Annotated in this window: 75 protein-coding genes and 1 pseudogene (1 of these 76 only partly in view); 11 read left to right on the top strand and 65 right to left on the bottom strand. The window is 47.2% G+C overall.

Annotated elements, in window-relative coordinates:
* Positions 1-86 precede the first annotated feature (86 nt).
* The 24 genes and pseudogenes from AYY17_RS04935 to AYY17_RS04835 form a co-directional block, all read right to left on the bottom strand.
* Positions 87-638 (bottom strand): hypothetical protein, encoded by a 552-nt coding sequence (locus AYY17_RS04935; protein ID WP_067421827.1) that lies wholly within the window; start codon positions 636-638, stop codon positions 87-89.
* 210 nt (positions 639-848) lie between these two features.
* The gene (locus AYY17_RS04930; protein WP_162271098.1) at positions 849-1,442 is read right to left on the bottom strand and encodes a hypothetical protein; all 594 of its coding nucleotides are present in this window, start codon (positions 1,440-1,442) and stop codon (positions 849-851) included.
* A gap of 176 nt (positions 1,443-1,618) precedes the next feature.
* Positions 1,619-1,867: pseudogene (locus AYY17_RS21065) on the bottom strand (hypothetical protein).
* Positions 1,868-1,905: 38 nt separating this feature from the next.
* A complete protein-coding gene (locus AYY17_RS04925) occupies positions 1,906-2,310 on the bottom strand; it encodes a DUF6262 family protein (RefSeq protein WP_067421822.1) in 405 nt (134 codons plus the stop codon).
* Between the two features lies 1 nt (position 2,311).
* Positions 2,312-4,306, bottom strand: coding sequence for a hypothetical protein (locus tag AYY17_RS04920; protein WP_067421820.1), 1,995 nt, complete (start codon positions 4,304-4,306; stop codon positions 2,312-2,314).
* A complete protein-coding gene (locus AYY17_RS04915; protein ID WP_156656647.1) occupies positions 4,303-5,694 on the bottom strand; it encodes a hypothetical protein in 1,392 nt (463 codons plus the stop codon). The genes AYY17_RS04920 and AYY17_RS04915 overlap by 4 nt, the downstream gene beginning before the upstream one ends.
* A gap of 86 nt (positions 5,695-5,780) precedes the next feature.
* Positions 5,781-6,026, bottom strand: coding sequence for a TnsA endonuclease C-terminal domain-containing protein (locus AYY17_RS21060; RefSeq protein ID WP_202906379.1), 246 nt, complete (start codon positions 6,024-6,026; stop codon positions 5,781-5,783).
* A gap of 34 nt (positions 6,027-6,060) precedes the next feature.
* Positions 6,061-6,465, bottom strand: coding sequence for a hypothetical protein (locus tag AYY17_RS04910; RefSeq protein ID WP_067421816.1), 405 nt, complete (start codon positions 6,463-6,465; stop codon positions 6,061-6,063).
* Positions 6,455-6,790, bottom strand: a complete 336-nt coding sequence (locus tag AYY17_RS21495; protein ID WP_156656646.1) for a hypothetical protein — start codon at positions 6,788-6,790, stop codon at positions 6,455-6,457. The genes AYY17_RS04910 and AYY17_RS21495 overlap by 11 nt, the downstream gene beginning before the upstream one ends.
* Positions 6,791-6,850: 60 nt before the next feature.
* On the bottom strand, positions 6,851-7,666 hold the full coding sequence (locus AYY17_RS04900) for a LexA family protein (protein ID WP_067421812.1): 816 nt from the start codon (positions 7,664-7,666) through the stop codon (positions 6,851-6,853).
* A complete protein-coding gene (locus AYY17_RS04895; RefSeq protein WP_067421810.1) occupies positions 7,663-8,226 on the bottom strand; it encodes a hypothetical protein in 564 nt (187 codons plus the stop codon). The genes AYY17_RS04900 and AYY17_RS04895 overlap by 4 nt, the downstream gene beginning before the upstream one ends.
* A gap of 161 nt (positions 8,227-8,387) precedes the next feature.
* On the bottom strand, positions 8,388-8,777 hold the full coding sequence (locus AYY17_RS04890; RefSeq protein ID WP_067421808.1) for a hypothetical protein: 390 nt from the start codon (positions 8,775-8,777) through the stop codon (positions 8,388-8,390).
* A gap of 40 nt (positions 8,778-8,817) precedes the next feature.
* Positions 8,818-9,099 (bottom strand): hypothetical protein, encoded by a 282-nt coding sequence (locus tag AYY17_RS04885; RefSeq protein WP_067421806.1) that lies wholly within the window; start codon positions 9,097-9,099, stop codon positions 8,818-8,820.
* A gap of 94 nt (positions 9,100-9,193) precedes the next feature.
* Positions 9,194-10,123 (bottom strand): nucleotidyl transferase AbiEii/AbiGii toxin family protein, encoded by a 930-nt coding sequence (locus AYY17_RS04880; protein WP_067421804.1) that lies wholly within the window; start codon positions 10,121-10,123, stop codon positions 9,194-9,196.
* A complete protein-coding gene (gene abiEi / locus AYY17_RS04875; RefSeq protein ID WP_067421909.1) occupies positions 10,116-10,649 on the bottom strand; it encodes a type IV toxin-antitoxin system AbiEi family antitoxin in 534 nt (177 codons plus the stop codon). The genes AYY17_RS04880 and abiEi overlap by 8 nt, the downstream gene beginning before the upstream one ends.
* 184 nt (positions 10,650-10,833) lie before the next feature.
* Entirely contained in the window at positions 10,834-11,250 is a 417-nt protein-coding gene (locus tag AYY17_RS04870) for a type II toxin-antitoxin system TacA family antitoxin (RefSeq protein WP_156656645.1), read from the bottom strand.
* Complete coding sequence (locus tag AYY17_RS21490; RefSeq protein WP_156656644.1) at positions 11,223-11,429, bottom strand: hypothetical protein; 207 nt, start codon at positions 11,427-11,429, stop codon at positions 11,223-11,225. Before AYY17_RS21490 ends, AYY17_RS04870 begins: the two co-directional genes overlap by 28 nt.
* Complete coding sequence (locus AYY17_RS04865) at positions 11,426-11,986, bottom strand: hypothetical protein (protein ID WP_067421800.1); 561 nt, start codon at positions 11,984-11,986, stop codon at positions 11,426-11,428. The genes AYY17_RS21490 and AYY17_RS04865 overlap by 4 nt, the downstream gene beginning before the upstream one ends.
* A complete protein-coding gene (locus tag AYY17_RS04860) occupies positions 11,973-12,323 on the bottom strand; it encodes a hypothetical protein (protein ID WP_067421798.1) in 351 nt (116 codons plus the stop codon). The genes AYY17_RS04865 and AYY17_RS04860 overlap by 14 nt, the downstream gene beginning before the upstream one ends.
* A gap of 13 nt (positions 12,324-12,336) precedes the next feature.
* Complete coding sequence (locus AYY17_RS21485; RefSeq protein ID WP_156656643.1) at positions 12,337-12,510, bottom strand: hypothetical protein; 174 nt, start codon at positions 12,508-12,510, stop codon at positions 12,337-12,339.
* Positions 12,497-12,706, bottom strand: a complete 210-nt coding sequence (locus AYY17_RS04855; RefSeq protein WP_067421796.1) for a hypothetical protein — start codon at positions 12,704-12,706, stop codon at positions 12,497-12,499. The genes AYY17_RS21485 and AYY17_RS04855 overlap by 14 nt, the downstream gene beginning before the upstream one ends.
* Positions 12,703-12,927, bottom strand: coding sequence for a hypothetical protein (locus tag AYY17_RS04850; RefSeq protein ID WP_067421794.1), 225 nt, complete (start codon positions 12,925-12,927; stop codon positions 12,703-12,705). Before AYY17_RS04850 ends, AYY17_RS04855 begins: the two co-directional genes overlap by 4 nt.
* 254 nt (positions 12,928-13,181) lie before the next feature.
* Positions 13,182-13,631, bottom strand: a complete 450-nt coding sequence (locus tag AYY17_RS04840) for an ASCH domain-containing protein (protein WP_067421790.1) — start codon at positions 13,629-13,631, stop codon at positions 13,182-13,184.
* Complete coding sequence (locus AYY17_RS04835; RefSeq protein WP_067421788.1) at positions 13,628-13,930, bottom strand: hypothetical protein; 303 nt, start codon at positions 13,928-13,930, stop codon at positions 13,628-13,630. The genes AYY17_RS04840 and AYY17_RS04835 overlap by 4 nt, the downstream gene beginning before the upstream one ends.
* Positions 13,931-14,109: 179 nt before the next feature.
* Between AYY17_RS04835 and AYY17_RS04830 the strand changes: the two genes are divergently transcribed.
* Both AYY17_RS04830 and AYY17_RS04825 read left to right on the top strand, forming a co-directional pair.
* Complete coding sequence (locus AYY17_RS04830) at positions 14,110-14,481, top strand: hypothetical protein (protein WP_067421786.1); 372 nt, start codon at positions 14,110-14,112, stop codon at positions 14,479-14,481.
* 169 nt (positions 14,482-14,650) lie between these two features.
* Positions 14,651-15,715 (top strand): hypothetical protein, encoded by a 1,065-nt coding sequence (locus AYY17_RS04825; RefSeq protein WP_067421784.1) that lies wholly within the window; start codon positions 14,651-14,653, stop codon positions 15,713-15,715.
* A gap of 108 nt (positions 15,716-15,823) precedes the next feature.
* Here the strand turns inward: AYY17_RS04825 and AYY17_RS04820 are convergent, their stop codons facing one another.
* The 17 genes from AYY17_RS04820 to AYY17_RS04745 form a co-directional block, all read right to left on the bottom strand.
* Positions 15,824-16,153, bottom strand: a complete 330-nt coding sequence (locus AYY17_RS04820; RefSeq protein WP_067421782.1) for a hypothetical protein — start codon at positions 16,151-16,153, stop codon at positions 15,824-15,826.
* A complete protein-coding gene (locus AYY17_RS04815) occupies positions 16,150-16,923 on the bottom strand; it encodes a hypothetical protein (protein ID WP_067421780.1) in 774 nt (257 codons plus the stop codon). The genes AYY17_RS04820 and AYY17_RS04815 overlap by 4 nt, the downstream gene beginning before the upstream one ends.
* Positions 16,910-17,488, bottom strand: coding sequence for a hypothetical protein (locus AYY17_RS04810; RefSeq protein WP_067421778.1), 579 nt, complete (start codon positions 17,486-17,488; stop codon positions 16,910-16,912). The genes AYY17_RS04815 and AYY17_RS04810 overlap by 14 nt, the downstream gene beginning before the upstream one ends.
* 130 nt (positions 17,489-17,618) lie before the next feature.
* Positions 17,619-18,548, bottom strand: coding sequence for a DNA cytosine methyltransferase (locus tag AYY17_RS04805; protein ID WP_082981281.1), 930 nt, complete (start codon positions 18,546-18,548; stop codon positions 17,619-17,621).
* A gap of 9 nt (positions 18,549-18,557) precedes the next feature.
* Positions 18,558-18,722 carry a hypothetical protein gene (locus tag AYY17_RS21480; RefSeq protein ID WP_156656642.1) on the bottom strand — a complete coding sequence of 55 codons (165 nt, stop codon included), beginning with the start codon at positions 18,720-18,722 and terminating at the stop codon, positions 18,558-18,560.
* 93 nt (positions 18,723-18,815) lie between these two features.
* Positions 18,816-19,220: a hypothetical protein gene (locus AYY17_RS04800; RefSeq protein ID WP_067421776.1), complete on the bottom strand. Its 405-nt coding sequence runs from the start codon at positions 19,218-19,220 to the stop codon at positions 18,816-18,818.
* Positions 19,221-19,233: 13 nt separating this feature from the next.
* The gene (locus tag AYY17_RS04795) at positions 19,234-19,596 is read right to left on the bottom strand and encodes a glutaredoxin domain-containing protein (RefSeq protein WP_082981280.1); all 363 of its coding nucleotides are present in this window, start codon (positions 19,594-19,596) and stop codon (positions 19,234-19,236) included.
* Positions 19,597-19,701: 105 nt separating this feature from the next.
* Positions 19,702-20,013 carry a hypothetical protein gene (locus tag AYY17_RS21820; protein WP_067421772.1) on the bottom strand — a complete coding sequence of 104 codons (312 nt, stop codon included), beginning with the start codon at positions 20,011-20,013 and terminating at the stop codon, positions 19,702-19,704.
* Positions 20,014-20,139: 126 nt separating this feature from the next.
* Positions 20,140-20,508, bottom strand: coding sequence for a hypothetical protein (locus AYY17_RS04785; protein WP_067421770.1), 369 nt, complete (start codon positions 20,506-20,508; stop codon positions 20,140-20,142).
* Positions 20,509-20,521: 13 nt separating this feature from the next.
* A complete protein-coding gene (locus AYY17_RS04780) occupies positions 20,522-21,202 on the bottom strand; it encodes a hypothetical protein (RefSeq protein ID WP_067421768.1) in 681 nt (226 codons plus the stop codon).
* Positions 21,203-21,240: 38 nt separating this feature from the next.
* Positions 21,241-23,301 carry an ATP-dependent DNA helicase DinG gene (dinG, locus tag AYY17_RS04775; protein ID WP_067421766.1) on the bottom strand — a complete coding sequence of 687 codons (2,061 nt, stop codon included), beginning with the start codon at positions 23,299-23,301 and terminating at the stop codon, positions 21,241-21,243.
* A 207-nt stretch (positions 23,302-23,508) separates the two neighbouring features.
* The gene (locus AYY17_RS04770; RefSeq protein ID WP_067421764.1) at positions 23,509-23,817 is read right to left on the bottom strand and encodes a hypothetical protein; all 309 of its coding nucleotides are present in this window, start codon (positions 23,815-23,817) and stop codon (positions 23,509-23,511) included.
* 17 nt (positions 23,818-23,834) lie between these two features.
* Entirely contained in the window at positions 23,835-24,104 is a 270-nt protein-coding gene (locus AYY17_RS04765; protein ID WP_156656641.1) for a hypothetical protein, read from the bottom strand.
* 199 nt (positions 24,105-24,303) lie between these two features.
* Positions 24,304-24,585, bottom strand: coding sequence for a hypothetical protein (locus tag AYY17_RS04760; protein ID WP_067421762.1), 282 nt, complete (start codon positions 24,583-24,585; stop codon positions 24,304-24,306).
* Between the two features lie 56 nt (positions 24,586-24,641).
* Positions 24,642-24,986, bottom strand: a complete 345-nt coding sequence (locus AYY17_RS04755) for a hypothetical protein (protein ID WP_067421760.1) — start codon at positions 24,984-24,986, stop codon at positions 24,642-24,644.
* A 115-nt stretch (positions 24,987-25,101) separates the two neighbouring features.
* Entirely contained in the window at positions 25,102-25,347 is a 246-nt protein-coding gene (locus tag AYY17_RS04750) for a hypothetical protein (protein ID WP_067421758.1), read from the bottom strand.
* Positions 25,344-25,613, bottom strand: coding sequence for a hypothetical protein (locus AYY17_RS04745; protein ID WP_067421756.1), 270 nt, complete (start codon positions 25,611-25,613; stop codon positions 25,344-25,346). The genes AYY17_RS04750 and AYY17_RS04745 overlap by 4 nt, the downstream gene beginning before the upstream one ends.
* Before the next feature lie 423 nt (positions 25,614-26,036).
* On the opposite strand from AYY17_RS04745, the gene AYY17_RS04740 reads away from it, so the two are divergent.
* On the top strand, positions 26,037-26,900 hold the full coding sequence (locus AYY17_RS04740; RefSeq protein WP_067421754.1) for a ParA family protein: 864 nt from the start codon (positions 26,037-26,039) through the stop codon (positions 26,898-26,900).
* 5 nt (positions 26,901-26,905) lie between these two features.
* A complete protein-coding gene (locus AYY17_RS04735; RefSeq protein ID WP_067421752.1) occupies positions 26,906-27,910 on the top strand; it encodes a ParB/RepB/Spo0J family partition protein in 1,005 nt (334 codons plus the stop codon).
* Between the two features lie 45 nt (positions 27,911-27,955).
* Here the strand turns inward: AYY17_RS04735 and AYY17_RS04730 are convergent, their stop codons facing one another.
* The 16 genes from AYY17_RS04730 to mobI form a co-directional block, all read right to left on the bottom strand.
* Complete coding sequence (locus AYY17_RS04730) at positions 27,956-28,162, bottom strand: hypothetical protein (protein WP_067421750.1); 207 nt, start codon at positions 28,160-28,162, stop codon at positions 27,956-27,958.
* Positions 28,163-28,228: 66 nt separating this feature from the next.
* The gene (locus tag AYY17_RS04725) at positions 28,229-28,669 is read right to left on the bottom strand and encodes a hypothetical protein (protein ID WP_067421749.1); all 441 of its coding nucleotides are present in this window, start codon (positions 28,667-28,669) and stop codon (positions 28,229-28,231) included.
* A 275-nt stretch (positions 28,670-28,944) separates the two neighbouring features.
* Positions 28,945-29,148, bottom strand: a complete 204-nt coding sequence (locus tag AYY17_RS04720; RefSeq protein WP_067421747.1) for a hypothetical protein — start codon at positions 29,146-29,148, stop codon at positions 28,945-28,947.
* Between the two features lie 8 nt (positions 29,149-29,156).
* On the bottom strand, positions 29,157-29,465 hold the full coding sequence (locus AYY17_RS04715) for a hypothetical protein (protein ID WP_162271096.1): 309 nt from the start codon (positions 29,463-29,465) through the stop codon (positions 29,157-29,159).
* A 74-nt stretch (positions 29,466-29,539) separates the two neighbouring features.
* The gene (locus AYY17_RS04710) at positions 29,540-29,767 is read right to left on the bottom strand and encodes a hypothetical protein (RefSeq protein WP_067421743.1); all 228 of its coding nucleotides are present in this window, start codon (positions 29,765-29,767) and stop codon (positions 29,540-29,542) included.
* Positions 29,768-29,791: 24 nt separating this feature from the next.
* A complete protein-coding gene (locus tag AYY17_RS04705) occupies positions 29,792-30,031 on the bottom strand; it encodes a hypothetical protein (RefSeq protein ID WP_067421741.1) in 240 nt (79 codons plus the stop codon).
* A 163-nt stretch (positions 30,032-30,194) separates the two neighbouring features.
* Entirely contained in the window at positions 30,195-30,713 is a 519-nt protein-coding gene (locus AYY17_RS04700) for a hypothetical protein (RefSeq protein ID WP_067421739.1), read from the bottom strand.
* A gap of 172 nt (positions 30,714-30,885) precedes the next feature.
* Complete coding sequence (locus AYY17_RS04695) at positions 30,886-31,191, bottom strand: hypothetical protein (protein ID WP_067421737.1); 306 nt, start codon at positions 31,189-31,191, stop codon at positions 30,886-30,888.
* Between the two features lie 75 nt (positions 31,192-31,266).
* Positions 31,267-31,929, bottom strand: coding sequence for an HD family hydrolase (locus AYY17_RS04690; protein ID WP_409274736.1), 663 nt, complete (start codon positions 31,927-31,929; stop codon positions 31,267-31,269).
* Complete coding sequence (locus AYY17_RS04685) at positions 31,907-32,467, bottom strand: hypothetical protein (RefSeq protein ID WP_235845278.1); 561 nt, start codon at positions 32,465-32,467, stop codon at positions 31,907-31,909. The genes AYY17_RS04690 and AYY17_RS04685 overlap by 23 nt, the downstream gene beginning before the upstream one ends.
* Entirely contained in the window at positions 32,464-32,832 is a 369-nt protein-coding gene (locus AYY17_RS04680; RefSeq protein WP_067421735.1) for a hypothetical protein, read from the bottom strand. Before AYY17_RS04680 ends, AYY17_RS04685 begins: the two co-directional genes overlap by 4 nt.
* Before the next feature lie 237 nt (positions 32,833-33,069).
* Complete coding sequence (gene yfaE, locus AYY17_RS04675) at positions 33,070-33,327, bottom strand: class I ribonucleotide reductase maintenance protein YfaE (RefSeq protein ID WP_067421899.1); 258 nt, start codon at positions 33,325-33,327, stop codon at positions 33,070-33,072.
* 181 nt (positions 33,328-33,508) lie between these two features.
* Positions 33,509-33,691, bottom strand: a complete 183-nt coding sequence (locus AYY17_RS04670) for a hypothetical protein (RefSeq protein ID WP_067421733.1) — start codon at positions 33,689-33,691, stop codon at positions 33,509-33,511.
* Positions 33,692-33,996: 305 nt separating this feature from the next.
* Complete coding sequence (locus tag AYY17_RS04665) at positions 33,997-34,416, bottom strand: hypothetical protein (protein ID WP_067421731.1); 420 nt, start codon at positions 34,414-34,416, stop codon at positions 33,997-33,999.
* Positions 34,417-35,436: 1,020 nt separating this feature from the next.
* Entirely contained in the window at positions 35,437-35,925 is a 489-nt protein-coding gene (locus AYY17_RS04655) for a hypothetical protein (RefSeq protein WP_156656640.1), read from the bottom strand.
* Between the two features lie 68 nt (positions 35,926-35,993).
* On the bottom strand, positions 35,994-36,335 hold the full coding sequence (mobI, locus tag AYY17_RS22690; protein WP_412779007.1) for a conjugative transfer protein MobI(A/C): 342 nt from the start codon (positions 36,333-36,335) through the stop codon (positions 35,994-35,996).
* Between the two features lie 1,100 nt (positions 36,336-37,435).
* On the opposite strand from mobI, the gene AYY17_RS04645 reads away from it, so the two are divergent.
* The 6 genes from AYY17_RS04645 to AYY17_RS04615 all read left to right on the top strand — a co-directional run bounded on the left by AYY17_RS04645 (position 37,436) and on the right by AYY17_RS04615 (position 41,948).
* Complete coding sequence (locus AYY17_RS04645; protein WP_067421722.1) at positions 37,436-38,461, top strand: ParM/StbA family protein; 1,026 nt, start codon at positions 37,436-37,438, stop codon at positions 38,459-38,461.
* A gap of 16 nt (positions 38,462-38,477) precedes the next feature.
* The gene (locus tag AYY17_RS04640) at positions 38,478-39,008 is read left to right on the top strand and encodes a hypothetical protein (RefSeq protein WP_067421721.1); all 531 of its coding nucleotides are present in this window, start codon (positions 38,478-38,480) and stop codon (positions 39,006-39,008) included.
* Between the two features lie 30 nt (positions 39,009-39,038).
* Positions 39,039-39,602, top strand: coding sequence for a transglycosylase SLT domain-containing protein (locus AYY17_RS04635; RefSeq protein ID WP_067421718.1), 564 nt, complete (start codon positions 39,039-39,041; stop codon positions 39,600-39,602).
* The gene (locus tag AYY17_RS04630) at positions 39,595-40,128 is read left to right on the top strand and encodes a hypothetical protein (protein ID WP_067421716.1); all 534 of its coding nucleotides are present in this window, start codon (positions 39,595-39,597) and stop codon (positions 40,126-40,128) included. Before AYY17_RS04635 ends, AYY17_RS04630 begins: the two co-directional genes overlap by 8 nt.
* Positions 40,125-40,640 carry a FlhC family transcriptional regulator gene (locus AYY17_RS04625; RefSeq protein ID WP_067421714.1) on the top strand — a complete coding sequence of 172 codons (516 nt, stop codon included), beginning with the start codon at positions 40,125-40,127 and terminating at the stop codon, positions 40,638-40,640. Before AYY17_RS04630 ends, AYY17_RS04625 begins: the two co-directional genes overlap by 4 nt.
* Before the next feature lie 564 nt (positions 40,641-41,204).
* Positions 41,205-41,948, top strand: a complete 744-nt coding sequence (locus AYY17_RS04615) for a hypothetical protein (protein WP_156656639.1) — start codon at positions 41,205-41,207, stop codon at positions 41,946-41,948.
* 67 nt (positions 41,949-42,015) lie between these two features.
* Here the strand turns inward: AYY17_RS04615 and traN are convergent, their stop codons facing one another.
* The 5 genes from traN to AYY17_RS04590 all read right to left on the bottom strand — a co-directional run bounded on the left by traN (position 42,016) and on the right by AYY17_RS04590 (position 51,171).
* Positions 42,016-44,730: a conjugal transfer mating pair stabilization protein TraN gene (gene traN / locus AYY17_RS04610; RefSeq protein ID WP_067421708.1), complete on the bottom strand. Its 2,715-nt coding sequence runs from the start codon at positions 44,728-44,730 to the stop codon at positions 42,016-42,018.
* Between the two features lie 434 nt (positions 44,731-45,164).
* On the bottom strand, positions 45,165-48,323 hold the full coding sequence (locus AYY17_RS04605; RefSeq protein ID WP_067421706.1) for a conjugal transfer protein TraG N-terminal domain-containing protein: 3,159 nt from the start codon (positions 48,321-48,323) through the stop codon (positions 45,165-45,167).
* A 14-nt stretch (positions 48,324-48,337) separates the two neighbouring features.
* Positions 48,338-49,774: a conjugal transfer protein TraH gene (locus AYY17_RS04600; RefSeq protein ID WP_067421897.1), complete on the bottom strand. Its 1,437-nt coding sequence runs from the start codon at positions 49,772-49,774 to the stop codon at positions 48,338-48,340.
* 22 nt (positions 49,775-49,796) lie between these two features.
* Positions 49,797-50,855 carry a conjugal transfer protein TraF gene (traF, locus tag AYY17_RS04595; protein ID WP_067421704.1) on the bottom strand — a complete coding sequence of 353 codons (1,059 nt, stop codon included), beginning with the start codon at positions 50,853-50,855 and terminating at the stop codon, positions 49,797-49,799.
* Complete coding sequence (locus tag AYY17_RS04590) at positions 50,833-51,171, bottom strand: hypothetical protein (RefSeq protein WP_082981278.1); 339 nt, start codon at positions 51,169-51,171, stop codon at positions 50,833-50,835. The genes traF and AYY17_RS04590 overlap by 23 nt, the downstream gene beginning before the upstream one ends.
* Positions 51,172-51,527: 356 nt before the next feature.
* Between AYY17_RS04590 and AYY17_RS04585 the strand changes: the two genes are divergently transcribed.
* The gene (locus tag AYY17_RS04585) at positions 51,528-52,319 is read left to right on the top strand and encodes a hypothetical protein (RefSeq protein WP_162271097.1); all 792 of its coding nucleotides are present in this window, start codon (positions 51,528-51,530) and stop codon (positions 52,317-52,319) included.
* 70 nt (positions 52,320-52,389) lie between these two features.
* On the opposite strand, the gene AYY17_RS21470 is transcribed toward AYY17_RS04585, so the two are convergent.
* The 3 genes from AYY17_RS21470 to AYY17_RS04575 form a co-directional block, all read right to left on the bottom strand.
* Entirely contained in the window at positions 52,390-52,563 is a 174-nt protein-coding gene (locus tag AYY17_RS21470; RefSeq protein WP_156656638.1) for a hypothetical protein, read from the bottom strand.
* Between the two features lie 66 nt (positions 52,564-52,629).
* Entirely contained in the window at positions 52,630-52,842 is a 213-nt protein-coding gene (locus tag AYY17_RS04580) for a hypothetical protein (RefSeq protein ID WP_067421700.1), read from the bottom strand.
* A gap of 39 nt (positions 52,843-52,881) precedes the next feature.
* Positions 52,882-53,147, bottom strand: the 3' portion of a protein-coding gene (locus AYY17_RS04575; protein WP_067421698.1) for a hypothetical protein. The gene runs 244 nt beyond the window's last position; only the last 266 of its 510 coding nucleotides appear in the window; its start codon lies beyond the right edge, outside the window — the gene reads right to left on this strand; it ends in the stop codon at positions 52,882-52,884.

The raw sequence follows: 53,147 nt of genomic DNA, 5'->3' as shown, positions 1-53,147 counted from the left end.
AAAACTCCAGAGGGTGGTTGTTAAGGGATTATCAGGGAGCAAGCTCGCTTAACGAAGAAAGCCCGCCGAAGCGGGCTGTGAAGGCGTTATTCGCCGCTCATGGTTTTCTTATACAACTCCCATGCTTTAGCTTCAGTCAATTCAGCCAGAATGATGATGTCTTTGCCGTTGTGATCGCGGCAAGACTTGAACAGCGCGGCCTTATCTTTGGTTTTGCTTAAATCAAAACCTTTCACGGAATATAAGGCGTCACCCTGTACATACAGCAACTTTTTAGGGAACTCACGTTTGAAGCGAGTGCGCAGCTTTTTCTCGGCCTGCATGTCAGAAACGATGCAATCCACCAGCATTTCCAGATCGACGCTCAACAGCATGTTGGTACCTGTTTGCGGGTCGTTAAAGTCAGACACCAGATCAGGCAAAGATTTAGCGAAGGCTTCAGCCTCTTCTAACAACTTATCTTGACCATCCATTGCGAGGATGAAGGTACAACCCCCCGTGCCGCTGTTATGGGCATTAGCGATAACTTTCCCATCAAGACAAACTTTAGCTTCAAAGCACCAAGTTTCTTCACTTGCGAACGCGGCAACTTTCAAAGAAGTCAGAGTGATGCGGGACTGGCTGATTTGCTGGGACATGGTGGATCTCCGGTTGAGTTATTCGTTTTGTTTACTGCCTGTGAATCCAGTATCACCCCACCCCAACCGCTGACAAATAGGCAAACGTAAAAAAAAACATCTTTTTTTGACTCTTTTTTTCTTGAATAGGAGAAAGGATTTCGCATGCGAAATGTTGATGCCCACATAAGGAAAAACCCGCACGGGGCGGGCTTTCGGAGTATGTCTTCGTTATTTTCTAATTGCGTATTGCAAGATGAATGTGCCACCGACAAGAAGGACGAAAAATATGATTGAGAGAAATACGGTGCTTTGTAAATCCCCAGCACTGGGAGCGTACCCGCGCGCCTGGTTATGCTTGTCGAACCACCGATACAGCGGCCCTAACGCGACATAGGAGGTTTTTCCCGCATCGACTGCGATAGCATAACAGTCGCTTAAGCAAGCGTATGGATTGATGTTGTCCACGATGGAAAGCGCCTGCTTTGGGTCTCCGGTGTGCAGGTAATATCGTGCCAACGCAATGCGCTTATTTACGCTTGAGACATCGGTTTGAAGCAGCGAACGCAAGTACCGTGCATCGTGCTCCGTCATTTTGACATCGCTACCCGGCAGCGCAAAATGCCGAGACTTGTGGTCGAAGTAAACGTCAGCTATGCGCATGTTTTCAAAGTTCTGTTGATACAGTCGCTCAATGTCGGGCTTATTGACGGCGGACTCAAAAATCTCTGCTTGGTATACGTCCTCAATTGTCGCACCCTGAAGCGGCGTGTAATAGGTCCGGTCTGGATTTTTCACGTAGAGGGGGTCTCGCAGATCTGCCAATTTCCCTGAGTTGTTATTGGCCGTGGTTTCCCAATATTGGTTAATGTCGTTTTCGACAAATGAAAAATTGTTACCATCCCGTATTTATTGACTTGAAGAGTGGTAACAGTTTTTGAGGAATTTACTCTAAAAACAGCAGTAAATTTAGGCAGTAAAATACAGTTTTGTTACTAAATCTATCGCTTTTTATTGGATTGAGATAACACCGAACCTGCAAGTTCTTTTGTATCTTTGCTGTACTTATCGCTTTGCAGTACCTTTGATGCGAAGTCTTCCATGTCAGCACCTGTTTGCTTGCTAGTTCCTTTTTACGACAGAGCAGAGCCAGCTAATTTTTTGGCGGTCTTAGAAGCATTAGGATCGGTTAATGTTTTAGCTGCCTTAGATGCCACACTTTGGGATGTCTTCTTTGTGTTTTTACTCATAGTAAATACCTCATGGTTGTTAATTTAATTATGTAAATTTAGAGTCCGTGTTTTAGCCTTTCAGCAAAGCCATTACGCTCAGCCAATACCTCATCGTACATGTTGTAAACCTGCTGAATGTGCTCCCACAATGACTGATTTTGCGTTCTCAAATCCTCGGCAAGCTCTTTATAATCAAGGTTCGATTTTTTTAACGATTCAACTTCTTTCTTAAGCTGTTCATTTTCAGTACCAACAGCAATAGCCTCTGCTTTATTTTTCTGACGCTTTTGCGCAGTCTGAATATCCGGGATTTTCTCAGGGTTAAACTTGTAGATAGCAGAGTTTGATATACCTAATCGTTTCGCTACTTGGCTAACGTTAATTTTTTCGTTGTTGGCAGCCATTTCAGACAAGGCCGTATCAATTTTGTCTGCCATTGTGATCTCAACTGATTCGCTCATATTAGGCTTCCTTCACTTTTATCGTTAACTGGTCAATGATGATATTTGCGGCTTCAAGGTTGTCATTTAATGCCGTACTAAAGACTTTTAATCGCTGCTTTATCTCTGACGGAAATTTTTCAAATGCAGCTAATTGCGATTCACATCGCTTTTTAACAACCAGCCAGTGGGGTAAATGTCGAGGTGTTGCAATGTAGCTATCGCACCATACACAGTGACTTGGATCTGCTGCATTACGAACTTTACATTCCGATCCCTTGGTACAGTAACCATGTGACACGCCTCTAAAGTTGTTGGTATGTTTAGCAGCAAACGTGATCAACTCTTCCATATTTTTAAAGTGAGGGGTGCTTCCGGTGGTCAGGTCATCTGCCAGAATCTCAGTCAATTTGGCGATAAAGTTTTGTCCGCCTTTTCCTGCTAGCGTGCCGTCTTGTGCTGCGGTCACCATATCTTCCATTGCTTGCGATATCATAAACTCAGAGAAGCTTTCGGTTAGTCCAATTAACTCCTCCATAGACTCATATCCCCGTTGGCTGTAAACCAACGACATCATGTTCTCTAAATGTTTGTACTGATATTTAATATCGTCTAAATCACCCAAACGATTTGCAACAATAAACCACGCAAAGGTGTGTCTAAATTGATGGGCGGTAAAATTGAAAAAATCGCCTACTTTATATGGCTTCTTGAACTTTTTATGGTTTGAGCTGACGGATTGATAATTGCATCCCATGCGCTCAAGTTCGGCAATATCATGCTCAGTGACTCTAATCGAAAACATTTTGTTTATGTTGTTAAAGCCATTTTTAGTAGACTTAGTATTTAATGAAAACTCGCAGGATTTTTTATGGGGTGACACACCAAACAAAGTTCGATTACTTAAACCAAACTCTAAATTCAACTTACGCTTTAGTGGCAATAAATCGCTGTGATATTTTAATAGTAAGGCTGCACGTTCACGATAAACAGAGCAAACTCTTGTGAGTAGTTTTACCGCTCGATAGGTGACTTCATTCGTTACCCATTCTAAGCTTTGAGTTTCATCTGTTGTTTTAGACAATAACGTCTTAATAAAGTATTTACCGTTTCGCTCAATAGCTGAATCATCACTGAGTGCCATTGCTTCGCTATAGCGCATACCTGTATAACTAATCACAAGTACAAAAGTATATCTGCGAAGACTTTTAATAAGCTCATAATATTCGTCTAATTCAGCAGACTCTGACTCATTTAATCCGTCAACGTATGTCGAGTTTTTAAGGTGCTTTTTCGGTGCGTATTCAACGCCATCATTTAGTTTTGTTTGCAGGCTGTGCCAATTATCGATGATCTTCTCAATGGCATTAACGTGCTCTTCGCTTGCCTTGAGAACTTGCTTCATTATTTGAACCGGAATGACTGAATGTTTGTTTCTGCGTTCTTTTTTTAATAAGGTAAATGGCAAAAAATATTCATTCATTAAATCGTAAAACTGTTCGTTTTTGACCACTGAATATAGTTTTAACCAATAAATAGCAGTTAACAGTGATTGAGCAAAAGATGAATGTTTCTGCAAGTCAGACGCTTGCACCAAGTCCAATATAATATTGCGCAAACGCAATTCTGGCTGTTGGTCTAAGTCATCAAAGCTCTCGATACCGTAACGTTCAAGCCATTTCGCAAGGCGTTTGAGATTAGCAATATTTCTACGAATCGTAGACCATGCAAGCGGCTCCATGCCTTGACCTGAGCCTTGCGTATACATACCAAGTGTTAGGGCTTTAAGTTGATATTTATACTTCGACCCAACACCGTTAAAGGTTACGGATAAATTGTTGCCTTGCGAGTACCAAGAATCATCACCAAACAATGTGATCTGTTTTTTATTAGAGCGGATATACTGCCAAAGCACTAGCGGTGTGAGTTCGGCATCAACCTCTAAACTATAAGGATTGAGGCTGATAAGCCCATCAATCTTTAAACAGGCTTCTACAGCAGTTGAAATTCCCGTCATAAAATATCTCCCACTGTCTTAACTGACGTTACTGCAAATGCCCAAAACGGATGCATTCCTTTTTCCGCCATCAGCTCTTTACCCTTCGTCACTGCCATCGGATTTTTAATTGCTACTTGCTCTAATATGTCATCAACACGCTGATGCAGTGCCGTAATCGCTTCCTGCTGAAATTCATTATTTTCAATATCAGAAATACTGGCTGACATATCTGCCAACACATAATCACGATAGCTTAGCAACTGCCAAACATGCTCAGGATCAGCGACTGTTCTAAAGTGCTTGCACCACACACACGCCAAAAAATCACTGCACCACCCATTTTCTTTACCACCTGATAGATGCCGATGTTCTTTACCGTGTTGTGATGCTTCTGCATCGTATCCATGCGATGCACACTCACCTGTGGGCGTTTTCTGAGTGCTACCATCATCAACCATTAACACCTTAATTTCCGGGTCAATTTCTCGCCCCATAAAATAGCGCTGCATCACATCTACTGCCGTGTGTAATGTTTGTTGTGTTTTTTGTTCACTCACTCGTTGGTAGTGCTTGATGAACGTGTCGAAGGTATGAAGTTTTGCTGATTCATAAGCACGCATTTGCTTTGCCACGTCACGATAAAGGTGATTTGCACCATTCTTGCGAATGCGCATTGAGTCATAATTAACCGTGCAACCAAATCGATTCAAAATAGATTTGATATGAGCAATGATATTGCCAGCTAATACACGACTTACATTGGTTTTTTCTTTGAAGATAAATAAATAATTTTGAGTATGCTGATCACCCAAGTGACGGTATCCGTGAGTCAGCGTATCTTTCACGTACACGATATCTCGCATTACACTGTTTACTGTGCGACCATCTAAAGAATAGGTGTCAATGTCATAGCCTTTTCTTGGTTTTTGAATTAATAGAGTAATGCTTTTCTTGGCAGTAGGTAGTGCGACATCGGCAATGTCACTCAATTCAATATCCGTCATGGGTGACGTATTCCAGCAACTTTTTACTTGGATTCGAGCAAAGTACAGTGCTAGTAATTGCTTTACGTTATCCGTTTCTTTGATTCCCTTTTCAATATAAAAAATCAATTCTCGTAGCTCGTCATCACTGTACAAGTCTTCCATCTTTGCTCTTCTAGCGTGACGCTGATGCCGCTTAAATGATATTTTAAAAGCTTCCACTACCTGCTGACCTGTGATTGACATCAGCCAACGTATAGCCTCCGTGTAAGATGTACCGCTCCTCACACTAATCACTTTAGCTTTCACGTCACTTTGCAACTGCTGAAAGACCGCTTTTTGAATACGGTTCTTTTTCATGCCTAAGCAGCTAACGCCATATTTTGAAAGCTCGTCTTTGAACGTTGGAGCAATATATTTCAATATCACTCGTTTAAGCTTAGTAAACCATAGCAAGCCATGTTCACAAACTTGCTCAGCGATTGATGGAGCTGCTTCACACAGCAGTTTTAAACATTTTTGAGCCTTTTGTGCATCACTGCGAGTGGTACTTCTTGCAAGCGTTGACCGCTTAAGCTATGGAATGGTAAGCGAATATCGAACGTAACAAGTCTTGCGGCACACATTAAACGTATATCATAAAGTGACTGACCAAGTTCTTGCTGGTATGCCCGGTCAAACGACTTACATAGATCAACTAGTTTTCTTTCTGGATGTTGAACAAAATAAGCACTGATATGCTCGAAAGTTAGCAAAAGATCATCCGTTATTACTTCGTCAAAGTATCCTTTACCCTCGCCTTTTCCGCTGTATCGTTAATAACGTGAATCGTACACCGCAAGGTTCGCAGCTTGCCTTCATTGAACCAGACCGCACCTGCTTCAGTACGCCACCGCATTTCCCCTGTATAGCCACCAGCTTAACGGACAATTCGCCAGCGCGCTGAATAGCATCACAATACCGGGCATGCAGCTTGGTGTATTTGCGGCAGACCGTGCTCAGCATATCCAGAACCTGCGTTTTATCCATCTCACCGATACGGTCCCACAGCAACACGATACTTTCAGGGGACGTCTCGTTGTCATCTTTACGGCGAGCCAGGAGCTCTTCGGCGATGATACGCAGCAACGAATTTTCAGGTTCGTATTTGCAGATGTCGATCAGCTGTTCTTCACCTATCACTTCATTTTTCATCGAGCTTTCCTTCCGGCTCCGCATCCAGAGCCGCTTCATAGATGGACAATGCTATCCCACCGCAGCAACGCGCTTCATTCGCGATCGCTTCACCGATCGCATCGGTCATTTCGCGCGGCATGGCCTTGTACTGGGGCGCGGGCACCGCTGCTTTCAATACCACCAGCTTATCCAGACCGGTGATATCATCGGGCAGCATGTTTGGGCTGTCCTTGAAGATCATGTGCCGACGGTCTTTCGTGACATAGCCAATATGCTCGCACTCCACGTTGATGCGCGGAGCCTGAGCCATCATCGCCGCATAGTGCCAGCTCAATGGCTTCATTCAATTGAGCGACCGCGTTCTCTTTTTGCATGATTTTTGCCTCAAAAATGGTACAAAACTTCAGTTCACATAACGCGTCATAAGCGGGGCATGTTCATGGTCGCTGACTAATTCAGGTTTATTCGCTCCCAAATAGATTTGGCTATATCCGCTCCGGCCTGACTTCTTGTTCATCCGGATGTAGTCAAGACTTTGCAACTCACTCAATGGACGCCAAATGTCTTTTTGGAATACGACTTTAAGCATGTGCTCCTTGGTAACGAAGCCCTCAGAGGTTTTCTTAAGTTCTACACAAATCGCTTCGTACAGCGCCAGGGTGCGCGGAAGAATGTCCGGCTGACCTAACAACTGATCCATGCCGAACCCCTGCAATACCCGTATAGAGCGTCGAGAAATGTCGGACTCGTAGAGACTGGTTCTTGGTTGGTGAACTATCCCCTTGTCCAAAAGTATCCCGAGGCTCGCATCCCCAAAAGACTTAAACATTTCACGATGTGACGGACTGTGTCCGTATTTCGTGATGTAGTTGTAAATGTACTGGAGTAACTCCGCCTGCTTCTTGGTCAGCGGCTTGTGGTAATTTCGACTGCTGAACTTGATTTCCGTAAACCGCAGGTGGTCGCAACCGTTATTTTTGAAGAAGCGCACAAGGCGTTGGTCGTTTTGTGCGATTTTGCCCCGGCAATACGTCAATGACAAAATCCCCCGGCGTTCCAGCGTTAGAATTTCTTCAGATGGCTGCGCGTCAGATTTTTGGCCGCTTAATTCTGAAACGAATGGATAGCGTTGGTGATCAACCAGGAAGTTATAGACCTCGCACAGAACGTTTGCTTCATCTTTACTTATTGGCTGTTCGACATGTTTGATAGTGGTCATTTATCACCCTCAACTTTGCGTACGCGCTGGATGAGCCCAATAACAGCCTGCGGGTGTACGGCAGCGATATAGTTGCCATTTTTTGTGCGTTGAACGCCTTCGACATCACCTTTGATTTCCCCGCTCACCATGCAAGTGATAATACCCGCATCTTCTGCGTCGTATTCGGCAACCCGCTCTGGGTCACCGAATTCAATTGTGGTCACGCGTGGGTCATAGCGCCACGGCCCTTTTGTGGCTTCTCGCGCCAGCTGCTCCATCTCAGAGAGGTCATCATTACGAGCAATGGCGGACTCTTCCACCAGCTGGAGAAGCTGAAGGATAACGCTTGGCCCCACAGCACCCAGATACTGAACCAACGCGCTCCGTTGATGACGGCTCAGCTCCGTATGTTCAAAACCGGGATCGTCAATCAGGCAACGGTCATCACCTTCATCGCCGCTGAACAGCATTTGATAGCTGGATTCCGGAAATGGTTTGTTGCTCCATGACGCGTGAAAAGACTTAACCGGGCAGGCTTCCGCCAGGCGTTTCAGCTTTTCGATGAGTTCTTGGTTCATATGCGCTCCTGACTCTGCGTTTTAAAGTTGCTTGGCTGGTGAATGTAGGGGCATTATCCCGGCTTTTTACCGCTGACAAAGAAACGCCCGGACATTGCCGAGCTCAGTTCACGCTTGCTGATCTTGCTGATCTTGCTGATGTGGACCCGCTATCACTGAAATTACTTTTTGAACAGACGCGAGATTAATTTGCTTCCGAATTTATCCAAACCGTCCAGTTGCTTGTTGATGACCTGTGACAGTGTATGCATCGACAAAAGACTCATGCCAACGAATACGCAGGTGAACAGCAAGGCGATGCATCCGGCTCCACCAACAACGAGATATCCCCAAAACGTCGTTGGGGCGTCAATGATGGTCAGGCAACCGGGTTCAGGTTGCCATTGGCATGAAAACCCACGGAGCGCATAAGGGAAAATATCAAGCCCATTCATAACGGTCGTGATCAGCCATCCCGCCCCGAAGAGCAATGCAACTCCAGAACAGAACATCAGTAAGATAAAGGCAATGCCCGTTCTCCAAGGCAATTCGCGGCTTTGTTTAAAAGTCATTACTGCCTCTCGATTTTGACGGCGATACTCTGCTATTGGTTTATGACTTAGTCTTTTCGCTGGCGGATTTGGTGAATTGCAGCCCTGCCCTTCTCAGCCAGAAGGCCAACGCTTTTTCGACGGCATCCTTGGCTGCGGCCATATCAGGGAAATGACCCAAATCGCCTTTGAGGCCTGGCAGGCTGCAACGGGTAGCATAAGCCTCCTGCCCACGCGTATGCGTCGCATCGTAGTAAGCTGATCCGATCTTAAATTGGCCCAAATAGAGTTGCTCGCCTTGGTTCCACCGGCTTTCGCTCGGTTTCCAGTTAAAAGTTGTCATTGCGATGTCTCGATCGTGAAAAAGGTGCTTTCATTATGCGAACAGTGAGGCGGGTGACGAAAAAAAGCCCGAAAGTTCGGGCTTAGCTGGAGTGCTACATTTCAAATTTCTTTACTGGCTTCGGATCTTTGCTTCCATAAATATCTGTTTGGATGGTGACTAGCAGTTCATGAAGAGTAATTTGTAAAAATTCAAGAAAATCTGGTTGAAGGAGGGTTCTATCTACTACAGACACAGGTAAGAATCGCTTCATCTCCCCCTTAAACTCTTCACTTGCTACCAATGAAGGCAAGGATTCAATTCTTGCTTGCAGCCATTTCTCAAACAGATCATTGATTTTATAATCGGCAATCTTTTTCATTACCAATTCAGCGTCTGGTTTAGCCCCTTGCTGGTGTAGCCACACCAAATCCCACATATCTCTGTACCGAATATGTGAGGTTGTTGCTGGGAATGAAACCAATTTATCAGCCATGACCTCAGTGAGCTCTTCTACTCGAATAATCAGGTCAGAATAGCCGCTAGGAAGTTGCTCATAGTTTTTAGCGAGCGTTCGAAGGGTGTTGGTGTATGCAGGGATGTTGGCTATTTCCACTTTGATCCGCTGCTTTGGTAGGTCGCTTTTTCCTGGATTGGTAGTAACAGATATTTGCCATTTATCGACTTTTACATCTGAATAATCAGGTTCTTTTCTTAACTCTTTTGGCTCTTTAACCACAACTTCCAGGCCATAACGCTCACCAACATACTTCTCAATACACGCTTTAATCTCAAGCACTTGCGCTGAACAGAAGTCACAACCACCAGCAAAGTCGAGGTCTTCACTAAACCTGTTAGATCCATAGCAAAGCCTGAGCGATGTCCCTCCCTGGAATGTGATGCGCTTTAAAAGCCCTGCGGCGGAAAGCGCATAAAGAATGTCATAATGTAGCAATTCCTTTTCTACGACAGGTCTGTTCGCGACGTAGTCCTTTTCGGTGACAATGATGTCAACCAGCTCATTAAAATTGACAAAATCAGACATAGTTTAATTCCTCATGTTGGATGAGGTGTGTATTCCTGCCAACCTTCATTAGGTCCTTAATGGCAGTCTCCTTTGTTGCAATTCTTAATGGCCCCCTTCCTTCAACCGTAGTATTAAGGATTTCAGGAGGCTTTTTGGCTGTATGGGTAACCTCAATAACTCCCCAAGGCGTCACAAACTCTCCAGACCGGCCTGTGGACATGATCGTAAGTCTGTCGATTGGGATCTGTGAAATTACACCGTACTGAGATAGAGCGGATTCCAAGCTGATGTAGTTGTAGTGGCCTCGTCGAATATTTTCGGCCAGGCGTTCTAAAGGGTAAGGCCCCAATGAACCTTGAGCATAGGTATATACTCCTTTTGAAGCTCGGCGTAGCACATCATGCGTGATCAGCCGGTCAACTGATTTCTGCAATGTTTTCGGAGACTCATCAGGGAAAAGCATTTCTAAATCTTTGGTGAGGAAGATATTTCTACCTTTCTTACTGTATTTGTTAAAAACATTAACTGCTGTCATTAACTCCATATCACCCTCGACTAAATCACCCCGTACAAGGGGTTGTTTTGTATGCTGGAGCATAATACATTGCTTTGATATACAAATAAACCCCAATAAAGGGGTTATTTTGTATATCAAAAAGCCCGAACATTATGGGGTCACTTCACACTTCATTAGCCGGGCTTGCTGGTGGAAAGGTCTATTATCAACCTTATGCGGAGTGGCGTGGTCTACTCATTAGTTGCTTGAGTGCATCCGTTGGAGCCGCTGGCGAGTCAATCAGATCGGTAAGTTGCTCCCACGCTTCGGGATTGAGTTGTTTGCTATTCTCCTGTACCGACGGCGTGTCGGTGGCCGAGTCTGATAATTGCAACATCGCAGCCCGGCAGGATAGGCACTGCTCCCAGCGGGATTGAACCGCGTTATTAGCGTAACCAAGGCCTGATTTTTTTAGTGCTGAACCATTATCACTATCCTGCTCACAGCGTTCAAAAGCATCCCGCAACGTCACAATATCAGCTAAGGCGGCAACGTTGCACAGCGCAGCCCGCAGGCCAACTTTAATTTCTTCCAGTTCGTCGTTGCCGATACTGCCGTCAGTCAGGGCGTGATGAAAGTCGAGTGCCATCCCGTCAGTAACTTGCAGTGACTTAGCCCCCTGGCTAGCCAGTCCCTTCCACCCTTCCCACATGGCCGCAGCATCATGAACCAGACGTTGCCACAGCCGTCTTTTTTGTTGTCGAAGAACCAATTCACAAAGTCCATTGACATGGCGTTATCTTTGGCAAACTGCTCACGTTCGGTCATGCTACTGCTTCCTCTGTTTGTCCGGCCAAAGCCAGGTGTTGTTGTAGCGCAGCCCGAACGATATCAAACATGTTGTTCAGGCGGATAAAGGCCGGGTTAGGCACCGTCGGCCAGGGCAGGTACCACGGATCGGTGCTGAAGTATGGCACCTGGCTGATACAGGAGTTTGAGCCGCAGACTTTGCTTTTGATATCGTCAGAACCGTCGATTTCGTCCCAGCACTCGCGGGCTTCATCCTTACTCAACTCCCCTTCCCGGCGTAGGCGCAGCACTTCGCTGAACATGAAGCGCATGTTCGCCTCGTTGTCATTGTCGATTTCACTGCTCACGTTACCGGCCATGTTATGGATCAGGTAGTCGTTGCCGCAGTCACAGAAAAATTGCTCAATGGAACGGTCGCTCATGGCGAACCAGGCAGATGTCCACGCTTTGCCTTCACAGGTGATGGTGATACGGCCACGCCCCAACTCGTAGTTTTCAGTAACTATCCGAATAGGGTCAAAGTTTCTCAATTCGCTAATTTCGAGACTCAGCACCTTAGTTTCAGTGACTTTCATCGTCGGCATTCCCCGGCTGGTTTTTTTGTTCGTATTCTGCGTGGATTTCAGCCCAGCGCTCTTCTTTTGTTAAACGTGACACAACGCCATCACGATGTGCCGGATCCAGCACAAAGACTTCATCGACAGGGTTGGCACCTACTTCACGCTCAATCACGACATCTTCAGCCTTGCGCACGTTATATACGATGCTATCGGAGCCGTATGTATGTTCAAGCGAGCTACCCAAAATCACATAATGCACAGGGTTCCTGAAGCTATAAAGCACCACAACGTCACCGGGTTTCAGGTCACGCCATTTTTTGGTGCGATAGCGGATCTTGTTCATCTTTGCCATTGTTGTTTCCTGATTAGTTTTTTAACTCTGGCGCAGTTGCACGATACAGCTCTGCTCTTAATGTCGCATTTTCACGGCGGGAACTGTCCAGGTCTGTTTGAAGCTGGATAACCCAGCGGGCGAGCTCGCCCTTTTCATCTTTGCGCTGGCGCAACTGGTCGAGCAGGTATTTGTCAATTCTGCCCATGAGCGTTAAACCCTTTTTCAGTGAAGAAGGCCAGACCATCGGTGTACATCTGTTTCAGTTCGGTGGAGCCCGGCTCAGTTGCACATTCAGGAGACCATTTCTGCATGTCGGCCAGACCGTCCACCAGCTTTTTAACGATCACGCGCTGGATGTATTCCCGCCGATCTTCCAACAGCCAGGCAGAAGCTTCTGTCATGTAGAAATGCAGAGTCTTGGCGAAGCCACCCGCTCAGTCGTTTCAGCCCGGCCAGCCAGATAGTCGCAGCGCCTGATCGCAATGCTCAGGCCATCTTCAGTCAGGGCATAAGCACTATCCCCCTCCGAGTGGGTGACGCCGGACTTCATCACGAAGTAAGCGTCTTTATCGCGCAACACCCAGAATTTACCGTTCTCATAAACGATGTCTTTTTCCCGCATCGGGTATTACTCCTGTTTTACAGCCGGATCGAAGTCGGTTGCCCGAAACGAACGGCAAGTCTTGAATATCGCCCAGCAATTCGGACAGTTAACTATTGTGCCACGGGGTGCTGGTTTGGTTTCCATCGCCGTGTCACTCAGACCGCCATCAAGGCCACACAAGGTTGTGTATCCACCAGCGTCTAGTTCACCCGCAGGGAGATGAACATACTCTTCGTTGGCGTCTTCCAGGAGTGTGACGGTCAAAAAACGACTCATTGGCTCACCGCCTTTGTTTCGGTGTCATCTGTATAACCTTCAGGCACCAATAGATTAAACACCCGATGAACACGAAGACCCGTCTCAAAGAAGCTCAGACGGCCCCGCATAGGAACCGGCTTCAGCGGTTTAGTATCCACCAGCGCGAAGCCTTTAGGCCCGAAGAACCACGGAGAAGAACTCTCATCAACGCAGCCTGTGATGGTGGCAGTACCGACAATAGCCCCGTAGGCCAAATGTTTGCGCTCAGGAAGCATGGTGGCGTTACCGTATTTGGCGCGCAGAATAGCCCTTGCTGCTTCCATGTCGTCATTGCTAGCCAGCTTAGCGCTCGCATGAATGAGGACAGGCCCGCGCTGGTGAGTGTTCCAGCTGCGGTTTTCGATGTCCTTGTGACCATTGGTGATCAGCCATGCCCACGGCTGACGGATGGATAAGGCTTTCATGCGCTTGCATCCCTAGCTTCGGAAAGCCGTGCCGCTTTCAAAATGGTTTCCACCACGGACGGCGCAATCACCGAGCTACCCAGACCGCCGACATATTTCACGATCTGTTCACGAAATGCTTTAGCGCCGGGAACTGGAGTGGTTTGACTCTTTTCAGCGCGCTGCGCAGCATCAATCACTTCATGAGCCCAGTCGCGGTCAAACCCCGGCATCGCAGGCAGACACGACACAACATCAGACGGCAACGCATCGATGTAGTCGCGCATTGCGATGACAACTTCCAAAAGTTCGTTTTTCATGGCTGATCCTTATCGCACTGGTGGCGCATAAATTATTGATGGATTGCGTGGCGGTGCTGCGTGCCGTGGAACCAGTATCACCCCACCTATTCAGCTGACGAAGGCGTCTACTAATTACCGATTCATTTAAATTTTGATACACTTAGAAGTATTAAGGTTAATTGTGTTAGGTGGTCATTATGGGCAGATCAGTTCAGGTGAAGTTTGGTAGGCAAGAATACCCATCCAAAAAAGCGGCGATACAACACTTCATGGTTCACAGAGAAAGCATTAAAGAATGGGGCTCCATCTCAGGAGGGATTCTCTTTGACGAGCTTAAGGAGCTATATCTTGCTTATTGTGAGGCCGATGAAAACTGGGAATATGATGGACGAGAGATTACGGAATTCAGCGTTGACTATGAACCTAGACAGAATGGTGATACTTGGGCTTCACATCTTTGCTACTGGGTGCATTTACTAGATACCGATAAAATACCATTTTCTGTTCGACTGGCTGTAGAAACTATAGTGAAAGCATCTTCCAAAGAAGCCGGTTATCTTATGAATTAGAAACGTACATAAACTTAAGTATGGTCTAATATTGCAAAGCCTAAAACAAAGCCTTATTTGATAGAGCACATTGAACCAACACAAGATGTACAAGGTGGCAGCTTTTGTCAAAATATGAATCTTGTGTCTATCTGCATAGTCTCTAGAGTTTAAATTTATTGGAAATAACATGATCACTATTAATGACGGTAATATATCTTTTGTAGAGAAGCATCTTTTCGAACCTAACATAGAAACGTTCGAAGGGATTTTAGAGCGTTACCGTGACTATCAAGTTGAATTTTTTTTACATGTAGTTAGTGATCCATCTTGTAGGTATGAGAAGGGCGTTGGTTCAGAACGAGTGTTTAAGGATATTGTTGATTTATCGGCTAAAGAGAGATTCTTAAGTCTGCTGAGAGAAAAAGAACTAACTGCAAATCCAAAGGGCTTTTACGCTAATAAATTTAAAAAGGGAAAGGACTTTCCTCATGAGATAAAGTCTGTAAGTTTCGCGCATTGTACCCAAGGGGAAGTTGCTCAACACTTTGAGGCTAGAAACTCTGAGTATGGAATTGTTTTCTATCATGATTTTCTTCAATCCTTGGGAATGAGGCCCGTTAGGTACATCAATGAAGAAGATGAAATTTCAATTCGTCGATTAGTTTTTAACGAGCCCTTTACATTAGAGGCTTGGGGGCCTAGTTATGATATGCGTTGGGAAAAAGAATGGCGTATAAACAAAAACGTTAAATTTGATTTTGAAGATATAGCATTCATAATTGTACCTGATAATGAATACCATGAGTTTGTTGAAATAACGGTCTATGATGACCTTGAATATTATGTCCTTCCAGCATCAACATTCACAGATTCATTTAAATTTTTCATAATGGCTCATGGAATGGAACATCATGCTTGGAATCAGATTCGAATATATGACGATTGGAAAGTAGATTTTGATATGTTTCCTGAATTTAATGAATCGGAGAAGGATGAGTTTTTAAAATGTTGTGGTGAGCATATTGAATGTCTTGCAAAGGCAGAAATACAGCAATTATATGAAAATAAATATATTACAAAATTCATTAATTTTTCATCACGATTAGATGATGGGTTTTTAAATAAAACATCATTTAAGGATATTGCCTTGGTAAGTAAAAATGCAGGAGAGCCCTATCAAACAAATAGAGATCTGATGATGCATTGTTATACAAAAAGGTTTGAGATCCAACAAGGTCGTATATTCCCCTAACCTAAATAGCTGTGCCTAATACTTCTACAAGTGTTTTTATTTCTACGAGTACAATACGAAAAGGGGCTTTCGCCCCTATTGCTTTTCAGGTCACGGCTTTGGACTTTGTTATGGCGGAGCACCTTCACCTTTCAGTTCGGTGATCATCTGTTCGGCCAATACAGCAGCAGAGCGCGCCTGGTTAATCAGCGTTGTGCTCAGGCCGTCGTCCACCAGCTGGTTCGCTCGCTGGTACATGCGAGCAACAAAGCTTTCCAGCCCTGTGATTTCAGCCCCTGCCAGCATAGGCGCAACGCCTTCAGCCAGCTGGTTAAGCGCATCGTTCATACCGTCAACAAAGCCTTCGCAGTAGTCGTCGCTTTTGCCAGTACGGTCACGCACGCAGTCGATGTCATCGCCGTCGAATATCCGGCGCAGCTTTGCCTTCAGTTCGGTCATTGGCCGTTCCCTACATGTTCCGCTAGCACCAAGAGGCGACGACCAACGGCTTTGACCACTTCCTTACTACTTTCACGCGTCATTTTCTGCGCGATTTCACCAGCATGGTGTGCGGCTTCGACGATGGAATCCTTCCTGATTTTCCGCAGGCCGCGTTCAATCGCCTGGTAGTCCGTATTGTTGAGTGCATCGTTGGCGATCATGGCCGCAGTACCTGCCAGGCCTTTGTCCGTCACGTCGATGTGCTCAAGAATGGCGGCATGAGCGTCTTTCAGCATTTTACCTTCAGCCATCAGGTGTTCAACTTCAGACGCCGGGACGTAGCCTTTGGTCGGGCTGTTTTCCAGCGCAGGCATCAACGCGTAGTCACAGACCTGAGTGATGTGACTGCCCACGCTATCTTCCGGCCCCACTTCGCGCAGATCGGTCTGACAGGCACGTTGCACGACGATACCCCACACTACCTGGTCGGTTTCATCAGACCAACCGTCACAGGCCTCACCCCGGTAGTAGTCGATGTGTTCTTCAGCGGCTTGCCGGGCTTTTTCGGCGCTGTCGTGCTGATCGTAACCGCCGTCGGTGCTGTACGAGAAGAACTCCAAACCGTCGGTCACGCGTTTGAGCTCTTCCACCAGCTGGATGTTCTCAGTGCGCAATCGCTCACCTTCAGCCAGTTTACGTGCCAGGTAATTGACCAGCGTTTCGTTGACCCGCATATCGCGTGGGATACACTTGTCGTCCAGCAGGCCTTGGATCTCAATTACTGTCATCTTTTTTCTCCTGATAAACCAGTTTGCCAGTCAAAATGGCGTCGCGGATGGTGTTGAATTCCTTCGCCCAATACTGTGAATCGACGAAAATTTCCAACTTGGTGTAGTCGTGCTTTTTGCGTTGAATGAAGGCGTCCGCCGCTTCGCGAGTGAGGTGCGCGTTGACGTACTCCCACTCCCAGACGTAGCCAGTTACGGTGTGCTCAGGCAACTCGCCGAGCACATCCCATTGCTGGTCGAGGCGAATAGCCAGAAAATCAGCCCGGTACTCGGTCTGGCATTTTTGATTAAGCGCTTCCCGCTCTTCTGAATCCAGGTCATCCCAGTATTCCTGCGGGCTAAACCATCTGGCATCATCCACGGCCACCAGCCAGTCTTCGACATAGTCCATATCCAGACCAGTGATCAGACGCTTTCTTTGCACGACAAACAGCGGGTCAGCGGTGCAGTGTTCATCCGTACCCTTTCCAACACAGTGATATTTCAGGCGGGACACGAAGTCTGCCCAGGTTTCTGCGTTCAGAGGTGCGCCGGTAGCGAGCGACGATTTCTGCTCAGTAGTCATGGCTTTGTTTTTCCAGTGTATGGTGGATGTCAGTACCCGTAATTTGCTTTACGGGCATAATACAGCGCCGCGATAGCGACATAGCCATCGGCACGCAATTCACGATAGAACTTCAGATCATAGCTTTTCATTACTGAAGCAGCCTTCCCGGTCGATAGATACCCCTGGATAACTTGTCACGCACCTGCGCCATGTAGCGGATCATTTCATTACCGATCCATTCGCCGACGTAGGTACTGACCCCGTTGCCGATCTGCTTATATGCTGAGGTATCGCACACTGGGAACTCAAACCAGTCAGGCACACCCTGCAAACGTGCGTATTCACGCACAGAGTACGGACGCACACCTAGCGGGAAGCGTTTATCGACCACGAGTCGCGTTGAGCGGTCGCGGGAGTAATGTGCAACGCAGGTCGGTGCAATATCACCCTTTGCCGGATCGCTAATGATAGGTGCATCGCGATATCCGCCACGTAGGCGCGTTTCTACCGACTTAGGGATACGAACGGTCGGGTTATCCTCTAAAATCGCACTAAGAGGGATTGGGCGCGCATTTTCAGGCGGTCTAATATCAAATGGCCGACGCGTACCGATGATAATCAGGCGATGCCGACGTTGTGGCACCCACAGTTCAGATTTCACGGGGCAGAACACCTGAATGAAATAGCCCGCCAGCTTGGTCATGGCTTCCATGACGATCGGAAAAGCTTGCATGCCCGGCACGTTCTCAATCACGTAGAATTCAGGCCGGGCAACGGCCAGATGACGCAGAGCATGCAGGAAGAGCTCGTCACCAGTGCGGGTGCCGTGGATATCGCCGATCGCAGAGTATTTCGTGCAAGGATACGTGAAAGACATGCCATGACAGCTGTCCTGTCCCAGCACTTGTTCCTGCGTGATATCGCAGTGCTTGATATGGTCGCCCAGGTTGTGGCGATAAGTTTTAACAGCATCTTTGTCCAGTTCGAATGACTGGGCAATCTGAATACCTGCTTTCATCAGGCCAATGTCCATCAGCCCGGCACCGCAAAAATAGCTGTTCATCAGTACAGGTGACATGCTCAACCCTCAAACATTACGATACAGGATGCGGGCAACGGTCACCCACATACAGGAAACGGACAGCGTCAGCATGACTCGCACCCAAACGGGAATGATTTTGTCACGCACTACTTGGTAGACAAACCACAGCATTAACACCAGCAATAAACCCAGGATGATCAGGTTAGCCACAGACAAGGAACCCCCATCCGTACCGAATACCTGCGTTGAAACTAACTTGGAGATACCATTTGGCCCATACAACATGCTTTACCCCAATTGTTGTTAATGCTTAGCGTTTCGCTCAGCCGCATATAACCGTGACAAAATACCATCCAGTGCGCCATCTAGCGCCTTGTAAAACGAGTCAGTGCCACCCATGTCTTCACGCATATCCAACAAAGCTTCGAGCTCTGCATCGTCGATCGGCTGAGTGTCATTGCTGGTGGCCGACAAAACCTCACCAGCGTCAACTGGGATCCCTGCTTTAAACAGTGCTTCGATTGCATCCTGTCGGTACATCACCGCACGGCCAGAAGGCGGAGTCCAGGCGATCGGCTCCAGCGTCACAGCGACATTAATCTCAGCTACCAGCAGGGCTTCAGTCAGCTCCGACAGCAAAACGACATCCGCACCACTTGGTGGTTGCAGACCTAATGCTGGTGGGATTGCGATAGTTTGATGGCTCACGTTCTACCCCTTCCTACTTCGGTTCACCAGGAGCCGCAAACAGTTCAGGCTCACGCATTTCGATAACAATACGCATCCGGGCATAACCCGTAATGCCATAACCTTCGGGCTTGCCTTCGATCAGTGCTTTGATAAATTCAGGTCGATATCCAGACCAGGAAAGCGCCATACCTGTATCAGGTTCCACCAGCACCACAGGGGCCGATTTGAAACCCATGCTACGAAACAGCTCACGATGCTTTTCGATGCTACCTTCCACGAATTCAATTCCGTTCGCGGTAAGGCGCTCTTTGGTCATTCGGCAAGGCTGGCAATTCGGCAGACTGAAGACAATGACTTTCATGGTGACCCCTGTTATTGGTTTGTTTTCTTGCATTCAGTATCCCCTGCCCCCAACCGCTGACGAAGGATTTTGGCAGAAAAAAAGCACTTTTTAAGATGCTTTTTTGAATGATTTCATGACATCGTTTCGGGTTGACGTTTATTGGTAGTTAGCAATGGGTTGACCAATCATCCCAGTGACTTTCAACAGCTCACCAGCGGTTACCGTTCGCAGCATTTCAGAGCGCCCAAACTTCACATAATCTTCGCGAGACATGGTCTTGAAGTCTGGGTGTGGCTTGTCGCTGCAAAGCTGCCAATTCTGTTCTGCATTGTCACGGCGCAGCACGAAGACATCGACCGACATATGCAGGCCAGTACCGAACATCGCGGTAGCAACAATTTTCGCCTGTGCCCCATCCTTGCGCTGGATCAGTTGTTCTGCCTTGGTGACTAATTCATGAGTCTGCATAGCCTATTCCTTTTCTGTTATCGGGTATTATTTCGCATGCGAAATGTGGGGGGTTACGGGCGACTCTCCGCCTCAGCGATCACGTTATCAATGGCCTGAAGCTGGGCAGCGAAGCGTGATTCAATTTCAGAGCGTAGGGCTTGAAGTGCCAGAAGTCGGGATGAAAAAAAGTGAACGTCCACCACTAAGAGAAACATCATTGCCAGCTACTCCGTGTGAGTTAGCTTTTGACCAGGCAGGATAGACGGCGATGTGCTCACCCCGGAAACCACCAATCTTTGACGCATCGAACAGGAAGCCAGTTACTTTGCCTGAAGATGGGATTGCGATATCAGGCTGAACCTGAGCAGTGGAACGCAGAGCAGAAAGAAGATTGTTCATGATGATCCCTTTGTGTTGTTTGTTTTGTTTACTTGCAACCAGTATCACCCCACCCTCACCGCTGACGAATAGCAAAAACAAAAAAAAGCACCAAAAAAGGTGCTTTCTAAACATGATGGAGTTGGCCTTACATCGACAGTTCGTTAATCCGCCCTTCCGGTCTCTTACCCAGGGAGGTCATTTCACCGAACTCGAAGAGACCGCAAATCTCTTCACCGATCGTAGCCACCAGCACCCGCCAACGGCCTGTGCCGTTCTCTCCCCAGCGCGCAACTCCAGCCGCATCCAACTCTTCTTCAGTGGCGAAGAACTTTGCGTCTTCCAGTTTATCGACAGCAATCAACAATTGGCTATCTACCGTGAAGCAAATGCCGTGCTGGTTCATGAAGAATAAACGGCGCTGAGCATCACGGGTTGAAATGATGGTTTCTCCATTGGGTAACGGAGTAGCGGACGTTGTCTTCACACTCATCAACCGCCCTGCCCTCTCTAACCCGCCGATCAGAATAGCCACAGCATTAGTTAAATCACTGTACGGAGGCAATCCCACCAACTTCTGGAAGGCCATGCGTTCACTGTGCGTTTCCAATTCCGCAGTTCGGGTGTGAATCTTGCCATCATTGGGATCAGCCGCGCCCTGCTCAGCCAGAATTTTTTGAAGCATCAGGTTGCCAGTCGTTCCTGGGTCATTCCACAGCTTCTCACCTTTCAGTAAGTTTTCGGCAAACAGGTTGCTGGTGGCGAAGGGCGCAGCGACCTTACCGACGAACTGAAATACCACCGTGATGACGCCTTCGTATTTTTCCATGACACACCCATGCATTCGTTTTGTTTACCACTATACCATTAACGGATCACACGACGAAACGGCGGAAGTGAATCCAGAATGCTCTGACCGTATCGAGTGTTCTTGATACGAGAGTCCAGAATGGTTACTGCACCGGTATCGGACTCAGTACGGATAAGACGACCTACTGCCTGGATAAGTTTGATGCATGCCTGCGGTACCGTAATTTCCTCAAAGGTGTTCCGCCCTGCTTTCTCCATCCACTCCGTCATCGTCTGGCTGACCGGGTCACTTGGCACGCTAAACGGCAGCTTGGCAATAATCACGTTGTCACAATAATCCCCTGGCAAGTCCACACCCTCACTGAAGGACGCCATCCCGAAAATAATGCTCGGCTCACCGCGATCAATACGTAACTTGTGACGTGACACGATTTCTGATTTAGGCATTGTTGTTTGCATCAGGATGCATTCTTTCACATCCTCCGGCATACCGGCACACACCTCGGTCATTTGCTTGCGGGATGAAAAGAGCACCAGGCACCCTTTACGTCGCAGCACTAATTTAGGCAACAACTCGATCAGTTCGTTTGTGTGCGCTTCTGCATTCTTCGGCGTGCTGCGCATCTTCGGCACGAACAGCACACCGTTGTTCTCGTAATCAAACGGGCTTTTCGCCAGTAAGGTCGGTGTGTCCTTTTCCAAACCCGCTTCATTCAGGTAGGCATCGAAGTTACCCATCGTCCGCAGCGTCGCTGACGTGATGATCACTCCATGCGCTTCTTGCCACAACTCTCTGTTCAGATGCTCACCGGCATGTACCGGGCTGCTGTGAATGATGACTTCAGATTTGTTGTCACGCTTAATGTTCACCCAGCGAGCAACGGGCACGGTGCTATCACCCTTTCTCGTGGGTGCAGAGAATCGTTGCAGGGCATCCAACAAGTTTTCCAGACGGTTTTTCAAATCACCAATCGCCATCTTGTGCTTGGCATTATCATCGGCCTGCACTTTATCCCCTGCCTCGTCGATAATAGTCGTCATTTTCTCAACCAAGATCTGCATTTGGTTTGTCAGATAGATGCCGTTTTTGAATAGGTCGCGTACATCCGCAGGGACATCGCCCTCAGGGAAACGATAGACGTCAATGCTACCGTGGTCGTTCCGGAAGCTCAGAGAAGATAAAAGGGTACCCCGAACTGACATCAGCTCAGTGGCAGTATCCGACGCCAATCCCACCAGCTTGTAAACGTGGTCATTCATCTTCTCGCCATAAGGGGTCTGCATATCCATGACCATGTCACTGACTTCGCCCAACCAGCGCGCTGTATTATCCAACGAGGCGTTAGCGGCAAAATGCTCAATGGCTTTGCTGGTCAGGTGATGCCCTTCGTCAAATATGTAGATGGCTTCTTTCGGTACCGGCAGGATAACGCCACCCCCCAAAGACAGATCGCTCAGGACGATATCGTGGTTAGCTATCACTACATCCACTTCTTCCAGTCGGCTGCGCGCGGCAAAGAAGGGGCATGATTTGTAATGAGGGCATTTAATCTTAGGGCACTGGCTGGCGACTGCGTTGACTTTGTTCCATGACTTGTCCGACAGTTCCAGCGGATATGTATCACGCTCCCCCGTCCATTCACCACTTTGAAATTCAGCACCCAGACTGTTCATGTCATCGCGGACATACCCATAGGCATTCAATTCCGCATCTACGTGCGCATCGTAACGCAAACGGCAGAAGTAACGACCTCGACCTTTCGCCATTGCATAAGTGAATTTCAAACCACCTTGGCTTTGGATTTCCGGCAGGTCTTTGACAACAACCTGCTCCTGGAGCGCAACGGTAGCCGTAGATAAAATGAGGGTCTTGCCCTTTTCTTTCGCTAGTGGGATCAGTGGTAAGCAGTATCCCAGCGTTTTACCAGTGCCGGTACCAGCTTCAACCACACCGACGACAGGCTTATCATTATCCTTCGGGATATCGTTAATCAGGGTTGAGCAAAAGCGGATCATGTCTTGCTGACCCGCACGCGGCTTCAGCCCCTTCGAGGTAAGGAAGTTGCTGTACGCGATGGCCGTCTGTTGCTCAGCGGTCAGTTTGTTTTTGTTGCTCATGACGATATCCCATAGATTTTTATTTACTGGGTTAATTTTACCGTACCACCAGCAATGACAAAGCGATTATGGGAAATAAACAGACGGCATTTCAGCAGACATTTCGCATGCGAAATTGAGAATGGAATTGAAATGTTTCGCATGCGAAATCGTGTTTTGGCTCTCAGGGAAAGTAAACATTTCGCATGCGAAATTTGGACGACTAACTCAGCAGACAAACCACAACGAAGCGAGGTATGCGCACCCAGCAATTTTGCGTTCTTGCTTTGGATCGAAGCTTTTCAGGATCACCACGATATGCGCCAATGCATACTTCAGGTCAACACCTTCCTTTGCCGCAGGTGGACATTCAAGCCCTTGGTAAAACCAACGCTCAACGAAGGCAACCCAGGGATTTTTACCTTGCTTGAATTCGTCCGGGATGAGATCCCACTTCGGTAAGAACTTCTCAATGTCAGGAGGGCCAAATGCTAGCATGACCTGAGTAATGTTTTCGTTCGGCATCCACGTTTTCATGATTTTCATTTCCTGTTTCAGGCTGTGGTTTTCAATGTATCGGCAATCAAGGTGATCACCGCGCACAGCTGGTTTTCGTCGGTAATGATTTTCGGCAGGGCGCTCACACATTCCAGGGGTAGATAGACATTTCCCCGGTAGGTCAGACGATCGGCGAGCACGTCATAACTACACAACCATTCGCTGTCGTTGTTTTCTTCCCAGATGCAAAGTAAGTAGGCACCGTCTATACGCTCAGTGGTGAGCGTAAGGCCGCGACGCTTGGCAAAGTTGTAAGAAGTCTTCATGAACTGCATGAGCACCCTACCATTGTTATTTGAGAGATTTCGCATGCGAAATATAGCCAAATTCATGACACGCATTTCGCTTTCGCCACCTTGGCTGCATCCATGTATTCATTATCCTCGTAAAGCACGCCTGATAAAGCGTTTGGCAACATAAAACCGCCAGTTTAGGCGGCTTTATGGTTGGAGTGAAAGCAGGGGGTCACCCCTTGGATTTCAGTTCAGCTATCTCGGCCTTGGTAGCTAGCCGTTGACTACCGAACAACTGTTTGATGAGTACAGGCTTCTCTTTCTTCCAGCCCTTAATCGTATTCAGACCGAACCGTTTTGGCGCGTTGTGATTCCAGCTTGCAACAACGCTGGTCTCGTTGACCTCGATGATCTGGATAGGGTGAACGGATACGGTGGGGATGTTCGTGTTTCCCATCTTAGTGCGTGAGATTGACCAGACAGTGTCGCCTGCCTTGAGTTTACTAATAACCATTGCTTAGCTCTCAGTGGATAGAGTGAAGCCGCCCGCAGGCGGCTGGTGGATGAACTTCAGGAGTTAACCCACGCAATGGTCTGCTCCAGCGCAAACTTAACGATGTCACATTGGTAAACGTGTCCTTCGTTTGCATCGTTTACGATCTTGGCCCCGATGACTTCAGCAACTTCGTAATACCAGATACCCGGACCTTCTTTGCTGATGAAGGTTTCGTCGCACTCTTCAACGATGTCGATTGCCAGCTCACGGATCCAATCCGCGCACTCAATTTCACCGCCACCAGCTACGTTAAAGTCGATGCGCGCTTGAGCATCATCGTCCTGCTTAATGAGAGGAACACGAGTTTCGTTGAAGCTGCTGAAGATGAACATCGCGACGAGAGTTGGATTCAGTGACATGATATTTCCCCGTTTAAGTTATTCGTTTTGTTTACCTCTTCTGAATCCAGTATCACCCAGCACTCACCGCTGACGAAGCGGAAAGGTCAGAAAAATTACTATTTTTAAAAAAGAATTAAAACGGCAACTTCTCAGGCTCCTCATCAGTGACGCGCAGAACCTCCACTTTCACGCCCTGCTCTTGCTGGGTCAATTCATAACAGCGCTCAGCTGCTAATTGAGATGAACACCACGAATGTGCATACCAGTCTCTCGACTCGTTTCGCGCAGCCACTGCATGGGTTGGTTTCCACGGAGATTGATGAGCTTGCACCTTTCCGTTGGGCAACATGCAGTAATAGGTTTTCAAACCAGTATTCATTGCGTGACTTCCTTTTGTGGGATGCGTAGAGAGGCGATCTCATTGCGGACGTGGTCAAAGCCTGCACCGGTATTCACATCGTAGTTTTCCACTACCGAACTCAGAACGTGAACTCGCTCACCTTCAGTTAATGGGCGTTCCAGGGATAGGTCAGCTTCTATCTCTCCCACGTTTTCAATGGTCAGCATGTCGAGCGCGATTGATTGGTCATCTGTGAAGTTTTTCAGCAGGTGGTTTATCAGGAAAGAGCGTGAACCGATAATCATGTGCATCTCCGCAAGGGGTATCTGATATCAGTATCGACCAACACAGTCCGCCGACAAATAGCTCAAAATAAATAATCTTTTCAAGTCACGACATAGCTGGTGGATTTAATTATTTCGCATGCGAAATCTATTCAGAGCGTCACTCCAAAAACTGTTTTCAGCCCAAAATTTCGCATGCGAAATATCATCTTCAGTGCATTGTAGAACGTGAGGCGTCAAATATATCTACCACACTGGTTAATATTTATTACGAGCATGGTATGATTAAAAAAGAAGATGAATAATTTCAAGAATAACGATTATCGGTATAGCGAGCAAATCCCTGCATTTGGTGGTTGTTTAGCACTAGACTAAACCTCGCCAGAACCGGGGGGCGTTATTTTTCTATACCGAATTTCGCATGCGAAATTTAAAGGAAAGAACATGGAAAAAAAAGCTGATAAGCCGTTGGGTAAACTAATCGTTGTATGCAGTCAAAAAGGTGGTGTGGTCAAATCTCAATCCACAAATGAAATTGCCTATGACCTTCAAATGGCAGGCAAGAAAGTGCTAATGATAGACGCCGACTGGACGACCGGCCTGACTGAAAGAACCTTTCCTGATGAGCTTCCTCTTGAGATTGAACGCGAACCGCTGAAGAATGAATTCACACCTGGGGAGGCTAATACCTACCAGTTGTTTATCCCTGATTCCACTATACAGCCCATAGAGCTTAAAGACGGTCGTCACTTCCTCGGCTCCACCAGCGAACTGAATGAAATTAACTATCGTCACTCAGATTGTATGTTCGATTTTCGTGATCGCATGTTGCAGTTGAAAGAGTATTACGACTACATCCTTATCGACTCCGCACCTTCGTATTCAAACGTGATGGTTGCCAGCCACATGGCAGCAGATTACTTGCTGATCCCAACGCTACTGGAGAAACAATCCCGTAACGCTGTGGCGAAGCAGATCACTTACATGCAGAAAATCAAAAAGAACTACAACCCGAAACTGCATTTTCTCGGCACGTACATTACACAAGCCACAGTCTCCAACTACAGTAAACCGTTGTTTGACGGTTACCTGGGCGCAGTAGATACGCACAACCTAAACATGCTGGTGGAGATACTCGAATCGAAGGGCTACAACAAAGACTACATCCTTGCCTATATCTCCTTCGCACAGGCAACCGCGAAAGAGGCTATAGAGCTTGGCCTGACATTCCGCGAATACGACTCTAAATCTAGACCTGCGATCCAGTATCAAGCATTAGCAGAAAAAATAGTTCAATTGGTAGGGTAATTCAGATGGCGAAAAAATCATTCAAAGCACTCATGAAGAATAAGCAGAACTCAGCTGCCGTTGAGGGCGTGAATCAGGTAATTGAGAACAAGTCCCCTGAATTTGATAAACGGGACGGGATGGCTCACCAGATCATGAGTGATATAGCTCGGCCAGAAATTGAGGCTGAAGGTCAAATCGTCCGTGTCCCGATAACCGAAGTTTACGCAGAAACTCAGGTTCGTCCAGATCAGGATTTTGATGATGAAGTGATTGATGGCATGGCCGACTCGTTTGTAACAGTAGGTATCCTCACACCGCCGCGCTGCTTTCCTCGCGACCGAAATGGTTACCGTATCTGGATGGGGGAAACACGCTGGAGAAGCGCTAAGAAGCGTGGTGATTCACACATTGATATCTATGTCGGTACTCCACCCAAAGACGACAAGATGCGCATCATTGGTCAGCTGATAGAAAACCTTCAGCAGTCTGGCCTTAAACCACTGGCGACTGCACTGGCCTTTGACGAGCTGAAACGCCTTCACAATATGTCAGGAGAGGACATCGCTAAGACCGTGGGGAAGCCAACCTCATACATCAGCAAACACCTGCGCTTGGTTGACGCTCCGGAATCCGTGATCAAGTTATTACGTGACGGGGTCACTTCTGATATTGATCTCGCGTATACGCTAACTCAGATAAGTGAGCTTAGCCCGCAAGTCACCGACAAGCTAACGTCCCAGGCACGCACTTCAGGGCTTACCCGCACAGACGCGAAAGGCGAGTTGGATAGGCTGAAGAGCAAAAAGAACGGTAAAATTTCGCATGCGAAATCCACCAGCAAAAACAAGAAAAAAGCGGCAAACGCAAGTCCAGTTTGGAGTGTGCAAGTTCAGTTCGACGGTCAGGTCGGTACGATAGTGACAGACCGCGCACCAGATGCAGATCACAAGGTATGGGTCAGAACAGTGGAAGGTGATGTATCTGTGGATGCAGCCAGCCTCATTGTTCAAGGCGTCATTAAGGGTTAATTGCGCTTCAGAGACCACGGGTTCCCGTGGCCTCTCTTTTCAGAACTACTCCCCTGTAACCTTGCAGTATTTCCTTCTCAGTTCAAACGCATCAGCGGCCAGAGCAAAAGCCACGTTCGCCACGTCTTCTTGTCGCGGGGCGTTGGGTCTATTTTGATCCCAAATCGAAGTAGATACCCCATTAAGGGCGCTTGCCAGTAGAGCATCGAAGAGCGCTTGTTCCTGCGCGTTATTGAATTGAATATGAGCCATAATCGGAACCTCACTGTAAGTAACGGAATAGGGTAAGCGACCGCCGAAGCGGTCTGAGTTGAATGTTTACGGTGCAAGGAATGTCACTTCATAAGAACTGAGTTTTTCATGTCGTTGAAGGCCTTCAGTCAGTGCAGTGATTTCTTTCCACAATGACTTAGTCTTCTCAGCAGCACCTACTGCCATACCATCGACCTTCAGGAAGCGCTCAGGGTGAGAGACAGTCAGCTTGCGCTTCACAGGATCCCAGTCACTGTGATGGCTGATTTGAATACTGATGTCTGCCAACTTTTCTGGTGCAGTGCGCTTAGTGTTAAGGACGGCTTCAAAGGTGAATACGATGCGGTCATTCTGATCTTCAGTGTCATACCAAACCGTGTAACGAGGAAAAGGACGTATGGCGCGACCAGTGCGACCCCAACAGGCGTTATAATCGCGGATGGAAAGCAGAGTCAGTTTATGAGAGGTAACGCCAGCGTAGTGGAGAAGGTCGGATAAAGTATGCATCATATTTCCTCATGTTATTTGTTTTGTTCACTGCCTAAATTCTCCCATGAGGCTCACCGCCAACGAAGCGATTGGGGCACAATTATTGCTGATTTGAATAATTAATTTACTGTCATTTCAGCGCCAGAATAGAGGAACGAAAACCGGCTGTTCAGGGAAAAGCGTTCCGGAAAATGAGCAACATTTCGCATGCGAAATCTGGAGATTAAAACGCAAGCGCCCCACCCGACAGATTGCCGAGCAGGGTATGGAAAGCGTTATTTTGAAATCGATTTTTAGGCGTTGGTTTTGACTAACGTACCGTTATCGCGCGCATAGTTGAGCAACGCAATATGTCGAGCTTGCACATCGGGTAAGTCAGTTGCATCGCCATTGGTGATCAGCCAACCGTTATTACCAGGGGTACTGTATTGCACCATGCGCTTTCCACCTGCCTGAGTGTAACGGTGTGCGTGTACTTCGACATCCTGAGGGAACATAAGGCCTCCTAGTTCCTGCTCTCAATGAAACGGATAACATCGTTGTTGCTACGTAGAACAACGTCTTTGTGCTCCACCCACTTGCAAGCACCGTTACTGCACGCAATCGGATCCTTAACCACCAAAGAGCCGTCAATATTGACCGAGTAATCGTAGCCCGCCTCAGCCAGAGCCAGACGGTAAGATGTAGCCACCAGCACGGGCAGCGCATATTCATCATCACCGCGAGTAAGCACTTTCTGTGCCGCTACAATACGCGCCGCAGTTCCGGCATTTGGTTCCAGCTGCTGGATACGCTTTGCATCTTCCAGGAGCATAGCGATCAGCTCTTTCAGTTCATTATTCATGACGGTCTCTCGAATTAGAAGGTGCTCCGAAGAGCACCAAAGAATTACTCAGGCTTGAAGTCTGAAGCGACAACAACGCGGAATAAGTCGAAGTCCTGCACAGTGGCTTTGCGCATATCATCCGAAGGGGTGATCAGCTGCGGCTCCATAGACAGGCAGGCACCCAATTGTGGTTTGCTTGCCAGAACACCCAAGATGTTTGGTTGCTCAGGGAAGGTATAACCAAAGGTGTGGCCGTTCTTGACCCAATAAGTACCGTTGATAGCGCTCATCGCATTTGTCCTTACGCTGGTGGATCAGTGGGTCAGATAATGATTGATGGCACGCTCAACGAACGAAACCGGTAGGCCGCTGCCTTGTGCCAGGCGCAAGGTATTGGTGCGAACCAGTTCACGCTCAAAACCAAAACTACGGCTGTAGTGATACCACAAAGTGCGACCCTTCTTGAACAGGTCTGACTCGTTGGCGATACGCATGAATTGGGCCGGAGTCTGGTTCGGGCGTTTTGCGGCTTGGCTGATAGCGTTCAGATTCATTGTGATGACCTCGATAGATGTTATTCGTTTTGTTTACTGCCTCTGTAAACAGTATCACTCACGGTTAACCGCTGACGAAGCGAATCGAAGAAAAAAAATAGTTTTTTGAATAGGGGAGTGCGTTACAAAATGGGGGAGCTTCCCCCATAGTTAAGATGGCGTATTACAGTTCGGAAATGCGGGTGGCATTTTGCATGCCGGAAAGTTTCACCCAGGCCATAACCTGATCTTTGTCCAATTGACCATTCAGCGTAATGTAGGCCGGGGCGGAAACCACCAGCGGATCACCCACGATGAAATGGACATTCACATCAACGCGGGAAACCCAGGGTAATGCAAACCAGAACACGGCATCGAACGGGGAATGGATAGTGATGCCATGTATCAGCTTCACTTCCCAGCGAACGCCATATTCATCACGTACACCACGATAGAGATTACCTCGATCGCAGGCCCAGTCATCGCCGTTCTCGTCACGCCAGATTAGCAGCTTATCATCTACGGCCTTAACGCTGGCTCCATAACGAGATAGTAGGTTCAGGACAGCTGCCGGATCGGTAGCGATGATACTTTCGAGAACCACCCGCGATTCACCACTAACTTGCGTTACCGTCACCGTGTCACTTTCACCGAACCAAACTTGATGACCAGTCTCTGCCAGGCGGGCAATTAGATTTAACATTGTTACTCCATTTGTTAATTATTCTTGTGTGAATAGTTAACCATGACCTCAGCAGCTGACGAAGCCAAAAGGGCAACAAAATTTTGGTACGATAGATTGATGCGGATTTTGGGACAGGGTAACGGCAAACCTCATCATGGTTAAGTCTGCCGTTAAGGATGGGCGATGGGGATCAGTTCTTACAGTCGAGTTTTTTCACGAGCCATCGCTCAATCGGTAGGTTGTTTAACTCCATTTCAATGGTACACCGCTGATCAGCGATGATAGCTTCATAAGTCACCGTGTCTTTAGAGACCACACCCTGGGAAATGAAAATCTTAGCGTTAGCCAGATAATCAAATGCAACCTTGCGAGCGATCTGTTCGTTTTCTTCGTTCAGATGAAGTTTAGGAAAGTCACCTTCAGGAGATGGCGTCTCGGTTTGTGCAAGCACAGGTAACGCGAGAAACAGTGATAATACTAAAATTAGCTTCTTCATCTGGTATCAACCTCTTTGAATTATAATCAGCCGAAGCATATCGCATTCATAATATTTCGGCTCTATTTTTTGGAATCAATACTGATACAGCAATTCGAATCGCTGAAGGAATGCAAGCCGGGCTTCCTCCGCAGGGAGAAGGCGCAAACCCATGATGTCAGCTGGTGGATATTTATCGGGGTCTGGCATCGCCTGCGCGCTATGACGGCCAAACATACCCATCTCACTCGCGAGCATTCGTAGGTCGGCTACCTTGACGTCCGGCGTTTCCACCAGCGGTAATCCGTACTTTGCCCGGATAGCGCGATCGACGCGACCTTCGATTTCCCGATAATCTGGTAACCGTGCCTTAAGGGGGCTACTCACGTCACCGCAATATGCTTCACTGGCATCATGCATCAACCCCTCAAACGCAAGATGAGGCTCAACTAAATGACTGACCAGTACACAGTGTTGCGCCACACTGTAATGCTGATCCAGGTGGCCGGTAAACCGACAGATATTAGACAACGCCGTCGCAATGTCTCCAATGTCGATTGCCTCCGGGTCGATGTCCAGGAAGGAAAAGCGTTTACCGCTGTAAGTGAGTATCCAATCAGGTGCGAAGCTTTGCTTTACCGGCAGGTGCATGGAGGACAACAACTGTGCCACCAGCGATCGCTCTAACACGGTCAGATTACCCGACGTATCGGCCTGAAGGACTTTGAGTTGCTCTTTAGTGTATTTGGGCAGTGTCATGAACGCTCCGATTTTGTTTGCGCTTTTCTTGCGCTGATTTTAATGCCAGTTTGTAACTTGCTTTGGCCGCTTTCTGGGTAGGAGACCAATCACCTTCTACGTCCCGCCCGAGATACGAGTAGTATTCGCAATACTTTTCGCGGTACATCCGATATTCGTACAGTTCGCCGTTGGTTCGATGCTCAACCAGGGGAGCGCGACTCCCCAGCAGAAACTCACTGAAGGTGTCACCACAATCCGCATTCAGGTACTGAGGATAGTGATTATTGCGTTTCACTTTTTTGGGCTTCGGCAACATCGCTAAGGCGATCGCTATACCGGATTCAGTCACCGTGAACAGGGTACCTCCACCCACCCAAGACGGAGCTGGTTGCCCAGTGGCATAACCAACATCCACCAGCGCCGTCCAAATTTCCACATCACGACCACTGGCGAGAAAGTAGTTACGATTGCTGACTCGGTTATTTTCATGGATGCCTAACGCATGCTGCATGAATTCAGCTTGCTGTCCGGTTATCTGCATCCCCAGAAAAGTCATAGCGCCACCTTTTGAGCAACTAGCCAATCGGCAATTTCTTTGCGGGAAACTGTATCCATTTTTTCCGCGCTTAATGTAATGAGCTCCGCTGGTACGGAAGAAAGATAGACACGGTAATTAGTCCGGCGCTTAACCTGCAATAGGTGAAGGGCGTAAACTAAAACTCCGCTACTGATGAGAGAAAAGGCCAATGCTGGGAAGGACGTTATCGGAAGCTCTTCGCTGCCATCATGGAGCCAAACCACCAGCGCCAACTCAATCATCACAATTGCCATCATGATGAAGGGACGCCATGCCCCCTGGATGGTACTGAAGCAGTCATCGCTAAATGCCATCAAGACTTGATGCGGTTGGTAAAGTGCCATATTGGTAGCTCCGTGATTGATTAACTTGAACTCAAACTATCACGGGGCATTTAGCTGACGAATAGCGAACGGGCACAAAAAAGTATCATTTTTCGGGGAAGGGATAACATCTGATTTCGCATGCGAAATGTCAGAAACAAAAACGCCACCGAGGCAGGTGGCGCTTAATCATACCGGGTATGAATTATCGGTTGAAGCAGGGGGCTAACCGACACACCGAGCATAAAGCGAAACCGATCAGATATCCAACTTGACGTCAGTTCGGGGACGACTACAACAAGGCAACACCTCACCCGGATTAACAAAAGCCAGGGGCTGAGTCACGTACTCAACAGTATCGGCCAGCAAAGGTACTCGACACGAACCGCAGTAGCCTTCGCGACATTGGTACTCAACCACAATACCCACCGACTCCAAACGCTCCAGGATAGTGCTCCCATCGCTGGTGGCCTCAATCCGCTTTTCGCTCTGTATGGCATGAATACACCCAGGCATAGCACCATCCAAATTTGAATTCAGATCTAACAGCACTCGCGAGACGCTAAAAAACGCCTCAGAGGCTCTCAGACGCATTTTATTGATTCCAGTGCAATCGTATATAGATTTAAATCCATAAATCGCCCTGAGTCGCCCTGAGGGCAAATTAGAGGGGATCTTGATCCTCCTCCGATCCACATTATGCAGCCACCGAACGACCCACCGCGTCCATAAAACGCTTTTCCCCTACACTGAACAAGAACGCATCCAGCGCTTTACGGCCTGCCGACTCGGCCCCTTCCAACGCCGTTGCCAGGAAGTCGATCGGGCAAACCATCCGGCCAGAAACCTTATGCGTCACCACCAGATGATGGTCTGTCATAGACCGGGTGACCAGAAACTCAACTTACTCACCATGCACCGATCGGCTAAATGTAGCCTCCACCGATGCACTCGCATAACCATTTGCTGTTTTCACCTTACCTACCAACTCCATTCGAATCTCCCTTGTTGAGTTTTTGTCTGGGGTTAATCCTACCACCAGCCATCCTCTGACAAACAAACTTGCCAGCGATTCTCTCGGCCAACCCCTCACAGGATAACAACACGTTCTTTTCCTGTTCTCGGTTCCCAAAATGACAAAACCGCCCAGATGAAGGCGGTTTCTATTCCAGCTTATCGCTCGCATTATTCCACGGTCGGAGGTTTCAGCGAGAAACGCCCAATTCGGGTATAGCGACCCAAATAGAATCCGACGAATGAACTCAACACAACACATAGGGTCCCAGTAAACCCAATCGGCTCATGTAACACATGTTGCTGAATATTCATGATCGCCCACATGCAACCGGCATAAAACAAAAAACCAGGTACGGATACCAAACGTCGTTCTCCGTTCGTCAATGGCCGAACCCAACCATACGCAGCACAACCAAACAAAGCGAAACAAATAAACAGGCTCGGAAATGCCCCATCAGCCAGAGCATTCATACCCGCTACAACCAGAAACAGTAACGAGACGTTAAACCAGTACAGTGACCCTGGCGCTGGAAGTGAACTACCAAACATACCTGGTTCAGATTGCACCTTCTGCGTTTCGATATTCATCTTACCCCCATGTTTTGAAATTCAGACCGGTAGTCCCGATCGCGTTGCGCTTGCGTCATCCCCCACGGATAACGTAAGCAATACTCTTGTTGGCAAACCACTCTTACGACTCATTCACAACAACAAAACAGGAAGGCGCTTTATCCCACCTCAGTAGGTCATCTTCCGAAAAAGCATCCATCCCACCCTGATTGCGCTACGTGAAATCTGGAAAACTAACTGCATGATAGCCAACCAACCGCAACGTAAAGCTATCCATTCTTTCCCACCATGAGTGCCAGGCAACCCATAAGCAGCATAGTTTTGGCACCGTAAAACAGCATGAGGAAAAACAAAGCGCAGAATATGGCAGGGGTAATATTCAGGCAAAGGTTTTCCACCTCGTTTTGCGCCCGTTTTTGGTCGGACATAAAACCAGATCGCCAAATACCCCCAGAGGAAAAAATGCTGAAAACCCCAACACCCCCAGAGGAAAACCAAAAAACACAAAAACCCCCGGAGGAAATCCCTTCCCAAAATCCAAAATGACATCACACCCACCAACAACCCCCGGAGGAAGTTCTATCGAGGCATCCTGCTCCAATAAACTTCATACTGAACCCACCATCCGCGACCCGCGAAGTGATTGCCTTACGCCCTAGAAATATTCCCACCCAATCTAGCGCCCGTAATATCCACACCAGAAACAACAAAAACAAAACAACAAATCACGCCCGTGCTCTCTCTTTGCTTACCCGCCACAGCCCACCATACGATGCACAAAACAAAAACAAACGCGCGCCTTCTCGTTTCGTTTACTTCCCCACCTTTCCCGTTCGCTAACAGACTCCGCAAAAAAACAAACCCGGTTATCCCGAATTCATTCCTGATACCACAGGGTCCGTTGAAAGCCCGAGGGTCGCCTAAGGCTCACTAACTGATCGCCTGAAGGCTCACTTGAGAAAAGTAGATGTGGTTAAATTTAGGTGCAAAAAACCGGGACGGTGCCCGGTTTCAGATGTGCTAAGACGATGCGTTAAATTAATTAAGGGAAGCAAGCTCGTGGATTGGTGCGCTCATGTTGAGAGACCAGCGTGAGACCTTGTACTCAGCATCAATCTGATAACTGACCAGGAACATGTAGATCCCGAAACACAAGCGGGATGGCTCAGTGAAGCCCAGCATACATTTCGACTGACGCGCCCCGAAAAGCGACATCACCTTCAAGAGCACATCCTGATCCCAATCATCAGCATGAGGGATATATACCAGAGTGTTGCGTTGAAGTCCCTTCGCAAATACGTCCAGTGCAGCCTGATCGCTATCGGCCTGAGTCAGAACCTTCACTGCCGCGACCTTCTTGTGATTCGCGATAGCATTAACGATTTCCACTGTCCCAGTCAGAATGTTACGAGTCGCCTTAATCCCCCAAAGCAACTCTTCGTGTTTGGTGCCCAGATTGCGAGTGAAGTTGGCGCAGATTTCACCAATCGCAGTTGTTGCATGGGTGTTAACGATTTCGTGAGACATACTCAAATTTCTCCTAAAGTTAATTTTAACCATACCAGTCGTTTTGTTCACACAACTAAAGCCCCACGCTAAAGCTGCTTCCTGCTCTCCGTTATCCGCCGAGATAACAGCTGCCGAATTGCTCGGTTCTTTTTCATCTCAGAACGGATCAAACTAAGCTGCGGTTCGTAGGTAACAATGAGGGTCAATTCACGGGGTGTTGCATCCGTGAAAACTTTTGCCGGATAACTCTCCCCCTTGTTCACCTTCAAATACTTCGGAACCACCCTTGCAACTTCCCCACCCGCTTTTCGCAATGGTGTCATCCTTGCCCAGCGGATCCGAACAGATGGACCCTGCTTAACAACGTTAAATGAGTAGTGCGCTTTTTCACCGCCAGCGGTTGCTAGCTTCCAAAAATCCTCTCTCAGCGTTGTAGCTCGGCAGTCAAAACATCCGCCGATCTATCCAGGGCTTTAACGCTTTCCTCCAGATGCTTGATGTAGCTTTCCACATCCATCGAGTTACCCTCACATTAAAAATTCAAAAAGGTCAAAAAAACGGAACCCCTATTATTACCCCACATGAGATCTCTTCCGGCTAAAGCAAAAACACCCAAAATCGGCTCAAAAAATCAGTTTTACCAAAAAAACAGTAATATTATTACGCCGCCTGAGTGATCTCATGGACTCTTTCTCTGTTTTAGCACTCTCATGGCGAAAAGAAAGGCATCAGAGTTGTTGAGTTGCCACATGAAAATGCCTTTTTGCAAAAAGTTCGGTTTTCGGGACCCGAAGAGGCCTAATCACTGTTTTTGAGCCAATCCCGTATATGATATGGCATCAGAGTTCTCTTGTGGCATTTCCCTTGATTGGCACTCTCATGGCGAAAAGAAAGGCATGAGAGTTCAAAACCGTTCAACCTTCTAATCACCAGGCACACTAAGCACTAAAACGACACTTCAATTCAATGTTTTTCGTCCTCAAAACGGGGCGCTTTCCTTCTTGCCGTCTAAAAACTCACAACCAGGAAAGCGCAGATTGCGGTCAAAATATCCGCGAATGGAGGTGGGCGCTGGTGGGTCTCTTCAATCAAAATAATTCGTTCCAACCGGTGAAAACTTGACCGAAATTTAGGTTAGGTTATTTCGTCAGCGGAGATGCTCATGATAAAACAGGGGAGCTAAATTGCGTCGATAACAAGGATTGGCCCTGAACGGATAGCCCCAATTTGCGGCCTTAACTAGCCATAAATTAGGGATAAATCAGGCCTTGAATGAGGGCTAAATCTAGCCTTAAAACGCGGCTAAATGTAGACGTAAATTAAGGCCTTTTTTGTCCTCGTTTTGTCGATGAAAAAGGGTGTTTTGTGATTTTTGAATAGATATGATGTGCCCCAATTGTATCGGGGCGAACGAATTTTTCGGGGTGATATCACGACTGCCTCACCTTGCCAACAGCATGAGCGGGCAAGGATGAGGGGAGGCTGAAGGGTGTCACAAGCTGTAATTATGTTAATAAAAGGTTAACAAATGAGTAAGAAAAACGCGATCGTATGTGGTGTGGATATTGGTTATAGCAACGTCAAAATTGCGACTGGCGATGCTTTTGCTTCCGTACCTGATGTCTCAATCTTCCCGGCGTATGCCACGACGGAAGAAGAGGAAGACGTGAATCTGGTGAAGCGCAATCGCGCCCACGAAGTCACCGTATACCCGAACGGAAACATGTGGCGAGCATTTACCGACCGCCCAGACGGACGTGAATTACACGACAGTTATCACACCACTGAAATGTATATGGCATTGTACTTTGGTTCTCTGGCGAAGATTGCGGAAAAAGTCGGGAACACCGTTGACCTCTTAGTGACAGGTTTACCGGTAAGGCTTGCTAGCGACGATAACGAGCGCTCCAAATTGGTCGCGAGACTGACGGGAACATTCGCAATTAATCCGACCACGAAAGTAACGGTCAAGCAGGTCATGGTTATCCCTCAAGGAGTCGGTGTCATCAACGATGTTGCGAACCGCGAAGGCTTCATCAGCGAAGATGAGCTGTCAGAATCCAATATTCTGGTTATTGACCCAGGCTTTTTCTCGATGGACTACGTCGCCTTCAGTAACGGAAGTCGTGTAATGGGCTCCAGTGGCTCTTCTTTGAAAGCCACTAGCACGATTATTGAAGGGATTGTTCGCACGCTGAATGAAGAAAATCCGCATGAGCGCCGGGACGATCTGCCGGAAATGGTCGAAATTGCATTACGTAAAGATGCGCCAACTTTCTTTAATGGGGCGCGCCATATTGAAGTTAAACCGCTGCTTAGCAGAGTCATTCCTCAGATTGCGGGTGGCGTAGTGAAAGAGCTACGTAAAAATGTCCGATCGCTGGGGGCTATCCACATCATTGTGACAGCAGGTGGCGGGGCTCCCTACTACGAGTTGGCCGTGCGTGAAGCCTTCCAGAATGCCCGCGTAGTGACGAGCCCAAATCCGGTCGCCAGTAACGCAATTGGTTTTTGGAACTATGGCGTTGACACTGTCATCTACGGTGACGCATAACGTATAAGGATGCGCCATGCAGTTACGGGTGACGATTAATGACATTCTTTGTCCCGAGCTCGCTGCGTACCTTGAATCCTGTCCGCCAGGCAAAAGAAGTAGCGCACTGGTAGCTCTGGCGAACAGGGCTTATCTCGAAGGGTTGGGGCGTGAAGCAACGCCCGCCATTTATAAGAAAGGCAAAGGTAACGATAAGCAGCGTTCACAAAAATTGGTAAAAGGAGAAGAAAGAGGGCAGAATATTTCGTCGCCGGTGGGGACCGGTCTACAATCGTCTTATTCTGAAAGCCAACCAAAGTTAATGAAACAAAATGTTACTCAGTCGTTGGCATCACAAGTAGTAGAAGCTGTATCAGTTATACCAGGAAGCATTATTGAGTCTCTGGAGCCGTGTGGGGCGGTGTCGATGGAGAGCGAGGCAGGAAGCGAAAAAACATTGTCGGTATCAGTGGGCACTCAATCCGCTGAGAGGGATACCGATGTAAACGCTGAAAAGTCGGTTCAAACAGAGGAAGCGCTGCCGCGTAAACGGTTCCGCTTAGGCTAAGCCTCTCTGGTTGGATTGGGGGTAAAAAAAATGGGTAAGTTACTGTTAAGCGCCAGTGTGGCAGCAGTAATCCTCTCATCTCAAATCATGCCAGCACATGCTGGAGTGGTTGATTTAAGAGGAACGGCATGGGAAAAACATGCCAAGAATGAATGCGGTCTTGATCCACATCTCTTATACGCTGTAGCTCTGTGGGAGAGTAAGCAGCGTGCCGGTGGCGGCGGTTTTGTCGCTCCAAGTCCTTGGGCACTGAATAATGCAGTTTACGGTGCCTACTATCCAAAAAATTATGAAGATGCGAAAAGAGCGCTTAAGCGTTATATGGCTGCGTCTACCGTAACTGATATCGGAATCTCTCAGGTCAACTACCGCTGGAACGGCAGGTACGTCAGCAAGCCAGAAGATCTTCTGGATGTAGACACCAACATCCGCGTGGGCGCGAAAGTGTTATGCAACGCTATCAAGAACTCCCCGGATGACATTGTTTTAGCGATTGGTAGTTATCACACACCGAACCCGGAACTGCGCGAAAAGGCGCGGAACTACGGAACGAATGTGCTCAGGATCTGGAAGAGGCTGATTGAAAATGGTTAATGAAAATATTTCTTTATTGAGCTTTGCAGCTTCTTTGGAAACTCGTGCGCAATCTTTTTTCCGCAGTCCATTTGTACTGTCTGAAGATGATCGTTCCGTGCTAAAAGACAAAGACCTTCTGGCTCAACTGACAAAATCTGTTAAATCTTACAACGTACCTGTTTTCATCGTTGACTACATGCCTGGGCGTAAACTCACCGAGGTGGATAACTTCGTCCGGCATGACTCCTACATCCTCCGGCTGGCGCTTCTCGTGTTCAGTATCAGGGTGAAAATTCTAAACGGAACGCTGGCGGAGTCATTCTATTGGCTAGGCTCTGATGAAGCATTGAATTTCATTGAGCGTCTTGACGATAGTCAAACCATTGATGCCATCATCAAAGGTGAACTATATATCAAGCCAGTTAGATCGCTCAGAGAGCTCGCTTCTGGAGAGTGGAGTTCAGTATTTGGCAGTGACAACCCGCACATGACTTTGCCTGCCTACTTACAATTACGTTATGAACATTGGAGCACAGAACTATGAAAGCAGCACTCGTAAAAGATGAAGATGTCTTTGCACTGGCACAACGCATGGTAAAACTGGGCTTCCGTCGTCGTATTATCACGACTTCATTGAACGCCAGCGACCGCCTTATAGATCATCTGAAGAAGCAGTTCGGACAGGATGAGGTCGCTATAGGGCGATTAAAACTGTCAGAAACCTTCTTGGCTTCGCAGCCTAAAAAAATGGAAGCAACTAACTTCATGAGCATCTATTTACGCCGGGCTAAAGACCCCAGCAACCAAGATGATATCAACGAAGTTGTGGATTCCTTTGAGGTTTATCGTGAGCTCAACATTCGATTCCGTCCCTCGATTGCCGCTGATGTTATGCTGCATCCTAATGAGGCCTGGACACTGGCCCGCGATTTTCGCTCCGATGAGATCCGAATGATAAAGTGCATTCACTGTAAAATGTCCTTTATTTCCCCATTCGATTGCGACCGCTCCAACAAAAAGCAGAAATGTCCATTCTGTGAAGATAAGGCTCATTAATGCGTAACTGCTTGAAGCTATTACTCTTATCGGCCTTCGTTATGCAAGGTTGCACCTTCAGCACATTACCAGGAAGTCAATTAGTGGCCCCTGGCTACATGCGTGTGAATCTGTGTCAGAAGCTGGATACACCAGAACTTTGTAGCTCAAAGTTTGGGGAGTTCAGAAAACGCCTTGTTGTGAAAGACATTTCCTCCACAGCGGGGTTCATCATTCCAGATTCAGTTGGTTGGGGGTGGGCAGTAAACAAAGTGAACGTGCCGTTTATTTTCTATGACCCTATATTGGAACAGGAAATCACTCCACGCCCAGGGGAATTTGTACCTGGGAACTTTGAACCAGCACTACGAGTTCCTTGCACAAAAACGGTATCTTGCAGTAAAGAACAAGTGCTAATAGCTTGGAAAGATTCAATTTAAATTAAATGTTTAGTGATAGATCCCTTATTTCAAAAATAAGGGATTTTTTTGCGTGGATCCCTTCGTCAGCTGTTGAGCCGGGGTTACTATGATCTCAACACGAAGAATTACTTACCTGAAACCCTACAAAACAAAGGTACTTAACATGAAAAAGATTTTGACCGCATCCCTGATCACACTGGTAATGGCAATGACGGGTTGCGCTTCTAAACCTGAACCGATGCCAGTAGATGTTAATCCATCTGAAGCGTTGCAGTTCGCCCGCGCCATGAACCTATTTAAAATCACAGACGCTGGCGATGACTACCTCATTTATAACCGGTTAACTGAAGATGGGCGTGCATTACCTCTTGTGACTCCGGTCAAAGCGGGAGATCTCGGTGAGACTAAGCACACCGATGGTGGCTTGACGGAAGTTGCTCTTGGGTTAGCTATTAACGACCCATTTTCAGCAATCGTAGGTTTTGTAACAGATAAAAAACCACGACCTGAAGGTGACGGGCTAGCAAGAATTGCTTCATGGTCAGACAAAGACCAAGAGGCTGAATGGAAGGATGTATACGCAGATTACAAACCAGCAATGATGCGTATGGATGGGTACAACGATTACAAAGGGTGTAAGGACCAGTCTTGGACATTTCTTGCAAACCTTTCAATGTCAGATACCAGCCACTTACCAAAGCCGCCTAAAATGGCAAATCCAGGTAAGTACAAAGCAGCCGCTGTATCTTCCTGCTTCTACTATTTGTCCGCAAAGAAAAGCAACTTAACGCATTTCAAAGCGCTCTCAGCCAAGTTGGGAGACAAGCGAGCAGTGTTCGTTCCTGGTTCTCAAGAGCACGCGCCCTTCGTGTTCTATAATGGGCAGGCATTAGAATTTAGAAAATAGAAACGGCGTTAAAAAAAGAAACCCCGCCAATGACAAATAGCGGGGTTTTTTATTGCCTATCAGCGAATTATCTTACTTGGATTGAATCACCAGCCTTCTCTTTAAGGTCATTGATATCGATACTGGCAACGCCGCTTTGGAAGCGTTCAAGGCTGTTCTTGCGAGTGCCATCAACGTTCAGGATACTCCCGGAGCCAGTGATGCTGTCGAGACTTACCGATTCCGGAGTTGGCAGCAAATCGGCGGAATAAAGTGAACCGATCCATTCGGAGAGGTCTACTTTAGAGAAGTCGATGCGCCCAAACTCTTCTAAAGTTAATCCGCGACAGTCTGGGTTTTTACTGTCACCCCATCCAATACCAAGTTGCTCACGACCTTGCTCCTGGAAGATGCGGCCAATCTGTGAGTTGAAGGTGCAATAGCTGGAGCGTTTTTCAATGCATTGCCCCAAAATCTTGCTCTGACACCAGCTATCGATGAAGGTAGCGAGTTTAGTCTCCTTTTTGACGGCCAGCTTAAACTCATCAGCGGTACATGCCCAGATGATGTTCACCAGGATATTGGCAATCTGATAGGCCATATAAGCATAGCCAACTACGGATACTGCGCTAACCAGCGTCGAAGATAATTCGACTGAACTTGCTAATGCGCCATCTGTACCTACAGCCGCAACGGTCTCAGATCCAGCAGCTGTTCCACCAGCCTGGAATATAGCATTAGTAACACTCGCACCGAATGTATCCAGCGTCCATTGTGCTGCTTGTTTTGTCAGCGTGCTTACAGCCTGATCCATCACTTGTCCGATGCCGAGGTCAGCAACCTTGTCAGCTACCGCAGAGCCTGCATTTCCCGTTAAGCTATCCAACGCGGACATAGCAGGTTTAGTGATCGCATCCAGTGCGCTGCTACCAAGCTCTTTGCCCATATCAAAAATACCTTTTCCTTGCTCAAACATACCTGCTTTAACCGCTAATGCATCGGAAACTTTCAGGGTGTAGTAGGTCAACTGAAGGTACTCAATCCAACTAACATCAACAGGTTGGTTACAACAATCGACCCAGCCTCCCATTGCTGTTTTACATGTAGCCGCCTCGCCTTTAAACAGAGTGCAAGCACGGTCAACGTTGATGGTTTCATCACCACAGGTCATTTCGTTCACGGCATAGGTTGCAGCCTGAAGCATGGCTACAGCCGTTTGAAAATCACCACTAGGCTCCGATGTCGGCGTCAAACAGGTACCATTGATACACTGCACGGCACCTGCACACTGATAGGTTTCAGATTGAGTTGTGCTCGGTACAGTGACATCTTGGCCGCAATCCCAAGTTTCGGTTGCCTGCCAGCATCCGCTTTGACCACCAGCAGCCCCAGTTAAACAAGTGGACTTTATGAATTGACACGCATTGTTATTGTCGAAGTCCTTACAGGTATTGTTCACTCCTCCATCAGTACCACAGTTGGATACGACGGTGGCGCTTCGACAGAATGGCGAAAGCCCAGCAATCGGAGAAGGCTTTAGATCATTCTCGCAAATTGTCACGCCGTTGATGTAAGCACAACCATTAGCATCTGGTGTGACCGTTTCATTACAGGTTACAGAGTAATTCTGACAGTAACCCTGGTTAACGGCATCTAAGAAGGTATTAAAACCATCTTGATTGTCAGTAACCCATTCATCACGGCTTACCGCTTTAGATGGGTCATATCGAACTTCAAGCTTAGCGTAACCTTCGCCTTCACCATAAACTGACACTCGTGTTTTGAATATCAGCTCATCACCGCTTTGTACTTTTCTAAAGTTTTCGGTTACATCGACATTTGGGTTAACCTGCCAACTAGTATTTAACTCGCATGGGCCAGGAGTTTCAGGTGGGAAAAGCTCTCCTTTATGGTAATTCCAAGGACGTTTTTCCCCCTTTGTTCCCGCATCTTCCATACCTGCTACAGGTCCTGCGAATATTTTATCGTCCCCTAAATAGATTTGGACGTAGTCATCCCAGGTTGCATAGGTTAATTTGGCGGTGGAAATGGCCTGAGGGTTATAAACACGAACGCCTGTAAATTCCTCATAAATCTTGCATCTGCCACTCCAGTAGTTATCACCGACCCTACCCACCCACAGGGTGACACAAGCTTCACCACAACTTTCGATGTTTGCAGAGCCTGAACTGTGGCTCAGAAAACCTGCCACGTAAGGGTGTGTTATACGATAGGTACCACTAACGCTTGTCGTGCGGGTACACTCTTTGAAATCTGGAATATGCTGTTTCACACCATCAGTATTAAGCTCTGATGTCATTGAGCAGTCATCCAGATCCTGCATATATTTATCCTGATTTGCCAGGAAGTCTTTGTGCTTGTCAAAGATAGAGTCCGTGGCTTTCAGTTTTGCTGTTGTTTGAGTTGAGCCTGCAACCGCGCGATAAGCCTCACCGCGTAAGGATGATTCTGATGCCAGCGCTGAGCCTGTATCAAAACCTAGCTTTTGGGTTTCACCATCATTACCGTAAACGGACTTTAGCTGATCTAATGAAGTGGATGACCCTTCACTTGGGTAAACACTATTTAAATTGACCGCTTCACCGTTACCGTATTGTACGGTACCGTTGCTATTGGCGGATAGGCTAGGCAGAGAGTTATAGAATTCAACGGCGGACTGAGCACTGGATGCCGAGTTCGACGAGTAAGCGTAAGGGGCATACATTGCGACTCCCAAATGGCTCATCGTGAACAGTGTGCAGACCGTTTTTGAAAACCAATTTTTCCTGAAAAGGGGTATCATTCGTAATCACCTTGTAGAGATTGCAGGCATTGATAAGTAGGAGCTCAATTGAAAATTTCGTCACCGGAAAGAACTGTGCGAGAATCAATGCATAGAGACGCCATTGAGCAAGCATAATTCAATGGCGTATACGGGCAACAAAGAAGGGCAGCAAAACGAGGTGCTTTTCTTTCACTAATATTTTGGAGTTGAATATGAGTACATTCGGCGCACACGGCGTAGACTATCTGCCTCCTATTGTGATTGATAACACACCAATAAGAGCGAAAAAAAACTCCACCTAAACCGGCAGGGGTTCAAAGAGACATTGCGCTTTGCATGTTTTGGCTGATGCTCAGTATTCCAGTCGCCTATATGCTGGTTACCGGTTAAATTTTTTTGGTCGAATGAAAAAAAGCCTCCGATTGGAGGCTTTTGTGTATCACGGGATACTTTTATTTCTTTGTGTGGTCAGACATGATTGACTCGACAGACTCTTTTACGATATGTGCATCGGTACGATGCATGTTGCTCTTCGTGGATTCAACTTTGCCAATAATCGCCATTGCTAACTGTTGATCACCACCTTCAAGCCTACCGTTAACGTATTCACCACCAGTTGCTAGGGTGACAGCGTGGAAGGCCTGAATACGAGCGTGCTCCATTTGCTCCGGAGTATTGTCTTTGTCTTTAACTGTTCCGTACAAGTGTGAAATGGCATCCTTTGCATACTCTCCATGTTCACCGCTAACGCCGGTCACTTTAGAGGCCATTTCTTGCGCCTGCCCGTAACCTTCCTGATAAGAGAAACCTCCGGGCTTAATGCCATTTGAGACCTTGTCTAAGGCGCTTTGTACCTTAGGCATAGCGGCCCCAGTCATGCCATAGTCGGATTTATTTACTAACTCGTGTCGAGCAGCGTTCCCTCTCAGTGTGTTCAACTCTTGAGTTGACCGATTTTCATGATTTTCAACCATACCTCTGTTACCGAAGTGTTGATTAATGACTCCTCCTTTAGCTGTACCTGGTGCTGATTCAGCATAATTACCCGCGATACCAGATGCAGCCTGACCTTTTGTTGCGGCAGAACCACCGTCAACACCACCAGCAATCCTATCAACCTGGATCCCAGCCTGTTCAGCATTGCCAGCAATTCCTTTGTTCGCACTTGCGGACTCTGCATTAACCTCAGGCTGATTCGTGCCACCGCTGACGAAACCAGATAGCCTAGCCACTTCACCAGCTTGACCGATAGATACTGCGGCATTGAATTGCGCGAAGGTATGCGCATCTTCCTGAGTCATCCCGAGAGAGGAAAGGCGAGCGGTATCGTCATTGATACGCTGCGATAAATCCTCACGACCAGCTAACACCTGAGTCAATGTAGACTGTGCCGCTTGATTACCACCAATAGCCTGGGAGATCTGTGAGGCAGTCATATTCTGCCCCATTGAGGAACTCATCGAATACTGTTGTGCCTCAGAATAGGATTTTTGTGCTGACTCTTGCTTTTTATAAGCCTCTCCGTACTGCTGAGTAGCAGAAGTACTTTGTCCTGAGGCTTGCATACTGCTGTAATAAGCCATTGACGACTGAGACTTGATCTGACTAAGTTGAGCGCTCATAGCATCAGCGTTTGAAGCACTATCACTGCTTGAATAACTTCCATCCGCCGTGTGGGTTTTACCTTTTGTGGCCGACTCATTTCGTTGCAAAGACGCAGACCCTGAAACGGAAGCTCCAGACCCTGCGAACTCCAAACCTGCTTTAGCCTGAGCAGTACCTTGCACTGAGCCCATATTCAAAGCCGTTAACGCTTCAGTCTCGGACATTCCGTTTCGTGAAGCAACGTCTTGAACAAATGAGCGTTGAGATGAGCTTAGAGAGCCCAGTGAGGCTTGCAAAGCATCTTGGCTTTGTTGTGACTGGGTTCCATTCTTCATATTCGAAGCCACTTCTTGGAACATTTTACTCTCTGATGCGGATCTTTCTACAGAGGCAGATTCCATGTTCTGCTTCGCACTGGAAAGGTTAGTTGAAGCAGACTGCTTCATATCATATTTAGGTAGAGCGGATTGTGCGCCACCCAAAACAGTACCATTTGCGCGGTCGTAGTTAACATCCGCTGAGCGGTTGCTAATTGCAGGTGCATTCGATGCATCTGGTGCCATTTGCTTGGTGTCCGCTGCGTGTGGTGCTGCCGCAGAATTCGCTAACGAGTTAAAGGCAACCGAACTACCCCAAACGATGAAGCCACCTAATGCAGGGATCATCGCGTATAAGTTACCGGCCAGACCGATACTCTTTTGCGTTTCATATAACAGAATGTACAGTTTATCGAATGACACTTGATCCGCAGGCATACTGAAAATCGCGGACATATTTGTTTGGGTGTGAACCAATACATACATGTTAACGATCGCAGCGAGCGGCATCCAGGTTTGTGTCCAGATGATGACCAAGAAATACTTCATGACCAACCGGATCCCCATAATACCTAATCCAAAGAGGAAAGCCATGAAGGGAGTAAGTGCGTAGATCAAACCTTGGAAGATAGGCATGAATGCCGTCATCCATGATAGGAAGGATGCCCCTGAGGATGCCCATTGAAACGCCTGTTGGGTTTGTGTCTGAGTACGTGTTACCGCTGCCGCTCCACGGAATGCAGCTTCGTGACCGTACTTAGGCACATCACGCAAGTAGGGATACATGATCATCGTCATCTGAAAATCGCGCATTGTCGTACCACTAATATTATAGAAGTTCATGACTTCATTAATTTTAGCGTTTTGCGAACAGCCTCTGCCTGACTCACAACCCCGACCCAGTGCTTTGTAAGATCGGTCAAATGCCGCAGTGAGCATTTTAGATGCGGAACCGTGCATCAGGAACAGTTTGTCATAAGCTTCAGCGCAAGTGTACTGAGATGAACTGTCCTTCATGTCCGGAGAACTCGAATCCCAACCCACCATGTTACCGTCAAATAGAACCACGCGCTGGAAGGCATCGCCTGAACGCAATCCTTGCACGCCTGCCGTTCCCCGATACAACGTGGAGTAGGTTTTGGCACCACGCGCTATGTCATTCATCACGCAGGTTTTCATGTAGTTTTGAACACTTCGGGCAAAATCAACAGTTGGCCTTTCATTTGCCAGAAACCAACGCATCGGGTTTTTCATGGCATCGTAATAAGTTGATAATGCCACCAGCGGATCCAACGCACCATACTCCGTCATGGAGGGCGTGGAGAATGCCTGCTCCATTTTCTCCGTGATGGAGTAACCCACAGTCGAGATAATCGATGCAGAAGCCGCAAGACCCGCAGGGACGTTATCGACAGCACGGAATCGGCCTGAGGTGACATCTTCGATATTCACCCTGGCTGACACTTGGAAAAAGACCATGTACATGACGATGCAAACCGCCATGTTCTGGAATGAAATTGTTTTGCCCGCTGAAATGGCAGAAGAAATCACGATCCCTATCACACCCAGCAATGCGCCGATGCGAAAGAGGTCTGAAAACATCCCACTATTCATGAGCATCGCCACGGCATTGAATACGTTATACATGAATTCAATGTCACCGACGGTATAGATGTTCCATTCAGTCATTTGAACAAATCCCCTTAAAGAGAGCCGTCTACCGAGCCTTCACCTTGGAACTCGGTTAAAGGCAATGATTGCATGTAGTGTTGGAAGAACTCTTGGATCTTGACTTCACCGCCATACTTAGTGGCTTGAGTGGCGTATGAGATATCAAGATTCTTGCGTGCATCCTCAATCAACTTCAGGACTTCTTCGTAATAGGTTGACGCAGAACTATCGTTTGATTGAGCGTACCGCGCACCTGTCGCAGCGGCAGTCAGTAAATCACTAAGGTATTGATATGCAGCCGAATAGGAAAGTACGGGGGAAACGTCGCGAATATAGGAATAGCTGGCATTTAGATCACGACGGGCCAAGGTTGTTGCTTTGTTTGCAGCACCCCCAACGTTGTAATACACCGCCTGACGAAGGCGCTCATCACTGACTGCACCACCTTCATTAGCTGATACCAAGTAGCCTTCATGAACAAAGAACTTAGTGATGGTGTTTGCAACCCCGTTCAGTCCTACAACTTGCATTGCAGGACCCTCACAGGTTTCAGTCTGACCGACGCAACTCCACATCTGAAATTCAGGATCCCCCTGGATGATGGCATCGAGCACAGTAGAGGATGTCAAAGGTGCCAAACGGACTACCGACTTTTTGACCGATCCATCTTTATCAGTACCGAGACCTTGGCCGATGATGATGGTGCCCGTCAATGACATAACAAGTTCTTTTTGCTGTTGCTCAGAGCCTTCGAATTGAGATGAGAACTGACCGTTTTGCAGCAAGCACCACATCAAGTTACCGTAATCGCCACAGGGTTTACGCTGACCGGCTTCCTGCTTTTTTATTTCAGGCGCTTGTCCGCCTCCTGCGTTACCCCACATAGCTTTAAACTGATCGACCACACCATCAGAAGACAGTTGAGAAGAAACAGACGCTTTGGCATTTTCACCGAAGGCAGAGGCAGTATCGACCAGCAAACCTTTCGCTAGCTGGCAAGAGTTAACGGTCAGATCGTTCATCTGCTGAATCACACCCTGCATTTTTGAAATAGCATTATCCAGCACGGCATCCATCGCGTTTAGGGCCAACTGGAAGGCCAGGCCCGCAGCGTTGGCTGCAATGTTGCGCAGCATCTGGACAAATTGCTCGGCGTTAATAAACGAGAACGAACCACCGAAGAGGTCGATACCACCGCAGCCACCAGAAGCAGAAGGGAGGTCAATCGCCACAGGAGTGAGTGTACGCAGTTTGTTGCGCAGTACAAAACCACCACCTGTGTAGCCATCCCGAGTAATGCTGTGATAGTCACCGGCGCTGGTATTGTTCGACATCGACCCGAACATACTGTCCAGTTGAGAACTGATATCGGCAGCGTTGACGGGCGGCGTAAACAGGCCGGACAAGGCAACGGATAATGCTAAGACTGTCCGTTTAAATCCTTTCATTTGGGTATTACGTGTTACCATTTTGATCTTACCCCCACTACTGTTATTTCGTCTTAGTAGACGCTGCATATCCAGATTTCTTCTGAATGTATTTAATGAAGTCGTCAGAGTTTTCTAGGTACTCGCCCGGCATGTCCTTCAGAATGTTTGAGTCGATATATCCATTGTCGTTATATGGAAGCGTGCTCTTGTATTGCTCATTGGTGATGAGCCCTGAGTCATGCGAAATCATGATGGTGCGGGATATCAATTGATCAGCACTGAGAGGCCCGAACGAAAGGATGCGTGTCGCCTCTGGTGGAATAGCCAGTGCGAGCGCGGGAGTATTGGTAATCTGCAACTTAGCAGCTTGCCCAGAATCGGCACGCCAGTTCTCCATGATGTTCCCAGGCATTGGTTTGCCATCAATCGAAATAGGAATCACTTTCATTCCTGTCATATAGGTGAACGTATTCATGACTGCCGCTTGTTTCACACAGATTGAGCAATCTTCGCCTCGAAAGAAGAAAAATACCCCTGCGCGCGTAGCAATGTCTTTGATGACCAGTCGCGAGTTTTTCTCGGCCTCAGCAGACTGGTCCATTGCGCCGAAGGTGGACGTAGAGCGACGACTACTTTCATCAATCAGCGGATCTGTGGACGTAACCAAACGAGCCATATCAGTGAACCGGCTTGCTTTGTCCAGCATAATACGCTGAGCAAGGTAATAGGCCCGGACGTTTTCCTGAGTGGGCTCATCGATTGCACGGTCACGCAATTTCTGAACGTTTTCACGGTACCAGGCCACAGTAAACGCTTCTGGCCCTTCCTCTGCTGCAATCGCAACGGAAGGCTCAGGAACGGGCATTTGTTTGTCCTGTTCTTCGGTTTTGTCCGCTTTCGCGACCGTAGGCTCAGGTTCGATTTCTTCAGGTGGTTCAGGATGCATCTTTTTCCAGAACCAACCTTCTTCTTTTCCATCAATAAATGAGGTGCCACCAGCGGTGACTTGACCGTTAGTAGCTTTTGGTTTTTCTTTGCCACTCTCTGCTACCGCATGAGCAGAGAGCACCCCAAACACCAGGGTAGCGATGACTTTTTTACTGAAATTTTGGAATTTCATCTTCATTACCTTTGGTAAGAATTTCCGCTATCCTGTCTGTCCAAAAAAAAGAGTTTTTCCCTTTAAACACTCGGGCTTTTTCCAGCAGTTGGCACAGTTGATAGTGTCGGTATCTTTGCTGCCCGATTTTCTTAATGATGCTTTCAGGTTTGATACCAATCTCCTTACAGGCTTCATCAAGTGTCATGCGTCCGCCGTACTTGCGCTCCAGTTCTCGTTGCAGGCTGAGTCGGTTAGAATCAGTGCAGAGCAGGGCAGGTAACTTAAAAACAGGCATGAGCATCGAGCGGTTGTGAGCACAAACTAAAAGCTTCATCAAATTCCCTCATCTGATGAATCAATGAGCGGTCATTTTGTCATACGCAGGAAAGGAATACGGCAAAAAAGGCCAGCAAAACGAGGCCAAAAACGGCGTGGATACAGGGCTTACATGAAATCAGTTGTTGTGTTCGTTATGTTTACTTTTTAAGGCGGAGTGGGAGAGTGTTTTGGGCTTTTCTATTTCTTCTGGTAAACAAATGATTAGGTAATGCATAATTCAATAATAATTATTTATAAGTGTAGTTTTCTACTTTTACTTAGGGGAGGGAAACCTCAATGAAAAAAATACATTTTGCATGCCTATTGTTATTGACCTCTAGCTGCACCTCATTTGCGAATGAGGCCAATTGCATGAAAGAGGTAGTTCAAACCAATGCATTTAATAATTTCATTTTATTTGAAGAAATAGGGCCTAATGACTCTTTAAAAGAAATGAAGGTGCGAATAAAAGGAATTGACGATTATCTAAATGGTGACTCTACAGTGAAGTTTGATGAATGTGGCGCACTACTCTCGATGAAAGGCAATCAAACAAAAAAATTCAAGAATAATGACCATGTGTTGATTAGCGACTCACAAGTTAGTATGAATAAAACAGGAAAAGACTGGGATTATGAATTTGGGTTTAAAATGTCCATTATCGATAAGGACGGTAAAGAGATAGACCTTGTGCAACAAAAAGTCAAAGGTCAGTTTTTAACTGACGAGAAAGGGAAGATCAATAAAGCTATTGACAGCTCAGATACTGTTGTTAGTGGCGAGGAAACTAAAGGGTCATCCATAACTAAATACAAGGTCAACGAAGATGGAAAGGTATCGGAAACAATCCAGTTAGGCACGCTCCCAACGGATAATTCCGTTAAAAAATATTTTTATGATGAAGATGGTCGTCTAATTAAAAGCCAAACTGAATCTACTACTGAAGAGTTTTCATACGATGATAAGGGCAGGGATCTAAGTGTGACGTCTGTCCAGGAACTTTTCACAACTGAAACTAGCATCACGACATGCAAAAGCTGGAATGAATCAGGTCGCTGTACCAAAGCTGAAATAAATGCATCCACACTTTTCAAAGGTGAAAATGGGAAAAAGGATGAAACGCGTACAAATCAAGCTGAAGTTACATTTGACCTCATTTATTAAATAATAGTTTTTAAGGCAAAAAAAAACCCTATCCGAAGATAGGTTTTAGGGTAGTTACCCTTAGCGGTTATTAAGACTTTCTCTTATCGCGAGAAAAAGCGATTGGCATTGAGACAATCAGAAGAACTTTGATGACAAAGTCTTCAGTTATCTTGAGTCCAAAATGTCCACCGAAGACAATCACCATAACAGCGATAGCAACAGTAAAAACAAGAGAGAAGAAGCGAAGGGTATTAAGTTTCATTTTAAGGCTCACTGAGGGAAGTTATGCACAGACAAGAGACTGCGCGGAGGGGAAGTTAAAGGGAAGTTATAGTGCGTGACACAGTTTCACAATTTTACCGTAGACATCCTGAAGGATGAGTACGATGAAATACGCGGCCAGAGCAACGCAACCGGCAGCAATGACAGATATGACAACAAGAATGACGACCATTGTCATGACGTCAAAGCTGAAAAATACCGTTGAAGCTGCAATGATCACCGCAGGAAGCAGCGGCAGGAATTTAAAAATGTTTTTCATACATCACCGAAAAGAGATATTGTGGACAGATAAAAAGAATCAGTTAAACAACCGAGTTTTTAATCCATTACTGAAACGAGAGTAGATGCCTCCAAAAATAGTGTCTTTGAAAACATCGGGATTCCCATCATCAGCAAAAACAGCTTTAGCCATTTCCACGATGCTCACCAGCATTTGTGCGCAGAACGCATTTTTCTTAAACAAATCCAGGTACAGGCTAGTATGAATAACCCTGTTCAGGTCAAAGGCTAGGTTCATCAATAAAGCTTGATTAACCGAGAACCACGGGAAATCAGGGTCATTAC

The sequence above is a fragment of the Morganella psychrotolerans genome (genome assembly GCF_001676055.1).
GTDB lineage: Bacteria > Pseudomonadota > Gammaproteobacteria > Enterobacterales > Enterobacteriaceae > Morganella > Morganella psychrotolerans_B.
The sequence above is the reverse complement of the archived record's forward strand: the minus strand, read 5'-3'. Positions and strand labels throughout refer to the sequence as shown.

Coding starts and splice junctions, on each gene's coding strand:
- AYY17_RS04935 (WP_067421827.1), bottom strand. CDS start 638: ATGTCCCAGCAAATCAGCCAGTCCCGCATCACTCTGACTTCTTTGAAA.
- AYY17_RS04925 (WP_067421822.1), bottom strand. CDS start 2,310: ATGAGCGAATCAGTTGAGATCACAATGGCAGACAAAATTGATACGGCC.
- AYY17_RS04920 (WP_067421820.1), bottom strand. CDS start 4,306: ATGACGGGAATTTCAACTGCTGTAGAAGCCTGTTTAAAGATTGATGGG.
- AYY17_RS04910 (WP_067421816.1), bottom strand. CDS start 6,465: ATGAAAAATGAAGTGATAGGTGAAGAACAGCTGATCGACATCTGCAAA.
- AYY17_RS21495 (WP_156656646.1), bottom strand. CDS start 6,790: ATGAAGCCATTGAGCTGGCACTATGCGGCGATGATGGCTCAGGCTCCG.
- AYY17_RS04900 (WP_067421812.1), bottom strand. CDS start 7,666: ATGACCACTATCAAACATGTCGAACAGCCAATAAGTAAAGATGAAGCA.
- AYY17_RS04895 (WP_067421810.1), bottom strand. CDS start 8,226: ATGAACCAAGAACTCATCGAAAAGCTGAAACGCCTGGCGGAAGCCTGC.
- AYY17_RS04890 (WP_067421808.1), bottom strand. CDS start 8,777: ATGACTTTTAAACAAAGCCGCGAATTGCCTTGGAGAACGGGCATTGCC.
- AYY17_RS04885 (WP_067421806.1), bottom strand. CDS start 9,099: ATGACAACTTTTAACTGGAAACCGAGCGAAAGCCGGTGGAACCAAGGC.
- AYY17_RS04880 (WP_067421804.1), bottom strand. CDS start 10,123: ATGTCTGATTTTGTCAATTTTAATGAGCTGGTTGACATCATTGTCACC.
- abiEi (WP_067421909.1), bottom strand. CDS start 10,649: ATGGAGTTAATGACAGCAGTTAATGTTTTTAACAAATACAGTAAGAAA.
- AYY17_RS04870 (WP_156656645.1), bottom strand. CDS start 11,250: ATGGCACTCGACTTTCATCACGCCCTGACTGACGGCAGTATCGGCAAC.
- AYY17_RS21490 (WP_156656644.1), bottom strand. CDS start 11,429: ATGACCGAACGTGAGCAGTTTGCCAAAGATAACGCCATGTCAATGGAC.
- AYY17_RS04865 (WP_067421800.1), bottom strand. CDS start 11,986: ATGAAAGTCACTGAAACTAAGGTGCTGAGTCTCGAAATTAGCGAATTG.
- AYY17_RS04860 (WP_067421798.1), bottom strand. CDS start 12,323: ATGGCAAAGATGAACAAGATCCGCTATCGCACCAAAAAATGGCGTGAC.
- AYY17_RS21485 (WP_156656643.1), bottom strand. CDS start 12,510: ATGGGCAGAATTGACAAATACCTGCTCGACCAGTTGCGCCAGCGCAAA.
- AYY17_RS04855 (WP_067421796.1), bottom strand. CDS start 12,706: ATGACAGAAGCTTCTGCCTGGCTGTTGGAAGATCGGCGGGAATACATC.
- AYY17_RS04850 (WP_067421794.1), bottom strand. CDS start 12,927: ATGCGGGAAAAAGACATCGTTTATGAGAACGGTAAATTCTGGGTGTTG.
- AYY17_RS04840 (WP_067421790.1), bottom strand. CDS start 13,631: ATGAAAGCCTTATCCATCCGTCAGCCGTGGGCATGGCTGATCACCAAT.
- AYY17_RS04835 (WP_067421788.1), bottom strand. CDS start 13,930: ATGAAAAACGAACTTTTGGAAGTTGTCATCGCAATGCGCGACTACATC.
- AYY17_RS04830 (WP_067421786.1), top strand. CDS start 14,110: ATGGGCAGATCAGTTCAGGTGAAGTTTGGTAGGCAAGAATACCCATCC.
- AYY17_RS04825 (WP_067421784.1), top strand. CDS start 14,651: ATGATCACTATTAATGACGGTAATATATCTTTTGTAGAGAAGCATCTT.
- AYY17_RS04820 (WP_067421782.1), bottom strand. CDS start 16,153: ATGACCGAACTGAAGGCAAAGCTGCGCCGGATATTCGACGGCGATGAC.
- AYY17_RS04815 (WP_067421780.1), bottom strand. CDS start 16,923: ATGACAGTAATTGAGATCCAAGGCCTGCTGGACGACAAGTGTATCCCA.
- AYY17_RS04810 (WP_067421778.1), bottom strand. CDS start 17,488: ATGACTACTGAGCAGAAATCGTCGCTCGCTACCGGCGCACCTCTGAAC.
- AYY17_RS04805 (WP_082981281.1), bottom strand. CDS start 18,548: ATGTCACCTGTACTGATGAACAGCTATTTTTGCGGTGCCGGGCTGATG.
- AYY17_RS04795 (WP_082981280.1), bottom strand. CDS start 19,596: ATGCAAGAAAACAAACCAATAACAGGGGTCACCATGAAAGTCATTGTC.
- AYY17_RS21820 (WP_067421772.1), bottom strand. CDS start 20,013: ATGCAGACTCATGAATTAGTCACCAAGGCAGAACAACTGATCCAGCGC.
- AYY17_RS04785 (WP_067421770.1), bottom strand. CDS start 20,508: ATGTTTAGAAAGCACCTTTTTTGGTGCTTTTTTTTGTTTTTGCTATTC.
- AYY17_RS04780 (WP_067421768.1), bottom strand. CDS start 21,202: ATGGAAAAATACGAAGGCGTCATCACGGTGGTATTTCAGTTCGTCGGT.
- dinG (WP_067421766.1), bottom strand. CDS start 23,301: ATGAGCAACAAAAACAAACTGACCGCTGAGCAACAGACGGCCATCGCG.
- AYY17_RS04770 (WP_067421764.1), bottom strand. CDS start 23,817: ATGAAAACGTGGATGCCGAACGAAAACATTACTCAGGTCATGCTAGCA.
- AYY17_RS04765 (WP_156656641.1), bottom strand. CDS start 24,104: ATGAAGACTTCTTACAACTTTGCCAAGCGTCGCGGCCTTACGCTCACC.
- AYY17_RS04760 (WP_067421762.1), bottom strand. CDS start 24,585: ATGGTTATTAGTAAACTCAAGGCAGGCGACACTGTCTGGTCAATCTCA.
- AYY17_RS04755 (WP_067421760.1), bottom strand. CDS start 24,986: ATGTCACTGAATCCAACTCTCGTCGCGATGTTCATCTTCAGCAGCTTC.
- AYY17_RS04750 (WP_067421758.1), bottom strand. CDS start 25,347: ATGAATACTGGTTTGAAAACCTATTACTGCATGTTGCCCAACGGAAAG.
- AYY17_RS04745 (WP_067421756.1), bottom strand. CDS start 25,613: ATGATTATCGGTTCACGCTCTTTCCTGATAAACCACCTGCTGAAAAAC.
- AYY17_RS04740 (WP_067421754.1), top strand. CDS start 26,037: ATGGAAAAAAAAGCTGATAAGCCGTTGGGTAAACTAATCGTTGTATGC.
- AYY17_RS04735 (WP_067421752.1), top strand. CDS start 26,906: ATGGCGAAAAAATCATTCAAAGCACTCATGAAGAATAAGCAGAACTCA.
- AYY17_RS04730 (WP_067421750.1), bottom strand. CDS start 28,162: ATGGCTCATATTCAATTCAATAACGCGCAGGAACAAGCGCTCTTCGAT.
- AYY17_RS04725 (WP_067421749.1), bottom strand. CDS start 28,669: ATGCATACTTTATCCGACCTTCTCCACTACGCTGGCGTTACCTCTCAT.
- AYY17_RS04720 (WP_067421747.1), bottom strand. CDS start 29,148: ATGTTCCCTCAGGATGTCGAAGTACACGCACACCGTTACACTCAGGCA.
- AYY17_RS04715 (WP_162271096.1), bottom strand. CDS start 29,465: ATGCTCCTGGAAGATGCAAAGCGTATCCAGCAGCTGGAACCAAATGCC.
- AYY17_RS04710 (WP_067421743.1), bottom strand. CDS start 29,767: ATGAGCGCTATCAACGGTACTTATTGGGTCAAGAACGGCCACACCTTT.
- AYY17_RS04705 (WP_067421741.1), bottom strand. CDS start 30,031: ATGAATCTGAACGCTATCAGCCAAGCCGCAAAACGCCCGAACCAGACT.
- AYY17_RS04700 (WP_067421739.1), bottom strand. CDS start 30,713: ATGTTAAATCTAATTGCCCGCCTGGCAGAGACTGGTCATCAAGTTTGG.
- AYY17_RS04695 (WP_067421737.1), bottom strand. CDS start 31,191: ATGAAGAAGCTAATTTTAGTATTATCACTGTTTCTCGCGTTACCTGTG.
- AYY17_RS04690 (WP_409274736.1), bottom strand. CDS start 31,929: ATGACACTGCCCAAATACACTAAAGAGCAACTCAAAGTCCTTCAGGCC.
- AYY17_RS04685 (WP_235845278.1), bottom strand. CDS start 32,467: ATGACTTTTCTGGGGATGCAGATAACCGGACAGCAAGCTGAATTCATG.
- AYY17_RS04680 (WP_067421735.1), bottom strand. CDS start 32,832: ATGGCACTTTACCAACCGCATCAAGTCTTGATGGCATTTAGCGATGAC.
- yfaE (WP_067421899.1), bottom strand. CDS start 33,327: ATGCCTGGGTGTATTCATGCCATACAGAGCGAAAAGCGGATTGAGGCC.
- AYY17_RS04670 (WP_067421733.1), bottom strand. CDS start 33,691: ATGACAGACCATCATCTGGTGGTGACGCATAAGGTTTCTGGCCGGATG.
- AYY17_RS04665 (WP_067421731.1), bottom strand. CDS start 34,416: ATGAATATCGAAACGCAGAAGGTGCAATCTGAACCAGGTATGTTTGGT.
- AYY17_RS04655 (WP_156656640.1), bottom strand. CDS start 35,925: ATGTCTCACGAAATCGTTAACACCCATGCAACAACTGCGATTGGTGAA.
- AYY17_RS04645 (WP_067421722.1), top strand. CDS start 37,436: ATGAGTAAGAAAAACGCGATCGTATGTGGTGTGGATATTGGTTATAGC.
- AYY17_RS04640 (WP_067421721.1), top strand. CDS start 38,478: ATGCAGTTACGGGTGACGATTAATGACATTCTTTGTCCCGAGCTCGCT.
- AYY17_RS04635 (WP_067421718.1), top strand. CDS start 39,039: ATGGGTAAGTTACTGTTAAGCGCCAGTGTGGCAGCAGTAATCCTCTCA.
- AYY17_RS04630 (WP_067421716.1), top strand. CDS start 39,595: ATGGTTAATGAAAATATTTCTTTATTGAGCTTTGCAGCTTCTTTGGAA.
- AYY17_RS04625 (WP_067421714.1), top strand. CDS start 40,125: ATGAAAGCAGCACTCGTAAAAGATGAAGATGTCTTTGCACTGGCACAA.
- AYY17_RS04615 (WP_156656639.1), top strand. CDS start 41,205: ATGAAAAAGATTTTGACCGCATCCCTGATCACACTGGTAATGGCAATG.
- traN (WP_067421708.1), bottom strand. CDS start 44,730: ATGATACCCCTTTTCAGGAAAAATTGGTTTTCAAAAACGGTCTGCACA.
- AYY17_RS04605 (WP_067421706.1), bottom strand. CDS start 48,323: ATGACTGAATGGAACATCTATACCGTCGGTGACATTGAATTCATGTAT.
- AYY17_RS04600 (WP_067421897.1), bottom strand. CDS start 49,774: ATGGTAACACGTAATACCCAAATGAAAGGATTTAAACGGACAGTCTTA.
- traF (WP_067421704.1), bottom strand. CDS start 50,855: ATGAAATTCCAAAATTTCAGTAAAAAAGTCATCGCTACCCTGGTGTTT.
- AYY17_RS04590 (WP_082981278.1), bottom strand. CDS start 51,171: ATGAAGCTTTTAGTTTGTGCTCACAACCGCTCGATGCTCATGCCTGTT.
- AYY17_RS04585 (WP_162271097.1), top strand. CDS start 51,528: ATGAAAGAGGTAGTTCAAACCAATGCATTTAATAATTTCATTTTATTT.
- AYY17_RS21470 (WP_156656638.1), bottom strand. CDS start 52,563: ATGAAACTTAATACCCTTCGCTTCTTCTCTCTTGTTTTTACTGTTGCT.
- AYY17_RS04580 (WP_067421700.1), bottom strand. CDS start 52,842: ATGAAAAACATTTTTAAATTCCTGCCGCTGCTTCCTGCGGTGATCATT.